General features: G+C 72.1%; 57 protein-coding genes (1 of these 57 cut by a window edge). 30 read left to right on the forward strand and 27 right to left on the reverse strand.

The window, feature by feature from the left end; translation table 11 throughout:
* Positions 1–116 precede the first annotated feature (116 nt).
* The gene (locus tag ACZ6EG_RS26670; protein WP_391971373.1) at positions 117–782 is read right to left on the reverse strand and encodes a response regulator; all 666 of its coding nucleotides are present in this window, start codon (positions 780–782) and stop codon (positions 117–119) included.
* Entirely contained in the window at positions 779–2,038 is a 1,260-nt protein-coding gene (locus tag ACZ6EG_RS26675; RefSeq protein WP_469608204.1) for a sensor histidine kinase, read from the reverse strand. Before ACZ6EG_RS26675 ends, ACZ6EG_RS26670 begins: the two co-directional genes overlap by 4 nt.
* Before the next feature lie 95 nt (positions 2,039–2,133).
* Here ACZ6EG_RS26675 and ACZ6EG_RS26680 point away from each other — a divergent pair, with 95 nt between their 5' ends.
* Positions 2,134–2,697 (forward strand): GNAT family N-acetyltransferase, encoded by a 564-nt coding sequence (locus ACZ6EG_RS26680; protein WP_469608207.1) that lies wholly within the window; start codon positions 2,134–2,136, stop codon positions 2,695–2,697.
* On the opposite strand, the gene ACZ6EG_RS26685 is transcribed toward ACZ6EG_RS26680, so the two are convergent.
* From ACZ6EG_RS26685 to ACZ6EG_RS26710, 6 genes are all read right to left on the reverse strand, one after another.
* Positions 2,694–4,190 (reverse strand): type IV secretory system conjugative DNA transfer family protein, encoded by a 1,497-nt coding sequence (locus tag ACZ6EG_RS26685; protein WP_469608210.1) that lies wholly within the window; start codon positions 4,188–4,190, stop codon positions 2,694–2,696. The genes ACZ6EG_RS26680 and ACZ6EG_RS26685 overlap by 4 nt on opposite strands.
* Before the next feature lie 22 nt (positions 4,191–4,212).
* Positions 4,213–5,625, reverse strand: a complete 1,413-nt coding sequence (locus ACZ6EG_RS26690; protein ID WP_391971369.1) for an ATP-binding protein — start codon at positions 5,623–5,625, stop codon at positions 4,213–4,215.
* 12 nt (positions 5,626–5,637) lie between these two features.
* Positions 5,638–7,179, reverse strand: a complete 1,542-nt coding sequence (locus ACZ6EG_RS26695; RefSeq protein WP_391971384.1) for an SCO6880 family protein — start codon at positions 7,177–7,179, stop codon at positions 5,638–5,640.
* A 14-nt stretch (positions 7,180–7,193) separates the two neighbouring features.
* Positions 7,194–8,534, reverse strand: a complete 1,341-nt coding sequence (locus tag ACZ6EG_RS26700) for a hypothetical protein (protein ID WP_469608214.1) — start codon at positions 8,532–8,534, stop codon at positions 7,194–7,196.
* Positions 8,524–9,333 carry a DUF8175 domain-containg protein gene (locus ACZ6EG_RS26705; protein WP_391971367.1) on the reverse strand — a complete coding sequence of 270 codons (810 nt, stop codon included), beginning with the start codon at positions 9,331–9,333 and terminating at the stop codon, positions 8,524–8,526. Before ACZ6EG_RS26705 ends, ACZ6EG_RS26700 begins: the two co-directional genes overlap by 11 nt.
* A gap of 171 nt (positions 9,334–9,504) precedes the next feature.
* Positions 9,505–9,813 carry a hypothetical protein gene (locus ACZ6EG_RS26710; protein WP_356608680.1) on the reverse strand — a complete coding sequence of 103 codons (309 nt, stop codon included), beginning with the start codon at positions 9,811–9,813 and terminating at the stop codon, positions 9,505–9,507.
* 406 nt (positions 9,814–10,219) lie between these two features.
* Here ACZ6EG_RS26710 and ACZ6EG_RS26715 point away from each other — a divergent pair, with 406 nt between their 5' ends.
* Positions 10,220–11,227, forward strand: coding sequence for a C40 family peptidase (locus tag ACZ6EG_RS26715; RefSeq protein WP_391971366.1), 1,008 nt, complete (start codon positions 10,220–10,222; stop codon positions 11,225–11,227).
* Positions 11,228–11,464: 237 nt separating this feature from the next.
* The gene (locus ACZ6EG_RS26720; RefSeq protein ID WP_391971365.1) at positions 11,465–12,175 is read left to right on the forward strand and encodes a phosphatase PAP2 family protein; all 711 of its coding nucleotides are present in this window, start codon (positions 11,465–11,467) and stop codon (positions 12,173–12,175) included.
* 124 nt (positions 12,176–12,299) lie between these two features.
* Here the strand turns inward: ACZ6EG_RS26720 and ACZ6EG_RS26725 are convergent, their stop codons facing one another.
* On the reverse strand, positions 12,300–12,470 hold the full coding sequence (locus ACZ6EG_RS26725) for a hypothetical protein (RefSeq protein WP_391971364.1): 171 nt from the start codon (positions 12,468–12,470) through the stop codon (positions 12,300–12,302).
* An 85-nt stretch (positions 12,471–12,555) separates the two neighbouring features.
* Between ACZ6EG_RS26725 and ACZ6EG_RS26730 the strand changes: the two genes are divergently transcribed.
* A complete protein-coding gene (locus ACZ6EG_RS26730) occupies positions 12,556–13,464 on the forward strand; it encodes an SCO4651 family lipoprotein (RefSeq protein ID WP_391971363.1) in 909 nt (302 codons plus the stop codon).
* A 76-nt stretch (positions 13,465–13,540) separates the two neighbouring features.
* Positions 13,541–13,705, forward strand: a complete 165-nt coding sequence (locus ACZ6EG_RS26735; protein WP_356608670.1) for a hypothetical protein — start codon at positions 13,541–13,543, stop codon at positions 13,703–13,705.
* Positions 13,706–13,731: 26 nt separating this feature from the next.
* Here the strand turns inward: ACZ6EG_RS26735 and ACZ6EG_RS26740 are convergent, their stop codons facing one another.
* Positions 13,732–14,139 (reverse strand): metal-sensitive transcriptional regulator, encoded by a 408-nt coding sequence (locus ACZ6EG_RS26740; protein WP_469608222.1) that lies wholly within the window; start codon positions 14,137–14,139, stop codon positions 13,732–13,734.
* Between the two features lie 266 nt (positions 14,140–14,405).
* On the opposite strand from ACZ6EG_RS26740, the gene ACZ6EG_RS26745 reads away from it, so the two are divergent.
* Positions 14,406–15,026 carry a DUF47 domain-containing protein gene (locus ACZ6EG_RS26745; protein WP_053133402.1) on the forward strand — a complete coding sequence of 207 codons (621 nt, stop codon included), beginning with the start codon at positions 14,406–14,408 and terminating at the stop codon, positions 15,024–15,026.
* Between the two features lie 7 nt (positions 15,027–15,033).
* On the forward strand, positions 15,034–16,032 hold the full coding sequence (locus ACZ6EG_RS26750; protein ID WP_053133398.1) for an inorganic phosphate transporter: 999 nt from the start codon (positions 15,034–15,036) through the stop codon (positions 16,030–16,032).
* Between the two features lie 127 nt (positions 16,033–16,159).
* Here the strand turns inward: ACZ6EG_RS26750 and pstB are convergent, their stop codons facing one another.
* The 7 genes from pstB to ACZ6EG_RS26785 form a co-directional block, all read right to left on the reverse strand.
* Positions 16,160–16,936 (reverse strand): phosphate ABC transporter ATP-binding protein PstB, encoded by a 777-nt coding sequence (pstB, locus tag ACZ6EG_RS26755; protein ID WP_190166564.1) that lies wholly within the window; start codon positions 16,934–16,936, stop codon positions 16,160–16,162.
* Between the two features lie 49 nt (positions 16,937–16,985).
* Positions 16,986–18,044, reverse strand: coding sequence for a phosphate ABC transporter permease PstA (gene pstA, locus ACZ6EG_RS26760; protein WP_391971361.1), 1,059 nt, complete (start codon positions 18,042–18,044; stop codon positions 16,986–16,988).
* Positions 18,041–19,051, reverse strand: coding sequence for a phosphate ABC transporter permease subunit PstC (pstC, locus tag ACZ6EG_RS26765; RefSeq protein WP_469608227.1), 1,011 nt, complete (start codon positions 19,049–19,051; stop codon positions 18,041–18,043). Before pstC ends, pstA begins: the two co-directional genes overlap by 4 nt.
* 123 nt (positions 19,052–19,174) lie before the next feature.
* The gene (gene pstS / locus ACZ6EG_RS26770; protein ID WP_391971359.1) at positions 19,175–20,302 is read right to left on the reverse strand and encodes a phosphate ABC transporter substrate-binding protein PstS; all 1,128 of its coding nucleotides are present in this window, start codon (positions 20,300–20,302) and stop codon (positions 19,175–19,177) included.
* Between the two features lie 207 nt (positions 20,303–20,509).
* Positions 20,510–20,956, reverse strand: a complete 447-nt coding sequence (locus ACZ6EG_RS26775; RefSeq protein ID WP_391971358.1) for an NUDIX hydrolase — start codon at positions 20,954–20,956, stop codon at positions 20,510–20,512.
* A gap of 31 nt (positions 20,957–20,987) precedes the next feature.
* Entirely contained in the window at positions 20,988–22,175 is a 1,188-nt protein-coding gene (locus ACZ6EG_RS26780; protein ID WP_469608232.1) for a CHAD domain-containing protein, read from the reverse strand.
* Positions 22,156–24,396, reverse strand: a complete 2,241-nt coding sequence (locus ACZ6EG_RS26785) for an RNA degradosome polyphosphate kinase (protein ID WP_391971356.1) — start codon at positions 24,394–24,396, stop codon at positions 22,156–22,158. The genes ACZ6EG_RS26780 and ACZ6EG_RS26785 overlap by 20 nt, the downstream gene beginning before the upstream one ends.
* 552 nt (positions 24,397–24,948) lie before the next feature.
* Between ACZ6EG_RS26785 and ACZ6EG_RS26790 the strand changes: the two genes are divergently transcribed.
* The 5 genes from ACZ6EG_RS26790 to ACZ6EG_RS26810 are packed head-to-tail and all read left to right on the forward strand — an operon-like array spanning position 24,949 to position 29,437.
* Positions 24,949–25,491 (forward strand): RNA polymerase sigma factor, encoded by a 543-nt coding sequence (locus ACZ6EG_RS26790; RefSeq protein ID WP_383650439.1) that lies wholly within the window; start codon positions 24,949–24,951, stop codon positions 25,489–25,491.
* On the forward strand, positions 25,488–26,351 hold the full coding sequence (locus ACZ6EG_RS26795; RefSeq protein WP_361019085.1) for a cupin domain-containing protein: 864 nt from the start codon (positions 25,488–25,490) through the stop codon (positions 26,349–26,351). The genes ACZ6EG_RS26790 and ACZ6EG_RS26795 overlap by 4 nt, the downstream gene beginning before the upstream one ends.
* Positions 26,352–26,400: 49 nt before the next feature.
* Positions 26,401–27,261 carry an ABC transporter ATP-binding protein gene (locus tag ACZ6EG_RS26800; protein WP_391971355.1) on the forward strand — a complete coding sequence of 287 codons (861 nt, stop codon included), beginning with the start codon at positions 26,401–26,403 and terminating at the stop codon, positions 27,259–27,261.
* Positions 27,258–28,775: an ABC transporter permease gene (locus tag ACZ6EG_RS26805; RefSeq protein ID WP_469608238.1), complete on the forward strand. Its 1,518-nt coding sequence runs from the start codon at positions 27,258–27,260 to the stop codon at positions 28,773–28,775. Before ACZ6EG_RS26800 ends, ACZ6EG_RS26805 begins: the two co-directional genes overlap by 4 nt.
* Positions 28,763–29,437 carry an ABC transporter gene (locus ACZ6EG_RS26810; protein WP_469608240.1) on the forward strand — a complete coding sequence of 225 codons (675 nt, stop codon included), beginning with the start codon at positions 28,763–28,765 and terminating at the stop codon, positions 29,435–29,437. Before ACZ6EG_RS26805 ends, ACZ6EG_RS26810 begins: the two co-directional genes overlap by 13 nt.
* A gap of 90 nt (positions 29,438–29,527) precedes the next feature.
* Here ACZ6EG_RS26810 and mshD read toward each other — a convergent pair whose 3' ends face one another.
* Positions 29,528–30,457, reverse strand: a complete 930-nt coding sequence (mshD, locus tag ACZ6EG_RS26815) for a mycothiol synthase (protein WP_469608243.1) — start codon at positions 30,455–30,457, stop codon at positions 29,528–29,530.
* A 172-nt stretch (positions 30,458–30,629) separates the two neighbouring features.
* Between mshD and ACZ6EG_RS26820 the strand changes: the two genes are divergently transcribed.
* Positions 30,630–32,456, forward strand: coding sequence for a bifunctional metallophosphatase/5'-nucleotidase (locus ACZ6EG_RS26820; protein ID WP_469608246.1), 1,827 nt, complete (start codon positions 30,630–30,632; stop codon positions 32,454–32,456).
* Positions 32,457–32,654: 198 nt separating this feature from the next.
* Positions 32,655–32,861, forward strand: coding sequence for a DUF397 domain-containing protein (locus ACZ6EG_RS26825; RefSeq protein WP_469608249.1), 207 nt, complete (start codon positions 32,655–32,657; stop codon positions 32,859–32,861).
* A gap of 10 nt (positions 32,862–32,871) precedes the next feature.
* Here the strand turns inward: ACZ6EG_RS26825 and ACZ6EG_RS26830 are convergent, their stop codons facing one another.
* From ACZ6EG_RS26830 to ACZ6EG_RS26850, 5 genes are all read right to left on the reverse strand, one after another.
* The gene (locus ACZ6EG_RS26830) at positions 32,872–34,302 is read right to left on the reverse strand and encodes a sensor histidine kinase (protein ID WP_469608252.1); all 1,431 of its coding nucleotides are present in this window, start codon (positions 34,300–34,302) and stop codon (positions 32,872–32,874) included.
* The gene (locus ACZ6EG_RS26835) at positions 34,299–35,039 is read right to left on the reverse strand and encodes a response regulator transcription factor (protein WP_356608630.1); all 741 of its coding nucleotides are present in this window, start codon (positions 35,037–35,039) and stop codon (positions 34,299–34,301) included. The genes ACZ6EG_RS26830 and ACZ6EG_RS26835 overlap by 4 nt, the downstream gene beginning before the upstream one ends.
* 71 nt (positions 35,040–35,110) lie before the next feature.
* The gene (locus ACZ6EG_RS26840) at positions 35,111–36,166 is read right to left on the reverse strand and encodes a S1C family serine protease (RefSeq protein WP_469608257.1); all 1,056 of its coding nucleotides are present in this window, start codon (positions 36,164–36,166) and stop codon (positions 35,111–35,113) included.
* 115 nt (positions 36,167–36,281) lie between these two features.
* The gene (locus tag ACZ6EG_RS26845) at positions 36,282–37,304 is read right to left on the reverse strand and encodes a LacI family DNA-binding transcriptional regulator (RefSeq protein ID WP_383650414.1); all 1,023 of its coding nucleotides are present in this window, start codon (positions 37,302–37,304) and stop codon (positions 36,282–36,284) included.
* 54 nt (positions 37,305–37,358) lie between these two features.
* Positions 37,359–38,126: a response regulator transcription factor gene (locus ACZ6EG_RS26850; RefSeq protein ID WP_391971347.1), complete on the reverse strand. Its 768-nt coding sequence runs from the start codon at positions 38,124–38,126 to the stop codon at positions 37,359–37,361.
* A 257-nt stretch (positions 38,127–38,383) separates the two neighbouring features.
* Here ACZ6EG_RS26850 and ACZ6EG_RS26855 point away from each other — a divergent pair, with 257 nt between their 5' ends.
* The 7 genes from ACZ6EG_RS26855 (at position 38,384) to ACZ6EG_RS26885 (ending at position 43,752) form a co-directional block, all read left to right on the forward strand.
* Positions 38,384–39,244 (forward strand): alpha/beta hydrolase, encoded by an 861-nt coding sequence (locus ACZ6EG_RS26855; RefSeq protein ID WP_391971346.1) that lies wholly within the window; start codon positions 38,384–38,386, stop codon positions 39,242–39,244.
* Positions 39,245–39,306: 62 nt separating this feature from the next.
* Positions 39,307–39,561 carry a MoaD/ThiS family protein gene (locus ACZ6EG_RS26860; RefSeq protein WP_391971345.1) on the forward strand — a complete coding sequence of 85 codons (255 nt, stop codon included), beginning with the start codon at positions 39,307–39,309 and terminating at the stop codon, positions 39,559–39,561.
* 2 nt (positions 39,562–39,563) lie between these two features.
* Complete coding sequence (locus ACZ6EG_RS26865) at positions 39,564–40,904, forward strand: hypothetical protein (protein ID WP_469608262.1); 1,341 nt, start codon at positions 39,564–39,566, stop codon at positions 40,902–40,904.
* 162 nt (positions 40,905–41,066) lie between these two features.
* Positions 41,067–41,804, forward strand: coding sequence for an LmeA family phospholipid-binding protein (locus ACZ6EG_RS26870; RefSeq protein WP_391971343.1), 738 nt, complete (start codon positions 41,067–41,069; stop codon positions 41,802–41,804).
* A 413-nt stretch (positions 41,805–42,217) separates the two neighbouring features.
* Positions 42,218–43,063, forward strand: coding sequence for a sulfurtransferase (locus ACZ6EG_RS26875; protein ID WP_384695848.1), 846 nt, complete (start codon positions 42,218–42,220; stop codon positions 43,061–43,063).
* Between the two features lie 40 nt (positions 43,064–43,103).
* Entirely contained in the window at positions 43,104–43,391 is a 288-nt protein-coding gene (locus ACZ6EG_RS26880) for a DUF1416 domain-containing protein (RefSeq protein WP_053133316.1), read from the forward strand.
* 85 nt (positions 43,392–43,476) lie between these two features.
* Entirely contained in the window at positions 43,477–43,752 is a 276-nt protein-coding gene (locus ACZ6EG_RS26885; RefSeq protein ID WP_383650404.1) for a DUF3099 domain-containing protein, read from the forward strand.
* Positions 43,753–43,801: 49 nt separating this feature from the next.
* On the opposite strand, the gene ACZ6EG_RS26890 is transcribed toward ACZ6EG_RS26885, so the two are convergent.
* Positions 43,802–44,164, reverse strand: a complete 363-nt coding sequence (locus tag ACZ6EG_RS26890) for a DsrE family protein (RefSeq protein ID WP_391971342.1) — start codon at positions 44,162–44,164, stop codon at positions 43,802–43,804.
* Between the two features lie 251 nt (positions 44,165–44,415).
* Here ACZ6EG_RS26890 and ACZ6EG_RS26895 point away from each other — a divergent pair, with 251 nt between their 5' ends.
* The 3 genes from ACZ6EG_RS26895 to ygfZ are packed head-to-tail and all read left to right on the forward strand — an operon-like array spanning position 44,416 to position 46,420.
* Positions 44,416–44,991, forward strand: coding sequence for a heme-binding beta-barrel domain-containing protein (locus tag ACZ6EG_RS26895; protein ID WP_391971341.1), 576 nt, complete (start codon positions 44,416–44,418; stop codon positions 44,989–44,991).
* Positions 44,992–45,007: 16 nt separating this feature from the next.
* Positions 45,008–45,445, forward strand: coding sequence for a Fur family transcriptional regulator (locus ACZ6EG_RS26900; protein ID WP_391971340.1), 438 nt, complete (start codon positions 45,008–45,010; stop codon positions 45,443–45,445).
* 9 nt (positions 45,446–45,454) lie between these two features.
* Complete coding sequence (gene ygfZ, locus ACZ6EG_RS26905) at positions 45,455–46,420, forward strand: CAF17-like 4Fe-4S cluster assembly/insertion protein YgfZ (RefSeq protein WP_469608271.1); 966 nt, start codon at positions 45,455–45,457, stop codon at positions 46,418–46,420.
* Between the two features lie 30 nt (positions 46,421–46,450).
* Here the strand turns inward: ygfZ and dtd are convergent, their stop codons facing one another.
* Complete coding sequence (dtd, locus tag ACZ6EG_RS26910) at positions 46,451–46,876, reverse strand: D-aminoacyl-tRNA deacylase (protein WP_391971338.1); 426 nt, start codon at positions 46,874–46,876, stop codon at positions 46,451–46,453.
* 168 nt (positions 46,877–47,044) lie between these two features.
* Between dtd and ACZ6EG_RS26915 the strand changes: the two genes are divergently transcribed.
* From ACZ6EG_RS26915 to ACZ6EG_RS26925, 3 genes are all read left to right on the forward strand, one after another.
* Positions 47,045–47,665, forward strand: coding sequence for an RsiG family protein (locus ACZ6EG_RS26915; protein WP_391971337.1), 621 nt, complete (start codon positions 47,045–47,047; stop codon positions 47,663–47,665).
* Positions 47,666–47,756: 91 nt separating this feature from the next.
* Positions 47,757–48,803, forward strand: a complete 1,047-nt coding sequence (locus ACZ6EG_RS26920; RefSeq protein ID WP_391971336.1) for an asparaginase — start codon at positions 47,757–47,759, stop codon at positions 48,801–48,803.
* Positions 48,804–48,988: 185 nt separating this feature from the next.
* On the forward strand, positions 48,989–50,245 hold the full coding sequence (locus ACZ6EG_RS26925) for a GNAT family N-acetyltransferase (RefSeq protein ID WP_391971335.1): 1,257 nt from the start codon (positions 48,989–48,991) through the stop codon (positions 50,243–50,245).
* A gap of 185 nt (positions 50,246–50,430) precedes the next feature.
* On the opposite strand, the gene ACZ6EG_RS26930 is transcribed toward ACZ6EG_RS26925, so the two are convergent.
* Positions 50,431–50,616, reverse strand: coding sequence for a hypothetical protein (locus ACZ6EG_RS26930; RefSeq protein ID WP_053133286.1), 186 nt, complete (start codon positions 50,614–50,616; stop codon positions 50,431–50,433).
* Positions 50,617–50,830: 214 nt separating this feature from the next.
* Between ACZ6EG_RS26930 and ACZ6EG_RS26935 the strand changes: the two genes are divergently transcribed.
* The gene (locus tag ACZ6EG_RS26935) at positions 50,831–51,682 is read left to right on the forward strand and encodes a winged helix-turn-helix domain-containing protein (RefSeq protein WP_391971334.1); all 852 of its coding nucleotides are present in this window, start codon (positions 50,831–50,833) and stop codon (positions 51,680–51,682) included.
* Between the two features lie 11 nt (positions 51,683–51,693).
* On the opposite strand, the gene ACZ6EG_RS26940 is transcribed toward ACZ6EG_RS26935, so the two are convergent.
* The gene (locus tag ACZ6EG_RS26940) at positions 51,694–51,882 is read right to left on the reverse strand and encodes a hypothetical protein (protein ID WP_391971333.1); all 189 of its coding nucleotides are present in this window, start codon (positions 51,880–51,882) and stop codon (positions 51,694–51,696) included.
* A 149-nt stretch (positions 51,883–52,031) separates the two neighbouring features.
* Here ACZ6EG_RS26940 and ACZ6EG_RS26945 point away from each other — a divergent pair, with 149 nt between their 5' ends.
* Both ACZ6EG_RS26945 and ACZ6EG_RS26950 read left to right on the forward strand, forming a co-directional pair.
* On the forward strand, positions 52,032–52,907 hold the full coding sequence (locus tag ACZ6EG_RS26945) for a winged helix-turn-helix domain-containing protein (protein WP_383650444.1): 876 nt from the start codon (positions 52,032–52,034) through the stop codon (positions 52,905–52,907).
* A protein-coding gene (locus ACZ6EG_RS26950; RefSeq protein WP_469608281.1) for an HAD family hydrolase crosses the window boundary here: on the forward strand, positions 52,856–53,644 show its 5' portion. Its footprint extends 3 nt past the window's final position; the window shows 789 of its 792 coding nt (coding positions 1–789); the start codon lies at positions 52,856–52,858; its stop codon lies off the right edge, out of view. Before ACZ6EG_RS26945 ends, ACZ6EG_RS26950 begins: the two co-directional genes overlap by 52 nt.

Genomic DNA, 53,644 nt, shown 5'->3' on the forward strand with positions numbered 1-53,644 from the left:
CTGCAGGGGGGACCCTGTGGGAGAGTAGGACGCCGCCGAACAATTATTGCGAGGAGACCCCGCACCGGGAACGGTGCGGGGTTTTCTGCGTTTAGTGCTACCTTTTCCGCTCGGGCTCAGGTCGGTGTCACGAGTTTCGTGTCGTAGGCCAGGATCACCGCTTGTACGCGGTCGCGTGAGCCCGTCTTGGCGAGGATACGGCCCACGTGGGTCTTCACCGTCGACTCCGCCAGATGCAGACGTTCCGCTATCTCCGTGTTGGTCCAGCCCTGACCCATGACTCTGAGGATCTCGTTCTCGCGGTCGGTGAGAGTGGCCAGACGCGGGTCGGGGGCGCCGTCCGGGGCCGTGGTCGCCGGCAGGTGGTGGACATAGGCGTCGAGCAGACGGCGCGTCAGGCTCGGAGCCACCACGGCGTCGCCCGTCGCCACCGCTCGGACACCGGAGAGCAACTCCTCCGGCTGGGCGTCCTTGACCAGGAAACCCGAGGCACCCGCGCGCAACCCGGCGTAGGCGTACTCGTCGAGGTCGAAGGTCGTGAGGATGAGGACCCGGGTGCGCCCGCCGGCGGCGATGATGCGGCGGGTCGCCTCGATACCGTCCAGGCCCGGCATGCGGACGTCCATGAGGACGACGTCGGGGTGGAGTTGGGCGGTCATCCGGGTGGCCTCGGCACCGTTCGCGGCTTCCCCCACGACCGTCATGTCGTCCTGACTCTCCAGCAGCATCCGGAAACCGAAACGCTGGAGTGGCTGGTCATCGGCTATGAGGACGGTGGTCACTGGGCGGAATCCTCCGGGAGACGCAGGTGGACGCGCCAGCCCCGCTCGGGGCGTGGCCGTGGGCCGGCCTCCAGTGTGCCGCCGTACAGGGAGGTGCGCTCGCGCATTCCGGGCAGGCCCCGGCCACCCGACGCGACAGGGGACGGGCCGCCGTGTCCGGTGTCCGTGATGGTGAGGGCGACGGCGCCACCGGCCTCGTAGGAGAGGTCGACGTGGGCGGTGGCGTCGGGACCGGCGTGCTTGAGGGTGTTGGTGAGGGCTTCCTGGATGACGCGGTAGACCGTGAGCTGGCGGCCCTCGGGGAGGGTGGCCCGGCCCTGGACGGTCGTACGGACGGGGAGCCCGGCTCCGCGTACGCCGGTGAGGAGTCGGTCGAGGTCGGTGAGGGCGGGCTGGGGGGCCAGCTCCGCCCGGGAACCTGCCCGGTCCTCGTCGCGCAGGACGTCCAGCAGGCGGCGCAGCTCGCCCAGCGCCTGGCGGCTGGTGGTGGCGATGGACTCCAGGGCCCGGGTGGCGCGCTCGGGGGACTTGGCGGCGGCGTAGCGGCCACCGTCCGCGAGGCCGGTGATGACGGAGAGGTTGTGGCCGATGATGTCGTGCATCTCGCGGGCGATGCGGGCGCGTTCGGCCGCGGCGGCGAGCCGGAGCTGCTGGTCGCGCTCGGTTTCCAGGCGGCGGGCGCGGTCCTCCAGCACCTCGGTGTAGTCGCGGCGCGTGCGGACCGTGACCCCGATGAGCACCGCCACGCCGATGGACAGGAGGTGCGAGCCGAGCTGCTGGTTCCAGGAGCCCGCGTCGTCGCCGTAGCGGAGCGCCGTGACGCAGGCCGGAGCCGTCACCAGGACCACGGCCCACCAGAGGGTGCGCAACGGCAGCCGCAGCGCGATGTGGTGGAGGAGGAGCAGCTGGAGCAGGGCCGCCTGCAGGGCGGCGCCGGACCAGCTGCTGAGCAGCGCCGCGGGCATCGTCGCGAGGAGGGCGGCCCGCGGGTGGCCGCGGCGCCAGACGAGGGGGACGGTGAGGGCGAGGCTCAGGGCGAGGACCAGGCCGACGGGCACGTCGGCGTCATGGGCGACGTTCCGCCAGCCGCCGGCGGCGTCGATCAGGGCGGCCACTACCCAGAAGCCGGTGAGGAGGAGGTCCCACACGAGGGGCCGACGCCGGTCGAAGGCGCGTACCCGGCGGGTGACGCGGTGCACGTACTCGGTGAGGGGCTCCGCCGCGCGGCCCTGCGGCGGGGGTTTCACGGGCTCCATCCGACCATGGTCGGGGCTGCGGGGCGGCCGGGCGTCCGTCCCGGGGCCGGTATATCGGGTGAGCGTCGTAGTACCCGGGTATTACGGTGGCCCGCATGAGTGCCTCGGTCCCCGGTGACTACGTGATCCGCTCCATACGCGCCGACGAGTGGCCCGCCGTGAAGGAGCTGCGGCTGCGCGCGCTGCGCGACCCGCTGGCCCAGCTCGCGTACCTGGAGACGTACGACGACGCCGCCGCGCGGCCGGACTCCTACTGGCGGGAGCGGGCGGCCCAGGCGGCCGACGGCGCCGCGGGGGCGCGGCAGTTCGTCGCCGAGGTGCCCGGGGGGATGTGGCTGGGCACGCTGACCGTGCTGGTGGAGGACGCCGGGACGACGGACTGGGCCGGGTTCCCGGTGGAGCGTCGGCAGGGGCATGTGGTGGGGGTGTTCGTGCGCCCCGAGTGGCGGGGGAGCGGGTTGACCAAGGCGCTGTTCGACGCGGGGCTGGAATGGGCGTGGGCGAACGGCCTGGAGCGGATGCGGCTCATCGTGCACCCGGACAACGAGCGCGCCCAGGGCGCCTACCGGAAGGCGGGGTTCGTGCCGAGCGGGCGGACGGTGCCGTTGGTGGGCCCAGGCCCGGGAGAGGTCGAGCTGGAGTTCGTGCTCGAGCGCTAGACGGGCAGTTCGTCGTGCGGCCAGCGGGCGCGGCCCTGTTCGCGGGAGCGGAGCAGGGCCAGGGTCGGCATGCCGCGGTCCGGGCCGGTGGCCAGCAGCTCCGGGAGCTGGGGGAGCGGAGCGACGGCCGCGACGTCGTCCAGGACGAGCGTCAGTGGTGGGTCGAGGCGACCGGAGGATGACCGTTCGGCCATGCGCCGGCCGCGCTCGACCACGCTGGAGACGAGCGCCGTCAGCAGCGGCATCGCGCCCGGGCTCGTACGGGGGTCCTCGATGGATTCACCCACCACGTAAAGCGTTCCCTGTTCGTGGACGAAGGAATCCAGGGCGAGGGCATCAGTTCGGTTCGGGGTGCAGGCCTCACGGATGTTGACCGTCGAGAGGGCGGCCAGGGCCCGGGCGGTCAGCTGCTGGGCCATGTCCCGCCGTTCGGGGTGGGCGGTGAGGGCGCCCTCCAGCTCGCCCGCCGCACCGGCCGCGGCCTTGGGGTTGGTACGGAGGATGCGGACGGCGTCCTGGACCTGGAGGCCCTGGGACCAGCGGTGGACGTGGCGGACGGTGCGGCCGTCCACGGCGGCGGCGTGGAGGTAGCTGCGCAGGAGCAACTCGGCGGTGTCGCCGACCGCCTGGTCGAGCCGGGCGGTGGGGCGGACGGGGGCGAGGAGGGCGGCCGCCCTGGTCGTGGCCGTCGGCCTGTCCTCGCAGCCGGTGGTGGGGGACCAGTGGAGGCGGGCCGGGGTGTCGCAGAGGTGGCTCGGGTCGTAGAGGTGGCAGGGACCGAGCTTCGCGCGGGCGTCCTTGGTCTCCGCCCAGAGGGCCGGACCCGAGGTGATGACGAGGGCGGCGCCTTCCGCTTCGCGCAGGGCGTTCGCGGCGGTCGAGAGACGGGTGTCGGGGGGACCGTAGTGCACCGCGGTCTCGGGACGGTGTGCCTCCCAGCCGCCGATCCGCCCGCCGCCGGCCGGTGCGGGGAGGGGCTCCTCCTCCGGGGGCGCCTCCTGCCGCGGCGCCCTCGGGGTCGGTACCTCGTGCACCGGTACGGGCGCCTGCTGCCGCGTCCGCTCCGGCTCCGGCGCCGCCTCCGGTGCCACCACGGGCGTGCGCTTCTGGAGGGCCGCCGCCCGCGCCTCCGTACGCCGTTGCCGGCGGACCGCACGCCACCGTGCCACCGTGCCCATCACGAACACGGTGAGGACGACCAGCACCATCAGCTGGCCGATGAACAGGCCCCAGAACAGGCCGTACCCGGACAGGGCCGTCTCCGGGGCGTCCGGCCAGGCACCGGCGATGTCGTGGGGCTCGGCGACGAGGTGGCGCATGGCCGACGGGGTGCCGCCGAAGGTGACCCCCGCGGGCCAGGAGCCGTGGGCGAGCAGGGCGGCGAGGCCCGTCGCCGTCCACACCAGCAGCGCCATGCAGAGGATGAAGGCGAGTGTGCCGAGCAGCAGGCCGTCCGGGATGCCGCCGTCCCGCCGTCGGTCGTCCGGTCTCATCCGTTCCGTCCTCCCCCTCCGCCTACGCCACCGTCGATTCGGACGAGTCGCCGATGTGCTGCTCCACGAAGGCCGCCGCCCGTTCCTCGGCCTCCAGTTCGGCGGCGCGCAGGGCGTCGTCGTTGAAGTCGGAGGAGGACTCGGTCATCGCGCGGTCGGTGAAGACCAGGGGGCGTTCGGTCTCGGTGATCAGGTGCTTGACCACCTGCACGTTGCCGTTGACGTCCCACACCGCGATGCCGGGGGTGAGGGTGGGGATGATCTCCACCGCCCAGCGGGGCAGGCCGAGGACGCGTCCGGTGGCGCGTGCCTCGTCGGCCTTCTGGGCGTAGATGGTCCGGGTGGAGGCCATCTTCAGGATCGCCGCGGCCTCTCTCGCCGCGGCCCCGTCGACGACGTCCGACAGGTGGTGGACCACCGCCACGAACGACAGGCCGAGGCGCCGCCCGAACTTGAGCAGCCGCTGGAACAGCTGCGCCACGAACGGGCTGTTGATGATGTGCCAGGCCTCCTCGACCAGGAAGATGCGCTTCTTCCGGTCGGGGCGGATCCAGGTGTGCTCCAGCCACACGCCGACGATGGCCATGAGGATGGGCATGGCGATGGAGTTGCGGTCGATGTGGGACAGGTCGAAGACGATGAGGGGCGCGTCGAGGTCGATGCCGACCGTGGTCGGGCCGTCGAACATGCCGCGCAGGTCACCGTCGACGAGGCGGTCCAGGACCAGCGCCACGTCCAGGCCCCAGGCCCGTACGTCGTCTATGGCGACGTTCATCGCCTCGGCGGACTCCGGCTCGGGGTGGCGGAGCTGCTCGACGATGTCGGTGAGGACCGGCTGGCGCTCGACGATGGTCTCGTTGACGTAGGCGTGCGCGACCTTGAGCGCGAAGCCGGAGCGCTCGTCCAGGCCGTGGCCCATCGCGACCTCGATGATCGTGCGGAGCAGGGCCAGCTGCCCGGTCGTCGTGATCGCCGGGTCGAGGGGGTTGAGCCGGATGCCCTGGTCGAGTGCCGCCATCGGGTCCAGCCGGATCGGAGTTATACCCAGCTGCTGCGCGATGAGGTTCCATTCACCGGCCCCGTCCTCGCCCTGGGCGTCCAGGACGACGACCTGGCGGTCGCGGAAGCGGAGCTGGCGCAGGACGTACGTCTTCTCCAGCGCCGACTTGCCGTTGCCGGACTCGCCGAGGACCAGCCAGTGCGGGGCGGGGAGCTGCTGGCCGTACAGCTGGAAGGGGTCGTAGATGTAGCCCTTGCCTGAGTAGACCTCGCGGCCGATGATCACGCCGGAGTCGCCGAGGCCCGGCGCGGCGGTGGGCAGGTAGACGGCCTGGGCCTGGCCCGTGGAGGTGCGGACCGGGAGGCGGGTCGTCTCCACCTTCCCGAAGAGGAAGGACGTGAAGGCTTCGGTGAGGACGGTCAGCGGGTCCCGCATCAGGCTCAGCCCCTACCTTCGGATGCCGGTGGCGAACGGAAGTGTGTTCACGAAGGCGCGATGGTGCTCACGGTCGCACCACTCCAGTTTCAGGTACGACTTCCCGGCTGAGGCCCTTATCGTCCGCTTGTCGCGGGCGAGTGCCTCGGGGGAGCGGGAGGACACGGTGATGTAGCCGACCAGGTTGACGCCGGCCGCGCCGCTGGCGAGGTCCTCGCCGCGCTGGTCCAGGCGGCCGTGGGCGGCGATGTCGCGGGGGTCGACGGTGCGGTTCATCTTGGCGGCGCGGGAGGCCTCGGCCTCGTCGTTGGTCTTCTCGGTCAGCATGCGCTCGATGGCGACCTCGGTGGGTTCGAGGTCCATCGTGACGGCGACCGTGCGGATGACGTCCGGGGTGTGGACGAGCAGCGGCGCGAGGAAGTTCACGCCGACCGGGGTCATCGGCCACTCCTTGACCCAGGCGGTGGCGTGGCACCAGGGGGCGCGGGTGGAGGACTCGCGGGTCTTGGCCTGGAGGTAGGTGGGCTCCATGGCGTCCAGCTCGGCCGGCCAGGCGTTGCGCTTGGTCATCGCCTGGATGTGGTCGATGGGGTGGTCCGGGTCGTACATGGCGTGGATGAGGGAGGCGAGCCGGCCCTGGCCGAGCGGCTGGCGCACGCGGATGTCCGCCTCCTGGAGGCGGGAGCAGATGTCGGTCAGCTCGCGCGCCATCACGACGGCGAGGCCCGCGTCCCGGTCCAGCTTGCGCCCGTTCTGTGGCCGGGCGGCGCGGGCCATGGCGTTGGCCTCGGCCGCCAGCTCCCGGGTGTAGTGCATGCAGGCGATGAGGTAGGCGCGGTGCTGCTCGCTGCTGGTGGACACCATCGACTGGAGCTGGTCGTACGACTGCTGGAGCCACGGCAGCGCCCTGTCGTCGCCGCGCTGGGCGACGTCCTTGGCGTGCGCGTCGGGGTCGGCCGGGAGGGTGCGGGCGAGCATCTGGATGCGGGTGACGAAACCGTCGCCGTTGGCCACGTGCTTGAGCAGGGTGCCGAAGCGGTCGACGAGGGCTTCCTGGTCCTCGGAGTCGCGCAGGCCGACGCCGGGGCCCTCGATCTCGATGGCGGCGGTCACCGTCTTGCGGTCGGCGTGCAGCAGGACGGCGATCTCGTCGGGGCCGAAGGGCGCGGCCAGCCAGGTGATGCGGCCGATGCCGGGCGGCGGGCCGACCTCGATCTCCCGCCCGTCGAGCCGGGTGCCGGCCTCTACGGCGCCGGAGCGGTAGGTGGTGCCCCTGCGCAGCGTCCGCTTGTAGCTGCGGTTGATCTCGAACCACTTGTAGAACGTGCGGTGCTTGTACGGCACGTAGACGGCCGCCAGCCCGAGCATGGGGAAGCCGACGAGCAGCACGATGCGCAGCGTCAGGACGGGGACGAGGAGCCCGCACATCATGCCGAGGAACGCGCCGACGACGATCAGCGCGATCTCACCGGTCTCGCGGTTGCGGCCGACGATCGCGTTCGGCCGGGCGCGGCCGATCAGATACGTGCGGCGGGGCGTGACCGGATGGGACATGTGGGACTCGGTCGTCAACGCCCGTCACCTCCTGTGCTCTTGGTGCTGCTGTTGCGGGTGTTGCTGGCGTGGGGCGTGTTCACCGGGCTGCCGGAGCGCGGTGCGGGTGCGGCGGAGGGGACACTTCCGCCGCCGCCGTTCGAGGGGCGGGAGCTGTGCGCGGCGACTCCGCCGGAGGCGGGGTTCGAGGGACGGGACGCGGAGGAGGACGCGGACTGGCCGCTTCCGCCGTCGCCGTTGTGGCGGGTGCTGTGGGTCCTGATGCCCTGGGCGACCAGGTTCGCCGGGGAGCTGATCACGGCCGCGGCCTTGCCCTCGGCGCCCTGCATGATGCGGTTGTTGCGGGAGCCGGCGATCTCGTCGCCGAAGCCGGGGACGAAGCGGTAGATCATCGCGGACGCGAAGATGGCGAGCAGGATGATCGCGAGGCCGGAGACGACGGCGGAGAAGGCGTCGGGTCCGTCGTCGGCGGAGAGCGCCCCGGCGAGGCCCAGGACGATGACGATGACGGGCTTCACCAGGATCACGGCGATCATGATGCCCGCCCAGCGGCGGACGTGGCCCCACAGGTTCTTGTCGACCAGGCCGGCGTAGACGACGGTGCCGAGCAGGGCGCCGACGTAGAGCAGGGCGGCGCGGATGACCAGTTCCAGCCAGAGGACGCCGGCGGCGAGGATCGACACCAGGGAGACGACGATCAGCATGATCGGGCCGCCGCCGATGTCCTCGCCCTTCTTCAGGGCGCCGGAGAACGTCCCGAAGAAGGTGTCCGTCTGGTCGCCGGTCGTGTTGGCGAGGACGTCCGTGACGCCGTCGGTCGCGGAGACGACCGTGTAGAGGATCAGCGGCGTGAACGCCGAGGCCAGGACGGTGAGCCAGAGGAACCCGATGGCCTCGGAGAGCGCGGTGGTGAGGGGGACGCCGCGCACGGCACGCTTCGCCACGGCGAGGAGCCACAGGACGAGCGTGAGGATCGTCGACGCCGCGAAGACGACGGCGTACTGCTGGAGGAACTTCGGGTTGGTGAAGTCGACGTCAGCCGTGTCCTGGACGGCGGCGCTGAGCTTGTCGACGGTCCAGGAGGCGGCGTCGGCGCAGCCCTTGGCGAGGGAGGAGAGGGGGTCGAGGGTGCTGGTGACGCTGGGGGCGCCACCGCCACCGCCGGTGGAGCCGCCGTTGGCTGCGCCATCCTCGCAGTAGTCCTTGGCGGGGCCGTGGATCAGATCGCAAGGGTCGTTGCTTGGAGTAGGCGAGGGGGTGGGGGCGGCGAAGGCGCGGGTGGTGTAGAGAATCGCCGTTGCCTGTACCGCCGTGAAGACGCCGGCAAGCTTGAGTACGCGGCCGTTAGCGGGCATACGTGAACCCTCCGTACTCCTGGACGGCCTTCGCCATCTCGTCAGCGCTGGAAGCCCTGTCGTCACCGGGGATCGGTGCCGGGCCGTCCTTCTGAGAGTGCGTCACGATCTTCCAGTCGCCGTCGACCCACTGGAGCTCCATGGTGATGGTGAACCAGCTGCTCGTGACCGGAGAGGTGGAGTTCTGACCCGCGAGTCCGAGCAGACCGCCGCACCACACCTCGACGGTCGTGTTGTCGGGCGTACTTGCGGTGACTTTCGTGCCGATGGGGCTCGTCCGGGACACGAAGGTGTAGCCCTTCGGCGTCGAGCCGTCCTCGTTCAGGCCGACGTTCTTGTTGAATGCCGGACTGTATGCCCTGTCCAGAGTGGCTTCGAAATCCGCTACTCGTGAGGGGACGATGATGGTCCGGAGGATCGGGTCACGTCTGGTCTTGTCGAACATGTCTGCCGACCCCAACGCCACCGCGTAATTCGCCGCCGCGCTCTGCGCCCCCTGCTCGTCGTGGGCGAAGCCCGACTGGACCGGGGTGGTGCCGGTCGGGGCCGTCGCGGAGGTCTTCGGTTTGTCGGCGGCCTCGTCGGAGGCGCCGGAATCACCCCCTCCACGGTTCGCGAAGGCGATCGCGGCGATGAGGAGGACGACGACGCCGACCACCGTGACCAGGCTCCGGGAGGAGGAGCGGCCGCCGCGCCGGGGGGTGCCGTAGCCGTCGGCGTCCCCGTCGGGCAGTCGGGTCCGGGTCTGGCCGGTGCCGCCGTAACCGCCGGAGGACTGGTGATCGTCTCCGAGACTCATGCCGCGTACTCCCCCTCGACGTCGTGCCTGCCGTAGAAGTACGACGGTAGCCGTGCTGGTTCCCGCGCGGGCGCGGTGTGGTGACTCGACATCAGGGAAACGCAACCTCAGCCGGTTGGCACGACGGGCGGGTGGGGTGGAGGGGGAACGGGAGGACGGATGCGCGCCGGGCTACACGGCCATCCCGTACACGATGGTGAAGAGCGTGCCGAGCGAACCGATGATGAAAACGCCCGTCAGCCCCGCCACGATCAGGCCCTTGCCCTGCTCCGCACTGAAGGTGTCCCGCAGCGCGGTGGCACCGATGCGCTGCTTGGCGGCGCCCCAGATGGCGATGCCGAGACAGAGCAGGATGGCGACGGCCATGACGACCTGGACCATCGTCTTCGCCTCGGCCCCCAGCGCACCGAAGGGGCCCCAGTCCGGAGCGATCCCCCCGATGATGGTGTTGATGTCTCCCTCGTCGGCCGCAAAGAGCATGTAAGTCACCGCCCCTGTTGGGTAGTTCCGCACCCTCTGCGGACGTGCAGAGGTCAGGCCTCATTGTCGCCGACAACGGCGCCGGGAGATGTCGACTTGGCGTCATTGATTGGCGGGTTTCGTACGAATAGCTTGCCACCGCCTCACGCCGACTGCTCAGGCGGGCATGGGGCGGTGTACGAAGTGCCGTATCGTCACTCTGTGTATCACAGCAGGTCACGCGGGGCAACGAGGCCTGAGCGAAACCTGTCGGCCGGTCCGGTCGTTAGGCCCTTTCGCGTCTCGGTGGCGGATCCTGACGGGTGGTCGGGTGAACAGGCGCGTTCCTGTTCGCCCGGTGACAACCGCCGCACCGTGCGTCGCCTCTACACTGGCGTCGCCATGAGTCCTGGACGGCGAGGGGCGGTTGACGGTGCGTAAGGCGTGGATCGCGGGGACCGTGGTCGTCGGTTCCGGCCTGTCGTTCGTGATGCTGCTCGTCGTGGGCGTCTACCTCGTCGCCGGAGATCTCGCGGGCGGCGCCGGCGGGGGGACGAAGAGGCTCGCCAAGGGGTCGGTGCCCGCCGCCTACCAGTCGCTCGTGCAGAAGTGGGGCAACCTCTGCCCCGCCATCAACCCGGCGCTGCTCGCCGCCCAGCTCTACCAGGAGAGCGGCTTCAACCCCAGGGCGCAGAGCCACGCGGCGGCGCAGGGCATAGCGCAGTTCATCCCCGGCACGTGGGCCACCCACGGGGTCGACGGGGACGGGGACGGCGACCGGGACGTGTGGGACCCGAACGACGCCATTCCGTCCGCGGCGTCCTACGACTGCTCCCTCGCGTCGTACGTGAAGGACGTGCCCGGAAACCTGACCGAAAACATGCTGGCCTCCTACAACGCGGGGGCCTACGCGGTGATCAAGTACCAGGGTGTCCCGCCGTACAAGGAGACCCAGAACTACGTCAAGGTGATCACGACCCTGGAGAAGAGCTTCGCCGCGCCCGAGACCCGGGTCGATCCGTCCGAGCAGGCAGCCGGGGCCATCGCCTACGCGCAGGAGAAGCTCGGCACGCTCTATCTGTGGGGTGGGAACGGGACGGCCGAGCAGGGTGGGCGGTTCGACTGCTCGGGGCTGACCAAGGCGGCGTACGAGAGTGTGGGGATCAAGCTGCCGCGGGTCGCCAACGACCAGTACAACGCGGGGCCGCATCCGAGTCGGGAGGAGCTGCTCCCCGGGGACCTGGTGTTCTTCTCGGACGATCTCACCAACTCCCGGGCGATCCGGCACGTGGGGATGTACGTCGGCGGCGGGTACATGATCAACGCGCCCCGGCCGGGGGCCGTGATCCGGTTCGACCCGATCGACACTCCGGACTATTTCGGGGCCACTCGCGTGACCGAGGATGGCGCGAAAGCGCTGCCCACGACGGTGTGAATGCCATGGTTTGGACGGAGCGTGAACCCCAGCCCTGAGCTGCGACGACGTGTTTCTCTTCGATAACGTCTGCGTGATCATTCAGTGGAGTGTGGAACGTATCAACGGGGACCGTGCGTTCCTGTTGGCGTGTAGGTGTGCGGCGACGGACGGAGCCGGCGGATCTACGACCACGGGGGTGGCGGAAAGAGGCGTGCGCTCGTGCGCCGGAGGACATGACGAAGGGGCCGCAGCACCATGGCTGGACTCGCCGAATCCGGGTCGAACCCCGACGTCGAGCTGCTCTACGACATCAATGGCCTGGCCAAGGACGCACCGCACTGGTTCGACCGGGTCATGGAGTTCGTGGGTGAGTACGGACTGCTGTTCGCGATCGTGCTGCTGGTGGTGTGGTGCTGGTGGTCCGTGCGGCGGCGGGGTGGCGAGGACGCGGCCTCCAGCGTGGCGGCCCTGGTCTGGGCCCCGCTCGCGGCCGGCGTCGCGGTCCTCGTCAACGTGCCGATACGGGGTTTCGTGGAGCGGCCCCGGCCGTTCAAGACCCATGACGGCCTTGAGGTGCTCATCGAGGGGAAGAACGACTTCTCCTTCGTGAGCGACCACGCGACGCTCGTCATGGCGCTCGCCGTCGCGCTGTTCGTCGCCAACCGGAAGTTCGGGCTCGTGGCGATCGTGCTCGCCGTGTTCGGCGGGTTCGCCCGGGTCTACATGGGCGTGCACTACCCGACGGACGTCGTCGGGGGCTTCGCCCTCGGTACGGCGGTCGCGCTGCTGCTGTCGCCGGTCGCCATGGCGCTGCTGACGCCGCTGACCCGGGCCGTCGAGCGGTCGCCCCGGGTGGGATGGCTGGTCAGCGCGCGGGGGCGAGGCGGTGCCGCCGGGCAGGGCGCCGTGATCCCGGGGGCGCGCAAGGAGGGTGCCGAGGCGGGGGAGCGGGATCTCGCCGCCTAGGGCTCGGTGGGAGTGTGCGGGCGCCCGGTGCGCCTGCGGGTAGGTGAGGACGCGGTCCCGGTCGTACTGGCGCTCGAGTTTCGCCAGGAGCCGGGGCCGCGTCGTTCTGCCCGGCGGGCACGGGTCAGGTCGGGGTGTGGAGTCTGGCGTCCGTGCGGGCCTGGCTTCTCGCCCTGCGGGCCGGGCCCCGCCAGCCGCAGGTGCAGCGGGCCAGGCAGAAGGGGCCCTGTTCGACCGTCGTCGTGAGGTGTTCCGGGACTTCCTGGGGAGCTTCGAGACCGTCCTGCTGCGCCACGCCGACAACGTTACCGGGGTCACCCACCCCTCGTTAACCGGGACGGCAGGGTCCGGAACGGGCGGGACGGCTGGGGCAGGTGGCGATGGTCGGGTGGCGGAGGGCACGGGAGCGGCGGCTGGGACGGGCCGGCGGTCCGCTCGTCCTCGCCGGGGGCCTGGTCTGCGCGTGCCTCGCCGGCAGCGCGTGCTCCGGACAGGGGGCCGCCGCCCCGGGGCCGGGCGCCGGTGATCCGGTCGCCGTGCTGCACGGGACCGCGGACCGCCTGGTGGCCGCCGGGAGCGCCAAGACGCGGACCGCGATGGAGATGGCCAGCGGCGGGACCCGCGTGACCATCCGGGGCGAGGGCGTGTACGACTTCACGCGGCGGCTCGGGCGGCTGAAGGTGCGGCTGCCGCAGGACCCGGCCGGCACGAGCGGGCAACGGCCGATCACCGAACTGCTCGCGCCGGGTGCCCTCTACATGAAGAACCGGGGGGCCGGTGTGCCCGACGACAAGTGGGTGCGGGTGGACACCGCCTCGCTGACCGACGGGAACCTGGTGACCGGCGGCGCGACGGACCCCCTCGCCGCAGCCGAGGTGCTGCGGGGGACGCGGACGGCGACGTTCGTGGGGCGCACGGAGGTCGCGGGGACCGCCGTGCGGCACTACCGGGGCACCGCCGATCTCGCGCGGGCGTCGCAGGACGCGTCGGGAGGCAACCGGAAGGCGCTGGCCGCGGCGGCCGAGGGGTTCGCGACCGCCGAGGTGCCGTTCGACGCGTACCTCGACGACGAGGGCCGGATCCGCAAGCTCCGGCACCGCTTCAGCTTCTCCAACGGGCGCGACGAGGGCGAGGTGGCCGTCGCCTCGACGACGCTGCTCTACGATTTCGGCGCCGCCGTCCGCGTACGGCTGCCCGAGGACCGCGACATCTACGCGGGCCGGATCGGAGCGGAGCCCGGCGGGGTGCCGGGTGGCGGCGCCGGTGAGGGGACGGACGGCAAGAACTAGCCCTTCCGTGCCATGCGCGGTGTGTAGGCCGCTCCCTACTCTAGGAAGCCGGTGACGGCAGAGACGAGGTGACGGCGTGGCTCCGGTCGGCGGTACGGCGGTTCAGGACCACGTGGCCCTCGCCGAGATCGAGCTGTGCGGGGAGCTGATCATCGCGGCGTCGGCCGCCCGGGAGCGGCTCAGCCTGGAGAGCATCGACGAAGTGCTGCGCGTGGCCGAGGAACGGCGCTCCGACCCGTAGGTGCCGGGCCGTCCGGCTCGGGGCGGTCAGGTGCGCAGGAGGCGACCGATCGCCTTCGTCGCCTCTTCCACCTTCGCGTCGATCTCGGCGCCGCCCTTGACGGCCGCGTCGGCGACGCAGTGGCGCAGGTGCTCCTCGAGGAGCTGCAGCGCGAAGGACTGCAGGGCCTTGGTGGAGGCGGAGACCTGGGTGAGTATGTCGATGCAGTAGACGTCCTCGTCGACCATGCGCTGCAGGCCGCGGATCTGGCCCTCGATGCGGCGCAGGCGCTTGAGGTGCTCGTCCTTCTGGTGGTGGTAGCCGTGCACACCGCGGTCGTGGTCGGTCACCGCGTCCGCCCCCGTCCCGTCCGTCCCCGTCCCGTTCGTTCCTTCCGGGACCACCGCGTCCACGGCGGGGGAGGGCGCACCTGCGCCGGCCTCTGTGGTCGTCATCGCGTCCTCCTGTGGGAGATGAGGGGGCAGGGCGGGTGGAGTGCACCGACATCGAGCAGATAGCGGACATATACCCCTGGCGGGTATATGGTAACGAACTTTGCGGGGTAGGGGGCCCTTCGCGGAACCCGGCTGCGGCCCCTGGCGTCGCCCCCCTGCTCATCACTCTGCCTGATGGGCGACACTGGGGGACGGCCCGTTAGCCGTGGCCGGATGATGCGCCTAGCATCAGCCTGACCGAAACCGATGCACCCCGAGGAACCCACGTGCGCTTTCGTCTGACCCCCAGGGAGACGAGCTTCTACGACATGTTCGCCGCCTCCGCGGACAACATCGTCACGGGCTCCAAGCTCCTGATGGAACTGCTCGGGGCGGACGCATCCGCCCGGGCCGAGATCGCAGAGCGTATGCGGGCCGCCGAACACGCGGGTGACGACGCCACGCACGCGATCTTCCACCAGCTGAACTCCTCGTTCATCACGCCCTTCGACCGCGAGGACATCTACAACCTCGCCTCCTCCCTCGACGACATCATGGACTTCATGGAGGAGGCCGTCGACCTGGTCGTCCTCTACAACGTCGAGGAACTGCCCAAGGGCGTCGACCAGCAGATCGAGGTGCTGGCGCGGGCCGCCGAGCTGACCGCCGAGGCCATGCCGAACCTGCGCACCATGGACAACCTCACCGAGTACTGGATCGAGGTCAACCGTCTCGAGAACCAGGCCGACCAGGTCCACCGCAAGCTGCTCGCCCACCTCTTCAACGGCAAGTACGAGGCCATCGAGGTGCTCAAGCTGAAGCAGATCGTGGACGTACTGGAAGAGGCGGCGGACGCCTTCGAGCACGTGGCGAACACGGTGGAGACCATCGCGGTCAAGGAGTCCTGACCTCTCCATGGACACCTTCGCTCTGATCGCGACCATCGGGGTCGCGCTCTTCTTCACGTACACCAACGGCTTCCACGACTCGGCGAACGCGATCGCGACGTCCGTGTCGACGCGTGCGCTCACGCCCCGTGCGGCGCTCGCGATGGCCGCCGTGATGAACCTCGCCGGCGCGTTCCTCGGCTCCGGGATCGCCAAGACCGTCAGTGAGGGGCTGATCGAGACGCCCGAGGGCTCGAAGGGGATGGGCATCCTCTTCGCGGCGCTCGTGGGCGCGATCGTCTGGAACCTGATCACCTGGTACTTCGGCCTGCCCTCGTCGTCCTCGCACGCGCTGTTCGGCGGCCTGGTCGGGGCGGCGCTGGCCGGGGGGACGACCGTGTACTGGCACGGGGTCGTCGACAAGATCGTCATCCCGATGTTCCTGTCGCCGGTGATCGGGCTGGTGGCCGGCTACCTCGTGATGACCGCGATCATGTGGATGTTCCGGCGGGCCAACCCGCACAAGGCGAAGCGCGGCTTCCGTATCGCGCAGACGGTGTCGGCGGCCGGCATGGCACTGGGGCACGGGCTCCAGGACGCGCAGAAGACGATGGGCATCGTGGTGATGGCGCTGGTCATCGCCGACGTCGAGGACTACGGCGACCCGATCCCGGTGTGGGTGAAGATCGCCTGTGCGCTGATGCTCTCCGCGGGAACGTACGCGGGCGGCTGGCGGATCATGCGGACGCTGGGACGCAAGATCATCGAGCTGGACCCGCCGCAGGGCTTCGCCGCCGAGACGACGGGCGCCTCGATCATGTTCGGATCGGCCTTCCTCTTCCACGCGCCGATCTCCACCACGCACGTCATCACCTCCGCGATCATGGGTGTGGGAGCCACGAAGCGGGTGAACGCCGTGCGGTGGGGTGTCGCGAAGAACATCATCCTGGGCTGGTTCATCACGATGCCGGCCGCCGCGCTGGTGGCGGCCTGCTCGTTCTGGCTGGTCCACCTGGCGTTCCTGTAGCCGGGAGCGGCCCCGAGGCGGGGCCGCGCGCAACGGAGAGGGCCCGCCCCCGGAGACCGGGGGCGGGCCCTTTGTGCTCCTCGCGGTGGCACCGCCATGCAGCACCGCGAGGGGTCGGGGTTCAGGCCTAGCCGAAGCGGCCCGAGATGTAGTCCTCCGTGGCCTGGACCGACGGGTTGGAGAAGATGCGCTCCGTGTCGTCGATCTCGATCAGCTTGCCGGGCTGGCCGACGGCCGCCAGGTTGAAGAACGCCGTGCGGTCCGAGACGCGGGCCGCCTGCTGCATGTTGTGCGTCACGATGACGATCGTGAAGCGCTCCTTCAGCTCGCCGATCAGGTCCTCGATGGCGAGGGTGGAGATCGGGTCCAGGGCGGAGCAGGGCTCGTCCATGAGCAGGACGTTCGGCTCGACCGCGATCGCGCGGGCGATGCACAGGCGCTGCTGCTGACCGCCGGAGAGGCCGGAGCCCGGCTTGTTCAGGCGGTCCTTGACCTCGTTCCAGAGGTTGGCGCCCCTGAGGGACTTCTCGACGATGTCGTCCAGCTGGGACTTCTTGTACTTGCCGTTCAGGCGCAGGCCCGCCGCCACGTTGTCGTAGACCGACATCGTCGGGAACGGGTTCGGGCGCTGGAACACCATGCCGACCTCGCGGCGCACGGCGACCGGGTCGATGCCGGCGCCGTAGAGGTTCTCGTCGTCCAGCATGACCTTGCCGTCCACCCGGCCGCCCGGGGTGACCTCGTGCATGCGGTTGAGCGTGCGCAGGAAGGTGGACTTGCCGCAGCCGGAGGGGCCGATGAAGGCCGTCACGGAGCGGGGCTCGACGGTCATCGAGATGTCCTCGATGGCCAGGAAGGAGCCGTAGTAGGCGTTGAGGCCGCTGACATCTATGCGCTTGGCCATGGAGATCACTGCTTCTTTCGGGTCGCTGACTGTTGTCGCCTTGGCCGCGTCAGCGACCGGACTTCGGGGCCTTCCAGCGCGCGATGCCGCGGGCGGCCAGGTTGAGGATCATGATGAACGCGATGAGCGTCAGGGCCGCCGCCCAGGCACGGTCGTAGGCCGGGTCGGAGCCCGCGCTGTACTGGAGGTAGATGTACATCGGCAGCGACTCCTGCGGATCCTGGAACGGGTTCGCGTTGATGAAGTCGGTGCCCCAGACCAGCAGCAGCACGGGGGCCGTCTCGCCGGTGATGCGGGCCACGGCCAGCATGACGCCGGTGACGATGCCGCCCATCGACGTCGGGAGGACCACCTTGAGGATCGTGCGCCACTTGGGCACGCCCAGGGCGAGCGACGCCTCACGCAGCTCGTTCGGGACGAGCTTGAGCATCTCCTCGGTGGAGCGGACGACCACCGGGATCATCAGGATGCACAGGGCGAAGGAACCGGCGATGCCGGACGGGCCCATGTCGAGGATCAGGACCCACAGGCTGAGGACGAACAGACCCGCGACGATCGACGGGATGCCCGTCATGACGTCGACGAAGAAGGTGACGGCCTTGGCGAGCCGGCCGCGGCCGTACTCGACCAGGTAGATCGCGGTGAGCACGCCGATCGGCACGGAGAACAGGGTGGCGAGGCCGACCTGCTCCAGGGTGCCGAGGATGGCGTGGTAGATGCCGCCGCCGGGCTCGCTGTCGGCGACCACGCCCATCGAGTGGCTCAGGAAGTAGCCGTCGAGGACCTTCACGCCCTGCTTCAGGGTCTCCCAGATCAGGGAGAGCAGCGGGATCAGCGCCATCAGGAAGGCGACCCAGACCATGCTGGTCGCCACCCGGTCCTTGGCCTGGCGCACGCCCTCGACACGCGCCGAGACGGCGTACGTGCCGGCGACGAAGAGCACCGCGGCGATCAGGGCCCACTGGATGCTGCTGTTCAGCCCGGCCGCTGCGCTGATGCCGAGGCCGGCGAGGACCGAGCCCCCGGCGACCGCCCAGGGGAACCACTTGGGCAGGGTCGCGCCGCGCAGGGAGCTGCGGCTCTTGGGGGTAAGGGTTGCGTGGCTCATGCGTTGGCCCCCGAGTACTCCTTGCGGCGGGCGATGATCATGCGGGCGGCGCCGTTGACCGCCAGGGTGATCACGAAGAGCACCAGGCCGGAGGCGATCAGCGCGTCCTGGCCCATCACGGTCGCCTCGTTGAACTTGCTGGCGATGTTCTGCGCGAAGGTGCCGCCGCCCGGGTCGAGCAGGCTGGGGCTGATGTCGAAGGTCGGCGAGAGGACCATGGCGACGGCCATCGTCTCGCCGAGGGCGCGTCCGAGGCCGAGCATCGAGGCGGAGATGACGCCGGAGCGGCCGAACGGGATCACCGATATCCGGATGACCTCCCAGCGCGTGGCGCCGAGGGCCAGGGCGGCCTCCTCGTGCATGCGCGGGACCTGCCGGAAGACCTCGCGGCTGACGTTGGTGATGATCGGCAGGATCATGATCGCGAGCAGGATGCCCACGGTGAACAGCGAGCGCGGGGCGCCGCCGTTCCACTCCAGGACCCCGGTCCAGCCGAGGTACTCGTCGAGCCAGCCGTAGAGGCCGTTCAGGTGCGGCACGAGCACGAGCGCGCCCCACAGGCCGTAGACGATCGAGGGCACCGCTGCGAGCAGGTCGATCACGTAGGCGATCGGACCGCCCAGTCTGCGCGGCGCGTAGTGCGTGATGAACAGCGCGATGCCGACCGCGATCGGGACCGCGATGACCATGGCGATGATCGACGACACGATGGTGCCGAAGGCCAGGACCGCGATGCCGAACTCGGCCGGGACACCGCTCGGGTTCCACTCGAAGGTGGTGAAGAAGTTGGCCTCGTCCTTGCTGATCGCGAGGGTGGCGCGGTAGGTGAGGAAGGCCGCGATGGCGGCCATGATGATCAGCACCAGGATGCCGGAACCTCGGGAGAGCCCGAGGAAGATCCGGTCGCCGGGGCGGGTGGCGCCGCGGGCGGCGCGCTGGTCCCCGGGGCTGGTGGTCCGGGGTGCGGGGGAGGGTGTCGGCTTCTGGGTGTCCGTAGTTGTGTCCATCGGGTTCTCCGGTCTGCGGAGCCGTCGTGGGCGGCGGCTCGGGCGGAGCCCGCGGGGGCTCCTGGCGGCGGTGCACCGGACGGTGCGGCCCGGCCCCGGGGTGGGGGCCGGACCGCACTCGGGTCAGCTCAGGCCCGAGATGGTCTCGCGGACCTTGGTGATGATCTCGGTGGGCATCGGGGCGTAGCCGGCGTCAGCCAGCAGGCCCTGGCCGTCCTCCGAGGCGACGTAGTTCAGGAAGGACTTGGTGGCGGGCAGGGTCTCCGCCTTGTTGCCCTTGTCGCAGGCGATCTCGTACGTCACCAGGACGATCGGGTAGGCGCCGGCGGCGTCCGGGGTGTAGTCCAGCTCCAGCGCGAGGTCCTTGCCGGTGCCGACGACCTTGGCCGCGCCGATGGCGGCGGTGGCGTTCTCGACGGTGGCCTTGACCGGCTCGGCGGCCTCGGTCTTGACGTCGACCGTCTTGATGCCGTCCTTGGCGTAGGACAGCTCGAAGTACGAGATGGCGCCGGAGGTCTGCTTCACCTGCGCGGCCAGGCCGGAGGAGCCCTGCGCGGACTGGCCGCCCTTGGCCTCCCAGGACTTGCCGCCCTCGTACTTCCAGTCCTCGGGCGCGGCGGCCTTCAGGTACTTGGTGAAGTTGTCCGTGGTGCCGGACTCGTCCGAGCGGTGGAAGGCCTGGATCTTCAGGTCGGGCAGCTTCGCCTCGGGGTTGAGCTTGGCGATCGCCGCGTCGTTCCAGTTGGTGATCTTGCTGTCGAAGATCTTGGCGAGCGTCACGGCGTCCAGGTTGAGGGTGTCGACGCCCGGGACGTTGAAGCCGACCGCGATCGGGCCGCCGACCATCGGGAGGTTGATGGCCTGGCCGTCCTTGCAGACCTTCTTGGAGGCCTCGACCTCTTCGGGCTTGAGCGCGGAGTCCGAACCGGCGAACGCGGTCTGGCCCTGCGTGAAAGCGGTGATGCCCGCGCCCGAGCCGGTCGGGTTGTAGTTGATCTGCACGCCCTTGCAGGCAGCCACGTACTGCTTGACCCAGGCGTCGATCGCGTTCTTCTGGGCGGAGGAGCCGGAGGCCTGGAGCTGGCCCTTGGCGTCCTCGCACTTGATGTTGCTGTTGGCGGCGGCGCTGGCGTCGCCGCCGCCGCCGTTGCCGCTGGTGTCGTCCGAGCCGCACGCCGTGAGGGCCAGGGCGCCGGAGACGGCGAGAGCACCGAGAGCGAGGGCCCGCCGGTTCATGCGCTGAAGCTTCACTGAGGGAGTTCCTTCCAGGAGCCGCCGTCCTGAATCCGGCGGCGTGCGAGGACTGCGATGAAGACTGGGGGATACGGACGCGTTTTCGGGGTGCGCCCCGTATCGGTAAGGCCGAAATTAGGCAGAACAGGTGAAGCCGCCGATGGCCGTAAATGAACGTGGGGTGAACCCCTGAGGTCGGTGCGGTGAGGTCACGGAACGCTTACGTCAAGGACACGGAGTGGTCCCGGGCGGACCGGACTCCAGGAAGGCGTCGACGAGGGCGCGGTCCCGGGGCCGGGTGAGGCGGGCGCGGGCCGCCGCGGGCGCCAGCCACACGATGCGGTCCACCTCGTCGGAGGGGGTGAAGGCGCCGGTGGTGGCCGCCGCGGCCCAGTAGCGGACCTCCTTGGGGCGGCCGTCCACCAGGTAGCGCACGGTGGGCAGCTCGGCGCCCGGTGCGGCGGCGTACCCGGTCTCCTCGGCGACCTCGCGCAGGGCGCCCGCGAGCGCGTCCTCGCCGGGGTGGAGCTTGCCCTTGGGGTGCGACCAGTCGTCGTACTTCGGCCGGTGGACGAGGCACAGTTCCAGGCCGGGGGCGCGGGGGGCGCGACGCCACAGGACGCAGCCCGCGGCGAGGACGGTGGGGGCGGGGGTGTCCTCGGCCGGATTCACGGTGTACTCGCCCTCCCGTACGGTGGCGGTCCTACGGCAGCCTGATCGGTTCCTTGCGCCAGCTGTGCTGGAACGCGTACCTCGCCGCCTCCACCTCATGCCGCTGGTCGGCGTGGAGCACGCCGAGCGCGTACGCGGTCGCCGGGGCGATGCGCGGGGTACGGGCGGCCTGGGCCGCGGCGGCGGCGGCCTCCGAGGCGTCCCGGTGGCGGTTGAGGGCCTCGCCGGCGGCCAGGAGGCGGATGTCCTGGGAGGGGGCCGGGCCCTCGGCGTCCCCGGCGCTCCCGCCGGACAGCACTTCGAGCGCGTACCGGTGCAGGCGCAGCAGCAGACGGACCTGGTGCCACTGGGCGTCCTGCGGGTGGGGTGCCGGGTCCGGGGAGAGGCCGTGGATCAGGGCCTGGGCGTTGTACGGGTTGCCGGCGGTGACGAGGGGGAGGGCGGCCACGGCGTCCGTCAGGCGGGTCTCCGCGGCGGCGGCCAGCGGGCGGAGGTCGGTGGTGGGTGTGGTGGTCTTCCTCAGCGGGACCTCGCTGGCCAGTAAGGCGACCTTGTCGGCGACCGCGTGGAAGCGGCTGCTGCCCAGCGCCTGGAGGGCGGTGGAGTGGGCGCGGGTGCGGGCCAGGGTCAGCTGGCGGTCGAGCAGCGCACCCGCCTTGGCGGCGCCGACGGTGAGGTTGCCGCGGTCCGGGGGCGACTGGTGCGGGGCGGGCACGGTGACCGCCACGGCCGCTGTCCGGCCCTGCTGCCGTGCCGGGAACGCCGAGGACCCCGACAGCCGGTGCAGGGCCTCGAGCAGGCGCTCCAGACGGGACGCGCAGGCGTGCTCCAGGGCCAGCGTGCCGGACAGCCATGCCAGCTCGGGGCGCATGGCCTCCGCCCAGTCGGCGTCCAGCAGGGGCTGGAAGGTGTGCAGCGTGCCGCTGAGGCGGCGGGCCGCCCGGCGCAGGAGGCGGGACGCGTCCACGGGGCCCGCGGGCGGCCTCTCGGCGCCCTGGGCGCCGGGCGTGCCGTGTCCGCCGTGCGGGCCGGTTCCCGTCTCGCGGTGCAGGCGCAGGGCGCGGAGGAACTCCGTGGCCTGGGCGCGCAGGTAGCCGGTGAGGGCCTCCGCGTCCGCGGATGCGGAACGGCCGGGTGCGGAGCGCCCGGGGGCGGCGGCCGGGGGCGCGGCCGTGGCCGTGGCCGGCGGGTCCGTCGGGTCAAGGTGTCGCTGTGCCACGCCGGCGCCTCCGGGCGTCTATGAGCATCTCCTGGATGTTGCGCAGGGGCTGGCCGTCCGCGTCGGTCGCGTGCCGGGTCCACTCGCCGTCAGGGCCGAGGTGCCAGGAGGCGGTGCCGTCGGACATGCCGGTCTCCAGCAGCCGGTTGAGGGCCGCCCGGTGGGCCGGGTCGGCGACCCGTACCAGGGCCTCTATCCGGCGGTCGAGGTTGCGGTGCATCATGTCGGCGCTGCCGAACCAGACCTCCGGCTCGCCGCCGTTGCCGAAGGCGAAGACGCGGGAGTGCTCCAGGAAGCGGCCGAGGACCGAACGGACCCGGATGTTCTCCGACAGCCCCTCCACGCCCGGGCGCAACGCGCAGATGCCGCGCACCCACACGTCGACGGGGACTCCGGCCTGGGACGCCCGGTAGCAGGCGTCGATCAAGGCCTCGTCGACCATCGAGTTGACCTTGATGCGTATGGAGGCGGGGCGGCCGGCGCGGTGGTGCTGGATCTCCTTGTGGATGCGGGAGACCAGGCCGTCGCGCAAGGACTTGGGCGCGACGAGCAGGCGGCGGTAGGTCTCCCGGCGGGAGTAGCCGGAGAGGCGGTTGAACAGGTCGGAGAGGTCCGCGCCGACCTGCGGGTCCGCGGTGAGCAGTCCCAGGTCCTCGTAGAGGCGGGCCGTCTTCGGGTGGTAGTTGCCGGTGCCGACGTGGCTGTAGCGGCGGAGGGTCTCGCCCTCCTGGCGTACGACCAGGGAGAGCTTGCAGTGGGTCTTCAGGCCCACCAGGCCGTAGACCACGTGGCAGCCGGCCTCCTCCAGCTTGCGCGCCCACTTGATGTTGGCGTGCTCGTCGAAGCGGGCCTTGATCTCGACCAGGACCAGGACCTGCTTGCCGGACTCGGCGGCGTCGATCAGCGCGTCGACTATCGGGGAGTCGCCGGAGGTGCGGTACAGCGTCTGCTTGATCGCGAGGACGTCCGGGTCGGCGGCGGCCTGCTCCAGGAAGGCCTGGACGGACGTCGAGAACGAGTCGTACGGGTGGTGCAGCAGGACGTCCCGGCTGCGGACGGCGGCGAAGACGTCCGGCGCGGAGGCGGACTCCACCTCGGCCAGGTCGCGGTGGGTCCCGGCGACGAACTTCGGGTACTTCAGCTCGGGGCGGTCGAGGCCGTGGATGCGGAAGAGGCCGGTGAGGTCGAGGGGGCCGGGGAGCGGGTAGACCTCCGCCTCGCTGATCTTCAGCTCGCGGACGAGGAGGTCCAGGACCTCGCGGTCGACGCTCTCCTCGACCTCCAGGCGCACGGGCGGGCCGAAGCGGCGCCGCATCAGCTCCTTCTCCAGGGCCTGGAGGAGGTTCTCGGTGTCGTCCTCCTCCACCTCCAGGTCCTCGTTGCGGGTGAGGCGGAAGGCGTGGTGCTCCAGGACCTCCATGCCCGGGAACAGCTCTTCGAGGTGGGCCGCGATCACGTCCTCCAGGGGGACGTAGCGGCCCGGGGAGGCCTCCAGGAAGCGGGAGAGCAGCGGCGGGACCTTGACGCGGGCGAAGTGCCGGTGGCCGGTGACCGGGTTGCGGACGACCACCGCGAGGTTCAGGGAGAGACCCGAGATGTACGGGAAGGGGTGCGCCGGGTCGACCGCGAGCGGGGTGAGGACCGGGAAGATCTGGTGCCGGAAGAGGGTGAAGAGGCGGGCCTGTTCCTTCTCCGCGAGTTCGCTCCAGCGGACCAGGTGGATGCCCTCGTCGGCCAGGGCGGGGAGGACGTCCTCCTGGAAGCAGGCGGCGTGCCGGGCCATGAGCTCGCGGGAGCGGGCCCAGATCATCTCCAGCACCTCGCGGGGCTGGAGGCCGGAGGCGGAGCGGGTGGCGACGCCGGTGGCGATGCGGCGCTTGAGGCCGGCGACGCGGACCATGAAGAACTCGTCCAGGTTGCTGGCGAAGATCGCGAGGAAGTTGGCACGCTCCAGGAGGGGGGTGCTCGGGTCCTCGGCGAGTTCGAGCACGCGTTCGTTGAACGCGAGCCAGCTGCGTTCGCGGTCCAGGAAGCGGCCCTGCGGGAGCTGGGCGCCGCCGGCCTGGGACTCCTCCGACTCCTCGTACGCGTCGAGGTCGGCGTCGATGTCGGGCTCCAGGTCGGAGACCGTGGCGGCCACGGTGTGCGGGCGGTGCGCGGCGATGGAGCCCACGGAGGGCTGCGTGTGCTGGACCTCTGCCTGGCTGTTCGGCTGCCTCATGAACCCATTCTTCCGCGCCACGCGCAGGACAGGCGCGTCGGAGGGCGCGGAATGCTCTGCTCCTGGTTGCTCCGGCACGGTCGGCTTCATTCGGTGAGCGTCGCAAGGCAGTCTGAATCGATGGTTACGGGGACATGACGTGTGGGATAGCGGCGGGCGGCCTCCGGCGGTTGGGCGGGGGTGCCTGCGGCGGCCTGTGGGGGGCGGCGGGGGTGTGCGTTGCGCGGTGCGTGCGGTGGGGGGCCGGGGCCACGCCGGGGGGTGTCCGTCCTCGGAACGGCGCGGAACCGGTCGCTTGGAAGGGTGCGGGGTGTTGACGTGCCAACCGCTGCGGGCGGACACCCCCGGCACGGCCCCTTCTCGCCGTACGCGGGTGCGGGTCCTCGCCCACTCGGCTCGGGTCTTCTCGTCGTGTGCGGGTGGGGGTTGTCGCCTTCTCCGGCTCGGGTCTTCTCGTCGTGTGCGGGTGCGGGGTCTCGCCCCCTCGGCGACGGGGTGGAGATTGTCGTTGAGATCGTGAACCGGTCAGGTGGGGTCGTCCGATGAGGTGGTGTGAGCGAGACGAGGAGCGACGGGGAGTTGCTGCGGGCCGTCGCGGACGACGGGGACCGGGGGGCCTTCGAGGAGTTGTACCGCCGGTACGCGCCCTGGCTGACCGCCCGTATGCGCGGCCGGTGTGCCGACGGCGGTGTCGTCGACGACGTCGTGCAGGAGACGTTCCTCGCGGTGTGGCGCGGGAGCGCGCGGTACCGGGAGGACGGTGACGTGGCGGGGTGGCTGTGGCGGATCGGGTCGCGGCGGCTGGTCGACGCGGCGCGCGGTGACGGGGCGCGGGGCCGGTTGCGGCAGGCGCTCGGGCGGCTGCGGCACCGGGAGGAGGCCTCGGCGGAGGAGCGTGTGCTCGCCGGGGTCGAGCACGGGGACCTCGCCGGTGCCCTCGTCCGGCTCTCGCCGGAGCTGCGCGCGGTGCTCCAGGCCACGGTCGTCGACGGGTTGACCACCCGCGAGGCGGCCGTCCTGCTCGGCATCCCGCCGGGCACGGTCAAGACGCGGGCGATGCGCGCCCGCCGGCAGCTGCGGGAGGCGTTGGCATGAGGGACGAGGACAGCCGCCGCCGGGCGGCCTGGCACGTCGACGAGGACGACCTGCGGGCCTATGCCCGGGGGGAGCTGGCGGCGCCCCTGCTGTGGTCCGCCGACACCCACCTGACCGCCTGCGCGCACTGCCGGGCCGTGCTCGCCGGAGTCAGTGACGCGGCCGCCCTGGACGCCGGGTGGGAGCGGCTCGACGCGGAGCTGGACGCGCCCCGGCCGGGGTGGTTCGAGGGACTGCTGGTGCGGTGCGGGGTCGATGACGGCACCGCGCGGCTGCTCGCGGCGACCCCCGTGCTGCGCCGGTCCTGGCTCGGCGCGGTCGTCACCGTACTGCTGACGACCTTCGTCGTGGCCTTCTCGGCGGGCGCGGCCGGTCGGCCCACCCTCTTCCTCGCGCTCGCTCCGCTGCTGCCGCTGGCCGGGGTGGCGCTCGCCTACGGGCCGGCGTTGGACCCGACGTACGAGATGGCGGTCGTCGCGCCCCTGCACGGCTTCCGGCTGCTGATGATCCGCACGGTCGCCGTGCTCGTCGTGGCCCTGGGCACGGGGGCCCTGGCGAGCCTCGCCCTGCCGGGGTTCGAGCTGAGCGCCCTCGCCTGGCTGCTGCCGGGGCTCGCCCTCACCGCGTCCGGGCTCGCGCTGACGCCCCGGCTGGGACCGGTGGGCGCGCCCTCCGCGGTCGCGGGGGCCTGGGTGGCCGTGCTGTCGGTGGCGGGCGCGGCGCGGGCGGCCGACGACGTTCCGCTCGCGCCGTTCACCGCTGCCGGGCAGGGCGTCTGCGGTGCCGTGGCGGTGGCGGGCGTCGGGCTGCTGCTGCTGGTGCGCGACCGGTTCGACACCGCCGTGCGCGGTGCCGCGTGAGGTCCCCCTTCTTCTCCTTCCTCGTTTCCTTCGTGTACGGGAGCACCGTATGAACCCCACCGTCTCCGCCTCCGGGCTCAGCCTCCATTACGGCCGTACCCGCGCCCTCGACGACGTGTCGCTGCGGCTGACGCCGGGCGTCACCGGGCTGCTCGGTCCCAACGGGGCCGGCAAGACCACGCTGCTGCGCGTGCTCGCCACCGCCGTGCCGCCCGAGCGGGGGGCGTTCACCGTGCTCGGGCACGATCCCGGCACCTCGCGCGGGCGGCAGGAGGTGCGGCGGCGGCTCGGGTACCTGCCGCAGACGCCCGGTTTCCACCCGGACTTCACCGCCTTCGAGTTCGTCGACTACGTGGCGATCCTGAAGGAGCTGGCGGACCGTTCCACCCGGCACCGCGAGGTGCGGCGGGTGCTGGAGGAGGTCGACCTGGGGGACGTCCGCGGTCGCCGGATCAAGAAGCTGTCCGGGGGGATGCGGCAGCGGGTCGCGCTCGCGGCCGCGCTGGTGGGCGACCCCGCGTTCCTCGTGCTCGACGAGCCGACCGTCGGGCTGGACCCGGAGCAGCGGATGCGCTTCCGGGAGCTGATCGCCGGGGCGGGGGAAGGCCGGACCGTGCTGCTGTCCACCCACCAGACCGAGGACGTCGCGATGCTCTGCCACCGGGTGGTCGTCATGGCCGCCGGGGCGGTGCGGTTCGACGGCACGCCCGCCGAACTGACCGCACGGGCCGCCGGGCGCGTGTGGAGCAGCGGGGAGCGGGACGCGGGCGCGAAGGCCGGCTGGCGCACGGGCGCGGGGACCTTCCGCAACGTGGGCGATCCGCCTCCGGGAGCGGAGTTGGTCGAACCCGCGCTGGAGGACGGCTACCTGCTCGTCCTCGACGGCGCCGACGCGGAGGTGGCCGCGTGAGCGCCCTGCTGACGGCCGCGGCGCCCGCCGTGGAGGCCGAGCGGCTCGGTGGGGTACGGTCCGTGCTCGCCCTCGCCCGCTTCGAGACGCGCCGGACGCTGACGAGCGTGCCCGTCGTCCTCGCCTTCGTCGCGTACCTCGCCTGGATCGTGTGGCGCGGCCGCAGCTCCTGGGACGGGTACCCGGCCCTCCAGGACGCCGACCGGGCCACCCAGGGCATGCCGATGCTCGTCGGACTGGCGGTCCTGGTGAGCACCAACCTCGGGGTGCTGCGGTCCCTGCGGCACGGCACCGAGGACCACTTCGGGATCCTGGTCGTCCAGCCCTGGCGCCGCACGGCGGCCCACGCGCTGTCCGTCGTGCCGGTCGCCCTGCTGACCGCGGTGTGCGTGGCCGGGCAGTTCGCCTGGGAGGCGCTCAAGCCGGGCGCGGTCGGGCACGGGTCGCCGGCCGAACTGGCCGTCGGACCGCTGACGGTGCTGCTGTTCGGAGCGCTCGGGGTGCTGGCGGCCCGCCTGCTGCCCTCGCCCCTCGCCGCGCCCCTGCTGGTGGTGGTGCTGCTGTTCGCCTTCATGCTCGGTACGGGTCCCAGCGGCGAGGGCGGCATGTCGTGGCTGGCCCCGGCCGTCACCGCGATCAGCTCGGACACCCTGCCCTCCGACCTGCTGGGCCGGCCCGCCGCCTGGCACGCCCTCTACCTGGCGGGCGCCGGCCTGAGCGCCGCCTTCCTCGCCGTGCTCCTCGCCGGCGGGCGCGACCTCGTCGTCCGGGCGGGCACCACCCTGGCCCTCGCGCTGGCGGTCACGGGCGGCGTCCTCCAGGCGGGCGGCGTGTCGCCGTCCCCGGAGCTGACCGCGGCCCGCGAGCGCGCCTCGGTACGGCCGGAGCACACCTGCGTCGAGCACGGCCGCACGACGTACTGCGCGTTCCCGGAATGGGTGCCCCGGACGGAGACCTGGGCCGGTGTCGTGGACCGGGTCAGGTCCCTGGCGGGCGGCTCCGCGCACGACCGGCCGCTCGTCGTACGGCAGCGCATCGAGGCCCGGTACGGCCTGGACAGCGACGCCGCGATCCCCGCGCTGGCCGAACCGGACCAGGTGTCCGTCGGCACCGCCTGGGGCGGCAACCGGGTCCCGGAGTTCTCCAGCGCGGTCGCCGCGGTGCTCGTCGCGGGCACCGAGCAGGCGGCGGGCGAGGTCTGCGACGGGCGGATGGTCACCGTCATGTGGCTCTCCCTCAGCTGGATGGACGACCCGATGGACGCCCTGCGCCGGGTCCGCCTCGACGACAGCGTGCGGGGCTCCGCGATCGTCCTGGCGCCCACCGACCCGCTGAGCATGACGGAGGGCCAGACGGACGTCGTACGGCGCCTGCTGGAGAAGCCGCCCACCGGGGTCGGGGAGCGGGTGAGGACGCACTGGGCCGAGCTGACCTCGCCGGGCGTCACGACGGCCCGGGTCGCCGAACTGCTGGGCGTGGCCGGGCCCGAGAAGGCCGACTCGTGCGAGGAGTGACGCCGGCCCTGGTCGTCCCGGTGGGGCGTACGCTGCCGTGGCGGGCCCTGGCCGCGGCCGGTGCGCTCGGCCTGCTGGTCGCCGCGGTACCGGGCCTGACGGGTGCGGAGCCGACCCCCTGGCAGACGCTCACCCTGCTGCGCGGCACCGCCCTGATCGGCGCGCTCGGTCTGGCCTTCCTGCTCGACGACCCCGCGCGGCACCTCACCGCTCCCGTGCCGACCCGGCGCCCGCTGCGGCAGGCGCTGCGGGTGGCCCTGGTCGCACCGGGCGCGGTGCTGTGGTGGACCGCCGTCCTGCTGCTCGTCCCCTCCGCGTCCCGGCCCCCGGCCGGCGACATCACCCTGGAGGCGGGGACGACGGGCGCCCTGGCGCTCGCCGGTGCCGCGGCGGCCGTACGGCTGTCCGGCGAGGCGCGTCCGGGGCGGGCCGTCGCGGTGGCCCTGCTGCTCGCGGCCGTCCTCACGCCGCTGCTGACGCCGGAGACCTGGGGGTTGTTCGTGGCGCCCGACGATCCGGGGTGGGTGCGGGGGCACGACCGGTGGGCGGTGCTGTGCGCCGCGGCGGTGACGGTGTGGGCGGCCTGCGGGCCGGAGCCGCTGGGGCGGCTGGGGCGGCTGGGGCGGCGGCGCCGGCCGCGCGGCGCGGGCGGACCGGCCTAGCGCGCTCCGCCGGTGGACCGGCCGGGCGCGTGTGGCGTCGGCGGACGGGCCTGGCGCGCTCCGCCGGTGAACCGGCCCGGCGCGCGTCGCTCAGGTCTCCGTGCGGTACATCAGGTCCGTCTCGTGGGTGGTGAAGCCCAGGCGCTCGTAGACGGACACCGCCGCCTTGTTGTCGGCGTCGACGTACAGCATCGCCGTGGGCAGTCCCGCCTCCGCCAGGTGCCTGAGGCCGATGGTCGTCAGGGCCTTGCCCAGGCCGCCGCCCTGCGTGTCGGGGCTGATGCCGAGGACGTACACCTCGCCGAGCCGCTCCTCGGGGTGCACCTTGGTCCAGTGGAAGCCGATCAGCCTGCCGTCCCGCTCGGCCAGGAAGAACCCCGCCGGGTCGAACCACGCCTCGGCCTTGCGGTCGTCGAGGTCCCGCTGGGTGAGGGAGCCCTGCTCGGGGTGGTGGGCGAAGGCGGCGGCGTTCACCGCGAGCCAGGCCGCGTCGTCCCGGCCGGGCACGAAGGTGCGGACGGTCACGCCCTCGGGCAGCTTCGGGTCCGGCAGGTCCAGACCGGCCAACGGGCGCCGCATCTGGCGCAGTTCGCGGAAGAGGGTCAGTCCGAGCACCTGCGCGAGGTGCCGGGCGGCGGAGTGGCCGCCGTGCGCCCAGACCCGCAGCCGCTTGCCGGAGGCGGCGAGCAGCGCGGCGCCCAGCGCCCGGCCGTGGCCCTGGCCCCGGTGCGAGGGGTGGACGACCAGCTCCGCGGCCGGGGGCTCGATCGGGTCGGTGCCCTCCAGCTGGGCGTAGCCCACGAGGTCGCCGCCGTTCACGGAGAGCAGCAGGTGCGAGACGCCCTCCCGCGCGGGTCCGCGCAGTTGCAGCCGGCCCTGCTCGGACACGGCCTGCTGCCCGTCCCTGCGGGCGGCCTCGGCGAGCAGGGCGAGGACGGCGTCGGTCTGCTCCGGGGTGAGTTCGGCGAGGGTCTCGATCGAGCGGGGGCGGCCGGGCCGCACGGAGTCGTCGCTGGTCATGCGTACGAGGGTAAGGGGCGGCCGCGGCAAAGCGGTGGCAGCCGGGGACGAGCAAGGTAAACCAGGATGTAACCCGGAAACCCCTGTCGCGCTACGCGCGTTGACTCTAGGCTGCTGCGCCGGCGAGCCGTCTCCTCAGCGGCTCGCGTCACGCACACCCACAGGGGGGCGCATGCCAGCCACAGCACAGTCGCACCAACCGCGCCGCGGACGCCGTACGAGCCGTCTCCTCGCCGTCGCCGCCACCGTCGTCACCGCCGGCGCGCTCGCCGCCGCGGCTCTGCCCGCCTCGGCGAACGCGGGCGACGGCGAGCGGGGACACGGCGGCCACGGGCACGGGACCGGCCGCTACCAGGACGTCCAGCTCCTCTCCTTCAACGACCTGCACGGCAACCTGGAACCGCCGGCCGGCTCCTCCGGCCGGGTCACCGAGGTGCAGCCCGACGGCACGACGAAGACGATCGACGCGGGTGGCGTCGAGTACCTGGCCACGCACCTGCGCGAGGCGCGCAAGGGCAACCGCTACTCCGTCACCGCGGCCGGCGGCGACATGGTCGGCGCGTCCCCGCTGCTCTCCGGCCTGTTCCACGACGAGCCGACCATCGAGGCGCTGAACGCCCTCGACCTGGACGTGACGAGCGTCGGCAACCACGAGTTCGACGAGGGCGCCAAGGAGCTGGCCCGCCTCCAGAACGGCGGCTGCCACCCCACCGAGGGCTGCTACACGGACAAGCGCTTCAAGGGCGCCGACTTCCCGTACCTGGCGGCGAACGTCCTGGACGAGAAGACCGGGAAGCCCCTCCTCAAGCCCTACTGGGTGTGGAAGGAGAAGGGCGTCAAGGTCGGCTTCATCGGCGTGACCCTGGAGGGCACCCCGGACGTCGTCTCGGCGGAGGGCGTCAAGGGCCTGTCCTTCAAGGACGAGGTCGAGACGATCAACAAGTACGCCGAGGTGCTCCGGCGCCAGGGCGTGAAGTCGATCGTCGCCCTGGTCCACGAGGGCGGCTTCCCGGCGTCGACGTCCTACAACTACGACTGCGACTCCCCGGGCGCCGGCGACGGCGTCTCCGGTCCGATCGTCGACATCGCGAAGAACGTCACGCCCCAGGTCGACGCGCTGGTCACCGGCCACACCCACAACGCGTACGTCTGCACGATCCCCGACCCGGCGGGCCGGCCCCGCATGGTCACGTCGGCCTCGTCCTTCGGCCGCCTCTACACGGACACGACGCTGACGTACGACCGCCGCACCGGTGACATCGCCCGTACGTCGGTGAAGTCGGCCAACCACGTGGTGACGCGGGACGTCCCGAAGGCACCGGACATGACCCGCCTGATCGGCCGGTGGAACACCCTCGCCGCCCCGATCGGCAACCGCCCCATCGGCTACATCGCCGGCGACATCTCCCGTGACGGCACCGAGTCCCCGCTCGGCGACCTGATAGCGGACGCGCAACTCGCGTACGGCAGGTCCCAGGACCCGGAGACCGACCTGGCCCTGATGAACCCGGGCGGCATCCGCGCACCCCTGACCCACGCGTCCACGGGCAGCGAGGGCGACGGCGTCGTCACCTACGCCGAGGCCTTCGCCGTCCAGCCCTTCGCCAACACCGTGAACCTCCAGGACTACACGGGCGCCCAGCTCGTCCAGGTCCTCAAGGAGCAGGTGAGCGGCCCGAACGAGGCGGCCCCCAAGATCCTCCAGGTCTCGTCCGGTCTGACCTACACCCTGGACCTGACGAAGACGGGCGCGGACCGCGTCGTGGCGGACTCCATCCGCCTGAACGGCTCCCCGATCGACCCGGCGGCCACCTACCGCGTCGCGTCGAACAGCTTCCTCGCGGGCGGCGGCGACGGCTTCCCGACCCTCGGCGAGGGCGCGAACGAACTCGTCGGCGCGGACGACCTGACGGCGCTGGAGCAGTACCTGACGGCCAACTCCTCGGCAGCCGACCCGATCACGGTGCCGACGGCGGACCGGATCACGGTCGTGCGGTAGGCCCCGCACGGCTCAGCGCATTGAAGGGGCCCGGTATCCCGCAGCACCGTGCGGGGTCGCCGGGCCCCTTCGGAACCTCGGCGTCCGTCCCGTACGGGACTCGCACGACTCCCAGCCAGTCGCCCGGCTACCGGACCTGGCGCTGTCGCCGTCGGAATCGCTGACGTTCCTCAGGGACGTACCGGAGGAGCACCGATCATGAAGCACACCCCGGACCTCGGCGACGTCACCTGGCGCAAGTCCTCCTACAGCGACGGGGGCGGGACGAACTACGTCGAGGTCGCCGACGGCTGCCCCGGCCTCGTCCCCGTGCGCGACAGCAAGGTGCCGGAGGGGCGGGCGCCGGTCTTCGGGGCCGGGTCGTGGGGGGCGTTCCTGGCGGGCATGCCGGGGCGGCCCTCGTAGGCGGCGCCCCTCACGGCACCTCCGGCGGCGGCACCGGCGCCCCCGGCAGCCGTACCGTCGCGGTCGTGCCGCCCCCCTCCGCCGGGGTCAGGCGCACCTCGCCGCCCGCCTGCTGCACCGTGCGGGCCACGATGGACAGGCCCAGGCCCGAGCCGGGCAGCGCGCGGGCCGACGGGGAGCGCCAGAAGCGGTCGAAGACGTGGGGGAGTTCGTCGGCGGGGATGCCGGGGCCGTGGTCGCGGACGGTAAGGACGCCGTCGGCGAGACGTACGTCGACGGTGCCGGACTCGGGGCTGAACTTCACCGCGTTGTCGAGGATGTTGACGACCGCGCGTTCCAGCGCGGCCGGTTCCGCCCGTACGTACCAGGGGTGGACGTCCGCCGTGAGGGTCAGCTCCGGACCGCGCAGGCGGGCGCGACGCAGGGCCGACTCGACGACGTCGTGCCAGGCGAGGATGCGGGCGCGGCCCGCGTGCTGGTCGGTGTCGGGGCGGGAGAGTTCCTGGAGGTCGCCGATCAGCGCCGCCAGTTCCGTCATCTGGGCCTTCACCGAGGCGAGCAGCGCCTTGCGGTCGGCTTCGGGGATCGGGCGGCCGGTCTCCTCGCTGCGGGTGAGGAGTTCGATGTTGGTGCGCAGGGAGGTGAGGGGGGTGCGCAGCTCGTGGCCCGCGTCGGCGATGAGCTGCTGTTGCAGGTCGCGGGAGCTGGCCAGGGAGGAGGTCATGCTGTTGAAGGAACGGGAGAGGCGGGCGATCTCGTCCTCGCCGCCGTCCTCGACGGGGATGCGGATGGTGAGGTCCTCGGTGCGGGCGACGTGTTCGACGGCCTCGGTGAGTTCGTCGACGGGGCGCAGACCGGCCCGGGCCACGGTGAGGCCGGCGGCTCCGGAGCCGATGACTCCGACACCGGAGACGATGAGGAGGACCCAGACCAGGGAGGAGAGGGGCTTGGTCACGTCCGCGACCGGCTTGGCGATGGAGACGGCGATGCCCGGCTGCACCTGGCCGGTGGTCGCGTCCAGGACCCGCTGGGTGAAGACGCGCATGGTGGTGCCGTCGGTGGTCCGCGCGGTGTGCAGCGCGTCCTTCGTCCGGCCGTCGGCGACGCCCAGGTCCGCGTCCTGGACGCGCAGCTCCTCGTCGCCGGGATTGACGCAGGTCGAGCCGTCCGAGTAGAGGATGGTGACGACGGGGGCGTTCGGCACCTGGGGAAGTTCCTGCGGCGTTCCGGACTGGCAGTTGCGCAGCATGCTGTTCAGCAGCCCCCGGGACACCTGCTCGCTGCGCAGTTGGTCGTCCAGCTGCTGGTACAGCTGGTCGCGGACCAGGAACCAGCACGTCACCGAGACCGCGGCGACCGCGAACGCCACCGCCGCCGCCACCAGCAGCGCCAGGCGCGAGCGCAGCGGCAGGGTGCGGAGGCGCCGGACCAGTCTCCTCACTCCGCGCCGCCCTGCCGCAGGACGTACCCGACGCCGCGCACGGTGTGCACCAGGCGCGGTTCGCCCGCCGCCTCGGTCTTGCGGCGCAGGTACATGACGTACACGTCGAGGGAGTTGGAGGACGGCTCGAAGTCGAAGCCCCAGACCGCCTTCAGGATCTGCTCCCGGGTGAGCACCTGGCGCGGGTGCGCCATGAACATCTCCAGCAGGGTGAACTCGGTGCGGGTCAGCTCGACCGGCCGCCCGCCCCGCACGACCTCCCGCGTCGCCAGGTCCATGGTCAGGTCGGCGAAGGTCAGGGTGTCGTCGTTGCCGTGGGCGGCGTCGACGGCGGCCGCGTAGGAGCTGCGCCGCAGCAGCGCGCGGATGCGGGCGAACAGCTCGTCCAGCTCGAAGGGCTTGACCAGGTAGTCGTCGGCGCCGGCGTCGAGGCCGGTCACCCGGTCGCCGACGGTGTCACGGGCCGTGAGCATCAGGATCGGGGTGAGGTCGCCCGCGCCACGGATCCGGCGGGCGGCGGTCAGGCCGTCCATGCGGGGCATCTGGATGTCGAGGACGACCAGGTCGGGCCGGTACGCCGCCGCCTTCTGGAGGGCGTCGGCGCCGTCGACGGCGACCTCGGTGTCGTATCCCTCGAAGGCGAGGCTGCGCTGGAGGGCCTCGCGGACCGCCGGCTCGTCGTCGACGATCAGGATGCGCCGGGTCTCACGGTCGCGGTCGCCTTCTGCGGGGCTCATGGGCTCGGGTCCTCGGATGCGATGGGGTACGGGCTGCCGACGCCTTCAGCGTCGCACGTTCGCGGGCCCGCTCAGCCGTCGGCACCGGCTCGCAGCGCGGACAGGTCGGCCTTGACGGTGTTGATCGGGATGGCGAAGCCGAGACCGACGCTGCCCGCACTGGCGGAGGACTCGGTCGCCGAGTACATCGCGGAGTTGATGCCGATGACGTTGCCGTTCATGTCGATCAGGGCGCCACCGGAGTTGCCCGGGTTGAGCGAGGCGTCCGTCTGGATCGCCTTGTACGTCGTGGTGGACGAGCCGGTGTCGCCGTTGAACTCCTGACCGCCGAACTCGAACGGCCAGCCACCGCCCTGCCCCTGTCCTTGCCCCTGCTGTTGCTGCTGTTGCCCCTCGTCCGTCGAGACGGTCACGTCGCGGTCCAGGGCCGAGACGATGCCGCTGGTCACGGTGCCGGTCAGGCCCTCCGGGGAGCCGATCGCGACGACCTGGTCACCGACCCCGACCCCGTCGGAGTCGCCGAGGGTCGCGGCCTTCAGGCCGGAGGCGTCCTCCAGCTTGATCAGCGCGAGGTCCTTGCTGCTGTCGGTGCCGACCACCCGGGCGGTGTACTGCTTGCCGTCGCTGGTCGTGACCTTGACGGAGTCGGCGCCGGCGACGACGTGGTTGTTGGTGATGAGCTCGCCGTCACCCGTGATGATCACGCCGGAGCCGGTGGAGGAGCCGGCGTTCGAGGTGGCGCTGATCTCGACGATGCTCGGGCTGACCGCCTCGGCGACCCCGGAGACCGTGCCCTTCTGGCTGGACGGCACCACGTTGGTGCTGGTGGAGCTGGAGGCGACGGTGTCGGCGCCGGTCAGCTCCTGGATGCCGTACGCGGTGCCGCCGCCGACGGCCGCCGCGACGATCGCCACGGCCGCGAGGAGGGCGGCGGGACCGCGACGGACCGTGCGCCTGCGGCGGGGCTGCTCGGGCTGCACGGGACCGTCGGTGAAGGCGGCGGGCGGCTGGGCCGGCGGGGGCGGCCACTCGGGGCTGACGGGAGAGGAGGCGTGCTGCTGGGTTCCCTGGTACGGGTGCGCGTGCTCGTACTCGCCGTTCCGGCGGAGGCTCTCGGTCATGTTCATGAGCTTCCCGCCCCCGGATGAGAACGGCCTGAGTGCTGTCTGAGAAGCCCGGCAGAACCTCGTATGCCCGATGTAAAGACAGGCGGAGGGCCTGCCGGACGGCGCCGGGCGGGTCCTACGCGCAGCCGCAGGACTGCCGTACGACCAGCTGCGACGGGAACACCTTCAGCCGCTCCCGCCGGGAGCCCGCCACCCGCAGGCCGTCGTCCAGGACCAGGTCCACGGCCTCCCGCGCCATCGCCGACCGGTCCGAGGCGACCGTCGTCAGCGGCGGGTCCGCCAGGGCCGCCTCCTTGATGTCGTCGAACCCGGCCACCGCCAGCTCGCCGGGCACGTCGATGCGCAGCTCGCGCGCCGCGCGCAGCAGGCCGATCGCCTGGTCGTCGGTGGAGCAGAAGATCGCGGGCGGCCGCTGCGGGCCGGCGAGCAGCTCCAGCGCCACGCGGTACGCGTCGTAGCGGTTGTACGGCGCCTCGAAGAGCCGGCCCTCGGTGGAGAGCCCGGCCTCCTTCATCGCCCGCTTCCAGCCCTCGACGTGGTCGGAGACCGGGTCGCCGACGGACGGCGTCTCGGCGGTGCCGCCCATGCAGGCGACGTACTCGTACCCGTGCTCCAGCAGGTGGCGCACGGCGAGCTGCGCGCCGCCGAGGTCGTCGGTGACGACGGCGACGTCGTCGATGGCCTCGGGCCGCTCGTGCAGCAGGACCACCCGGGCGTCCCAGGCGTCGATCTCGGCCGCGGCCAGGTCGTTCAGGGCGTGGCTGACCAGGATCAGGCCGGACACCCGCATGCCGAGGAAGGCACGCAGGTAGTGGACCTCGCGTTCGCCGACGTAGTCGGAGTTGCCGACGAGGACCATCTTCCCGCGCTCGGAGGCGGCCCACTCGACCGCGTGCGCCATCTCCGCGAAGAAGGGCTGGCGGGCGTCCGGCACGATCAGGCCTATGAGGTCCGTGCGCCGCGACGCCATGGCCTGGGCGACCCGGTCCGGCCGGTACCCCAGTTCCTTGATCGCGGCGAGGACACGCTCGCGCGTGGCCGGGGCGACCGGCCGGGGTCCGTTGTTGATGACATAGCTGACGACGGCGGTGGAAGTCCCCGCCAGCCGCGCCACGTCATCCCGAGTCACCTTGGCCACGCGCGGAGTCTACGCGGATGGATGCGCCCCGGGCAGGGCGTACCACCCCTTGGTTCATACCTTGGTGGAAGCCCTCGCCTCGGCCCCCTCGGCCGCGCGCTCCGCCTTCTCCGCCTTGTCGGTCTTGTCTGCCTTCTCGGGCTTCTCGGGCTTCTCCGGCGTGACGAAGCGGTAGCCGACGTTGCGGACGGTACCGATCAGCGACTCGTGCTCGGGGCCGAGCTTGGCGCGCAGCCGCCGGACGTGCACGTCGACCGTGCGGGTGCCGCCGAAGTAGTCGTACCCCCACACCTCCTGGAGGAGCTGGGCGCGGGTGAAGACCCGGCCCGGGTGCTGGGCGAGGTACTTCAGCAGCTCGAACTCCTTGAAGGTCAGGTCCAGGACCCGGCCCTTGAGCTTGGCGGAGTACGTGGCCTCGTCGACCGACAGGTCGCCGTTGCGGATCTCCATGGGGGAGTCGTCGGCGACGATCTGCTGGCGGCCCATGGCGAGGCGCAGCCGGGCCTCGACCTCGGCCGGGCCGGCGGTGTCCAGCAGCACGTCGTCGATGCCCCAGTCGGCGGTGACGGCGGCGAGGCCGCCCTCGGTGACGACGAGGACCAGCGGACAGCTGAGCCCCGTGGAGCGCAGCAGCTGGCACAGGCTGCGCACCTGGGGAAGGTCACGGCGCCCGTCGACGAGGATGACGTCGGCGCCGGGGGTGTCGACGAGGGCGGGGCCCTCCGCGGGCGCCACCCGGACGTTGTGCAGCAGCAGGCCGAGGGCGGGAAGCACCTCCGTCGACGGCTGGAGCGCGTTGGTCAGGAGCAGCAGAGAACTCATCGCGCCCCACCTGCCTGGGTCGTCTCACGGTCGTGCACGGTTCGCTCGCCCATAACGTCTGGTTCCTCCTCGGTCCCTGCGAGGACGTTTACGGCACTGCTTCGTACGGGTGCGGATCCCGTGCCCGTGGGGCCCGCTGCGCGGCCGGGAGGTGAACGCTCGGCGATCGCTCGGCGACCGCCGCGCAACGCTCCCGGAAGCACAAAAGGACCCGGGGGCTACGTTGCCCGAGTCCTCTGCCCAGCAGAATAGCCGACATGAGCAACCGCCGGGCGGGACATGTGGCGCGTCCCACCATTCGTCCACATCCCGAGACGCCTTCCGAGACGTCCTCCGGGACGCCGCGCCGCACGTCCGCACGCACCTTCCTCCGCGCCTCGGACGGGGTGCCGATCGACGCCGTGTACGCGCCGGGCGCGGCCGGTCGCGACACCCCCGACCTGGTCTTCGTCGTCGCGCACGGGTTCACGGGGGACGCGGACCGCCCGCATGTACGGCGGATCGCCAAGGCCCTCGCGCACCACGGCGCGGTGGTCACGTTCTCCTTCCGCGGGCACGGCGCCTCCGGCGGACGGTCGACCGTCGGCGACCGCGAGGTGCTGGACCTGGCGGCGGCGGTCGCCTGGGCCCGCGGCTTCGGGCACGCGCGCGTGGTGACCGTCGGCTTCTCCATGGGCGGCTCGGTGGTGCTGCGCCACGCCGCGCTGTCCGGCGACGACGTCGGGCCGGGTCCGGACGCCGTCGTGTCGGTGAGCGCCCCCGCCCGCTGGTACTACCGGGGGACGGCACCGATGCGCCGGCTGCACTGGCTGGTCATGCGGCCCACGGGGCGCCTGGTGGGCCGCTACGGCCTGCGCACCCGCATCCACCACCGGGACTGGGACCCGGTGCCGCTGTCGCCGGTGGAGGCCGCGGGGCGGATCGCGCCGACGCCGCTGCTGGTCGTGCACGGGGACCGGGACGGCTACTTCCCCCTCGATCACCCCCGGATGCTGGCCGAGGCGGCCGGTGACCACGGGGAACTCTGGGTGGAGCCGGGGATGGGCCACGCCGAGCACGCGTCCGGCGAGGAGCTGCTGCACAGGATCGGCGCCTGGGCCGTGGCCCGGGCGGGCTAGCCTGGCGGTGTTCACCGCCGATCGGCACGGACGCCGATCGGCACCGGCGACGAAGGATCCAGATGGCAAAGGTCACGGTGCGCTACTGGGCCGCCGCGAAGGCCGCGGCGGGGGTGGCCGAGGAGCCGTTCGAGGCGGCGACGCTCGCCGACGCGCTCGGCGCGGTGCGCGAACGGCACCCCGGCGAACTCACACGCGTCCTGCTGCGCTGCTCGTTCCTCGTCGACGGCGACCCCGTGGGCACCCGCGGGCATGAGACGGTACGGCTGGCCGACGGCGGCACGGTCGAGGTGCTCCCGCCGTTCGCAGGAGGGTGAGCATGACCGACCAGCCGCAGCAGCCGTACGACCAGCCGTACGACCCCTCGTACGGGCAGAATCAGCCGTACGGGGGACACGAGGGGTACGAGGGACAGGCGGGGTACGCCGCCCAGGCGTGGCCCGCACACCAGCAGGCCCAGGGGCAGCAGGGGTACCAGGGCCGGCCGGCGTACGAGGACCCGGACGCCGCCCAGTACACCCAGCAGTGGCAGGGGCAGACCTGGGAGACCCAGGTGCAGCCGCCGGTCTCCGCGGAGGAGACGGCATACCTGCCGCCGCAGGGCTACCAGGAGCCGACGGGCGCGTCGTACGGGACGGCCGGTGGCCACGCGCCCGGGCCGCAGCAGTACGCGCCGCAGCCGCCGTACTCGCACGGGGCTCAGCCGCAGCCGTATCCGTCGCAGCCGTATCCGTCGCAGCCGTATCCGTCACAGCCGCAGCCGCAGCCGCACGCCTACGCCCCTCAGCCCCAGCAGCAGCCCCGACCCCAGCCCCCGGCCCGGCACGAGCCCGGCGCCCAGGCGCACGAGCCCGTCGCGCAGGCCCCCGCCGCCGGTTACGGCCCCGCGACCCTCGCCGGGAACACGCGGGTCACCGACGCTCAGCGCGCCCGTGCCGAGGGGCGCTCTCCCATCATCGACCCGGGGATGCAGCCGGCCGGGCTCACCGCGCTGCTCGGGCTGCTGCTGGCCGGCGCCGCGGCGCTCGGCACGTACGCCCTGCTCGTCCCGCTCGTCGCCCTGCAGGCCGTCACCGCGGCGGGCTGGTTCCGGCTGAACGGCATGTGGCCGGCCCGGCAGGGCATCGCGCTGGGCTTCGCGGGCGCCCTCGCCGCCGACGCGGCGCTGCTGGTGTCGGACCGCTCCCCGGCGGCGATCCTCGGCACGCTCGGCGTGTGGGTGCTGCTCTCCCTCGTCCTCCAACTGCGCTCGCACGCCGACCCCGACGAGCGGATGTACGGCCTGATGGCGACCGTCGCCGCGGCGGCCCTGGCCGTCCTCGCGGGCGGTTACCTCGCCGCCGACGCGGACGCGGTGACCGTCGGCGCGGTCGCGGTGGCGGTCGCCGTCGTGGCCCGCGCCCTTCCGCTGCCGACGCCCGCCTCCCTGGTCGTCGCGCTGCTCGCGGCGGCCGGGGCGGGCATCGCGGTCGGTTCGATGACGGACTTCGGGACGTCGGGGGCGCTGCTCGGCGCGGGCGCGGCGGTGTGCGCGCTGATCGGGCACCGGGCGGCGGCCTACGACTACCCGTCCCGGTTCGTGCACTTCACGGCGGGCGTGGCGCTGCCCCTCGCGGCCGCGGCACCGGCCGTGTACGTACTCGGCAGGGCGCTCGGCTGAGCCGTCCCGAGGTCTCCGGTTCCCCCGCCACAGCGCCGGTGACCTCTCCTGTCACAGCTGGTCGACAAAAACCCGGCGGTCCGTTCCGGTCGCGTTACCCTCGCGCTGGACGGCCGCCGGCCGTCGGGGACCGTCGTCGACCGCCCAGGTGGGGAACACCGCATGCGTGCACTGCGAATACTGTTGATCGTCGTCGTGATCCTCGGCGGGCTCTTCGTGATCGCGGACCGCGTGGCGGTCAACTTCGCCGAGGGCGAGGCGGCGGACAAGATACGGTCCGCCGAGAACCTGGCCTCGACGCCGGACGTCTCGATCAACGGCTTCCCCTTCCTCACCCAGGCCGCGGCCGGTGAACTCGACGAGGTCGAGATCGGCATCGGCGACTACGAGGCGTCCACCGGCGACGGCGCCGACAAGATCCGCATCGACGAGCTGCACGCGACCATGCGGGGCGTCGAGTTCTCCAGCGACTTCGGCTCCGCCACGGCGGCCACCGCCACCGGCACCGCGACCGTCGGCTACGACGAGCTGATGAAGGCCACCAAGTCCGAGCCCACGGACATCGGCCCCGGCATCACCGCCAAGGTGGTGGGCCTCTCCGACGGCGGCGACGGCAAGATCAAGGTGTCGCTCCGGGCCACGGTGCTGGGCGTGGAACTGCCCGAGCCGGTCGACGTGCTCAGCTCGGTCACGGTCAAGGACAACAACGTCGAGGTCGTCGCCGACGGGCTGCCGACGGTCGGCGGCAGGCAGCTCGCCGAGTCCCGGATCCGGGCCATCACCGACTTCCAGCAGGGCATCGACGAGCTGCCCGGCGGCATCGAGCTGGACAAGGTCGAGGCGGCGCGGGACGGCGTCGAGATCACGGTGCGGGGTTCGAACATCGAGCTGGCCGGGTAGGACGTCGAGCGGCCGCCGTTGCGGCGCCCCGCGTCCGAAAGGCGAGACGGAGCTGTCCGTACCGCAGATGCCACCCCGGAAGTCCCGCCCGGACGCCGCACGGCGGCACTCCGCGGCCCGCTCGTGTCCCACCTTGCGGACGATCCCGTCTCATATGACGACACACCGGTGACATCGCCCGCCGACCCTCCCTACGATCGGGACCTATGGAGCGACAGGCGGATCTCACGAAGTGGCGGGCAGTGGACCTGTGCCGCGTTGCCGCCATGCTCTGTCGCACCTTCTGAGCGGACGGCGACGCCGCCGTCCGTGTCCCCCTCACCCGCCCTGCCGTCGAGGGCCCCGCGCCGCCCCGGCATGAGCGCGCACCCTCTCGCCGCACGCCCCGCCGCACCTGCCCCGGAGGAGAAAACATGAGCCGCAGCGACGTCCTGGTCGACGCCGACTGGCTGCAGGACCACCTGGACGACCCGAGCATCGCGATCGTCGAGGTGGACGAGGACACGTCCGCGTACGACAAGAACCACATCAAGAACGCGATCCGGATCGACTGGACCCAGGACCTCCAGGACCCGGTCCGCCGCGACTTCGTCGACCAGGAGGGCTTCGAGAAGCTCCTGTCGAAGAAGGGCATCTCCAACGACCACACCGTGGTCCTCTACGGCGGCAACAACAACTGGTTCGCGTCCTACGCGTACTGGTACTTCAAGCTGTACGGCCACGACAACGTCAAGCTCCTCGACGGCGGCCGCAAGAAGTGGGAGCTGGACGCCCGCGAGCTGGTCGACGGCACCGAGGTCCCCGAGCGCCCGGCCACCGACTACAAGGCCAAGCCGCAGGACACCTCCATCCGCGCCTTCCGCGACGACGTCGTCCAGGCGATCGGCGCGCAGAACCTGGTCGACGTCCGCTCGCCCGACGAGTTCTCCGGCAAGCTCCTCGCCCCGGCCCACCTCCCCCAGGAGCAGTCGCAGCGCCCGGGCCACGTGCCCAGCGCCCGCAACATCCCGTGGTCGAAGAACGCCAACGACGACGGCACCTTCAAGTCGGACGACGAACTGAAGCAGCTCTACACCGACGAGCAGGTCGACCTGGCGAAGGACACCATCGCCTACTGCCGCATCGGTGAGCGCTCGGCCCTGACCTGGTTCGTCCTGCACGAGCTGCTGGGCGTGGAGAACGTCAAGAACTACGACGGCTCCTGGACCGAGTACGGCTCCCTCGTCGGCGTGCCGATCGAGCTCGGCGCCGCGAAGTAAGCACCCCGCCCGACCTTTCCCAACCCCTCAGGAGTACGACATGTGCGGAGCGAAGGCCGGCGGCCCCGACGCCTCGACGATCAAGCCCGGTGAGACCACGATCCAGGGCCAGGTGACCCGCGACGGCGAGCCGGTGACGGGCTACGTCCGGCTGCTGGACTCCACCGGCGAGTTCACGGCGGAGGTCCCCACCTCCGCGACGGGCCAGTTCCGGTTCTACGCGGCCGAGGGCACCTGGACCCTGCGGGCGCTCGTCCCGGGCGCCAGCGCCGACCGCACGGTCGTCGCCCAGCAGGGCGGACTGGCGGAGGTCGCCATCGCCGTCTGACGGCCGTGGCTTCGAGGGGCCGTACCCCACGGGTTGGACGCCCGGGGTGCGGCCCTTTCGTCGTGCCCGGACCTACGCTGGAGGTATGTACGCGCGGCGGCGGCACCGTTACTTCGTGATGATGGGGATCTGCATCGCGCTGTTCGTCCTGGCCTGGGGCGTCGTCCGCCTCTGGTCGGTCCCCGCGGCCGTCGGCATGTGCCTGGTCGCCATGGTCATCCCCCCGCTCGCCGCGATCGTCGCCAACCGCCGGGGCCCCGACGACCGCTGGTGGGACGACCCCTCCGGCGACCCCCGGTCCGACGAGTGGTGGGACGAGCTGGACGGCAGGAAGGGACCGCGGCACCGGGACCGGCCCTGAACCCCGCCCTGCCCGGCCGGCGCCGGGCAAGGGCTCCCGGGCCCGCCGGTCAGTACACCAGCGCCTGCGTCTCGTCCCCCAGCGCCTCCTGCACGAAGACCTGCGCGCCCGCGATCCGCACCCCCTCGATCACGTCCTGCTCGGTGAGGTCCCGCCGCGCCGCGCACTGGGTGCACAGCGTCACCCGGCCGCCGGCCAGGATCGAGTCCAGCAGGTCGGGCAGCGGCGCCGCGTGCGGCAGCTCGAACTCGGCCGCCCGGCCCGGCACCGCGAACCACGCGGACTCGCCGGTCAGCCACACGGAGACGTCGACGCCACTGGCCACGGCCACCGCCGCCACCGTGAACGCCTGCGAGCACCGCTCGGGGGCATCGGCCCCCGCCGTCACCTTGATCACGAGCTTCTTCGCCATGGCCGCATGGTACGGCCGCACCGCGGGCCCACCTCGCCCGGTGGGCCCGGGCCCGGCCGCGTAAGCTGGGTGCCGGCCCTGTGCGTGCAGCGCACGCACCGCACTCCGCATCACCGAGGAGCACCCCGTGGAGATCTTCTTCGAAGCCCTGCTGGTTCTGGTCTGCGTCGGCGTCCTCGCCTTCGCGGGGCTGACCGTGAAGAAGCTGTACCAGGGCCAGCGCTGATCCCCCACGCCAGGAAGTTCTGCTCATGATCGAGATCCCGTCCGACCTCCACAAGGACCTCGTCCCGCTCGTCTTCCTGCTCGGTGACTGGGCGGGCGCGGGCGTGCACGACTTCCCCGGTGCCGAGAAGTGCAACTTCGGGCAGGAGGTCTCCTTCACCCACGACGGCCGGGACTTCCTGGAGTACCGGTCCCACACCTGGGTCCTGGACCAGGACGGCAACAAGGTCCGCCCCCTGGAGTCCGAGTACGGCTTCTGGCGCGTCGACGCGAACCGCAAGGTCGAGGTCACGATGACCCGCGACGACGGTGTCATCGAGATCTGGTACGGCGAGCTGGCCGACCAGAAGCCGCAGATCGACCTGGTCACGGACGCGGTGGCCCGCACGGCCGCCTCCCGGCCCTACACCGGCGGCAAGCGCCTGTACGGGTACGTCAAGAGCGACCTGATGTGGGTCGGCGAGAAGCAGACCCCCGAGGTCGAGCTGCGCCCCTACATGTCGGCGCACCTGAAGAAGGTCGTCACCCCGGAGGACGTCGAGCGCTGGGCCAAGGCGCTGCCCGACGACATGCCGGACGACGGGATCGCTTTCTTCAAGTAGTCCTAGACTCTTGGGTGTGGTGAGCACCGACTGGAAGAGCGACCTCAGGCAGCGCGGCTACCGGCTGACCCCGCAGCGGCAGCTGGTGCTCGAAGCCGTCGACCATCTGGAACACGCGACCCCCGACGACATCCTCGGCGAAGTGAGGAAGACGGCGTCGGGGGTCAACATCTCCACCGTCTACCGCACGCTGGAGCTCCTGGAGGAGCTCGGGCTGGTGAGCCACGCCCATCTCGGGCACGGCGCGCCCACCTACCACCTGGCCGACCGGCACCACCACATCCACCTGGTCTGCCGGGACTGCACCCACGTGATCGAGGCCGACCTGTCGGTGGCCGCCGAGTTCACCGCCAAGCTGCGCGAGCAGTTCGGCTTCGACACCGACATGAAGCACTTCGCGATCTTCGGCCGGTGCCAGGACTGTTCCCATAAGGGTTCAACTACCGAGTCGTAGGCTAGGCGTATGAAGAGTCCCCTGCTGTCCCTGCCCGGCGCCGTCCCCGCCGAGGGCGTGGACGAAGGCGTCGCCGCCCACTACGGCGACCTGTTCCGCGAGCAGCGTGCCCTCGCCGACGGCACCGGATTCGTCGACCTCTCGCACCGCGGTGTGGTCGCCGTCACCGGCGACGACCGGCTGAGCTGGCTGCACCTGCTGCTCACCCAGCACGTCAGCGACCTGCCGGCCCACCAGGCCGCCGAGGCGCTGATCCTCTCCGCCAACGGCCACATCGAGCACGCCCTGTACCTCGTCGACGACGGCACGACCGTCTGGGCCCACGTGGAGCCCGGCAGCCAGGAGGCGCTGATCGCCTACCTGGAGTCGATGAAGTTCTTCTACCGGGTAGAGGTCGCCGACCGCACCGCCGACACCGCGGTCGTCCACCTGCCGGCCGGCTCCATCGCGGCGCCCCCAGCGAGCGCCGTCGTCCGCGAGACGCCGTACGGCCGGGACCTCTTCCTGCCGCGCGCCGAGTTGGGGGCGTTCGCCGCCGAGGCCGGACCGCCGGCCGGGATCCTCGCCCACGAGGCGCTCCGCGTCGAGCAGCACCGCCCCCGGGTCGGTTTCGAGACCGACCACCGCACCATCCCGCACGAGCTGGGCTGGATCGGCAGCGCCGTCCACCTGCAGAAGGGCTGCTACCGGGGCCAGGAGACCGTCGCCCGGGTGCAGAACCTCGGCAAGCCGCCGCGCCGCCTGGTCTTCCTCCACCTGGACGGCAGCGAGGTCCACCTGCCGCCCGCCGGGGCCGAGGTGCGCCTCGCGCAGGACGGGCCGGACGGCCGCAAGATCGGCTTCGTCACCACGTCCGTACGCCACCACGAGCTGGGCCCGGTCGCCCTCGCCCTGGTGAAGCGGAACGTGCCGGTGGACGCCCGGCTGATGGCGGAGGACACGGCCGCCGCCCAGGAGACGGTCGTCCAACCGTAGGACGGAGTGCCCGGACGGCCCGGCGCGGCGCTAGACCTCCAGCAGCACCGTGAACGGGCCGTCGTTCGTCAGCGACACCCGCATGTGCGCGCCGAAGCGCCCGGTCGCCACGGTGGCGCCCAGCGCGCGCAGCCGCGCCACGACCTCGTCGACGAGCGGCTCGGCCACGTCACCGGGCGCGGCGGCGTTCCAGGTGGGGCGGCGGCCCTTGCGGGCGTCGCCGTAAAGGGTGAACTGGCTGATCACCAGCAGCGGGGCGTCCACGTCGCTGCACGACTTCTCGTCGTGCAGCACCCGCACCGACCACAGCTTGCGGGCCAGCCGCTCCGCCTCCTCCACGGTGTCCTCGTGCGTGACGCCGACCAGGACGCACAGGCCCTCGCCCTCGATCGCCCCCACCGTCTCGCCGTCCACGACGACGCTCGCGCCGTCCACCCTCTGTACCACTGCACGCATCCCGTCATGATGCCGTGCGCCCCCAGGGTGTGGGCACGCGGGCCCGTACGGGGTTTTTTTCGCTCCCTAACCCCCCATCTGGGGCCGATCGTGGGCACTCGGTCACATAGCGGCCACTTGGGGTGGCACGATGCTCCCAGACGCCGGTCGAGGGGACGGTTGAGGCGAATGAGCACACCGAGTACGGGGCAGCCGCTTGGGACTGTCGCGTTGACATATCCGGGGGGCCTGGAGGCACCCCGGCCACCCGTGCAGCGCACGGACAGCCCGGAGCTGCCCGCGGCTCCTGCCGGGCACGACCTGACCGCGCTGAGCCTGCCCGAACTGCGCACCCTGCGCCGGGACGCCCAGCGCGAGGAGGCCGATCTCAGCTATGTGCGCCGGCTGCTGCAGGGGCGGATCGACATCCTGCGTGCCGAGCTGGCCCGGCGCGGTTCCACGTCCGTGGTGACCACGGCGGCGACGGGACCCGTCGTCGAGCGGCTGTCGGAGATCCTGGCCGACGCCCCGGCCCGGCAACGGTCCTCCGCGCGCCACGTGACGCTGGGCACGCCACGCAGCGAGGAGTGCCGGCGGCTGGCCGCGGAGATGCTCGGCGAGGTGGAGCTGTCCGACCTGACGGCCCGCACCGACGTCGAGCTGACCACCGGGGCGGGCCGGCTCGTGCGCTACGAGCAGCAGGTGTCCCGGCGGCGGCAGCGGCTCCAGCGCACCGCGGACGACTGCAGCGCGGAGATCGCACGCCGGTACCGTGAGGGGGAAGCACAAGTCGACGACCTGCTGGTGTGAGACGAGGGGCGGCGTTCCGGCCGCCCCTCCCCCGGCCCGGTGACCCCGGGCCGTCGCCGCGGCGGGTCACCCGTCCGGAAGGCCACCGCCGATGCCCGCCCCCCACACGCCCCAGCCGACCGACCCGTCCCCGCTCCCGGTTCCGCCCGAGCGGGGGGACGTCCGTCGGCCCGGGCCCCCGTCCGCCCTCCCGCCCGTCGTACCGCCCGTCCTCGCCGAGGTGGTCCGGTCCGGCTTCGTCGAGGGGCGGCACCGGGGCGCGCTGGCCGTGCTGGGCGCCGACGGGGCGGTGGAGCTGGCGCTGGGGGACGTGACGGCGCCGGTCTTCCCGCGCTCCGCCAACAAGCCGATGCAGGCGGCCGGGGTGCTGCGGGCCGGGCTCGACCTCTCGGGGGAGCGGCTGGCGCTGGCTGCCGCGAGCCACTCCGGAGAATCGTTTCACCGGGATCTGGTCCGCAAGATGCTGGACGAGTACGGCCTGGACCCGGCCCTGCTCCAGTGCCCGGCCGACCTCCCCCTGGACCCCGAGGAGCGGGACACCTACCTGGCGTCGGGCGCGTCGCCCGACCGGATCACCATGAACTGTTCCGGCAAGCACACCGCGATGCTGGCGGTCTGCGTCCAGCGGGGCTGGCCGGTGGAGTCGTACCTCGACCCGGAGCACCCGTTGCAGCGGATCATCCACGGCGTCGTGGAGGACGCGGCGGGCGAGCCGGTCGCCGCCGTCGGCACGGACGGGTGCGGCGCGCCGCTGATGGCGATCGGCCTGGTCGGGCTGGCCCGCGCCTTCCGCTCCTTCGTCGGCGCCGAGCCCGGCACGGCGGAGCGCCGGGTCGCCGACGCGATGCGCGCCCACCCCGAGTACGTGGCCGGCACCCGGCGCCCCGACACCTGGCTGATGCGCGAGGTGCCCGGCGCCCTGTCCAAGATGGGCGCGGAGGCCGTCCAGGCGGTGGCCCTGCCGGACGGCCGCGCGCTCGCCTTCAAGGTGGAGGACGGCGCGACCCGGGCCCTGGGGCCGGTCCTGGGCCGCGCGCTGACGCTGATGGGCGTGGAGGGCCCCGTGGTCGACCGCATCGGCCGTGCGCCCCTGCTCGGCGGCGGGCGCGAGGTGGGGGAGATCCGGGCGGCGTTCTGAGGGCCGGGAGGGGCCGGTGCCGTGGCCAGGCAGAGGGCTGAGGCTGGGCGGAGGGCCGATGCGGCCCGGCTCGCGGGGGCGGGTGGAGGGCCCGTGCTTCGGGGCGGGTGGAGGGCCCGTGCCCCGGGTCGGGTGGGGCGTAAATGCCCGCGACGCGGGTGGGGTGGCCGCCCTACCGTGAGGGCATGACCAGCCGCACCGACATCGACGTACGCCCCATCACCGAGGCCGAGTTCCCCGACTGGCAGCGGGCCCTGAACACCGGGTTCCTGATGCCGCCCGCCGTGGCGCCGGAGCAGTTGGAGGCCCGCCGCCACCTGTTCGTGCCCGGCCGTTCGCTCGGCGCCTTCGACGGGGAGCGCTGTGTGGCGACCTTCCGGTCCTTCGACCAGGAGGTCACCGCCGTCGGAGGCGCCCTCGTCCCCGCCGACGCGATCTCCAACGTCACCGTCTCCCCGACCCACCGTCGCCGTGGTCTGCTCACCCGCATGATGGCCCAGGACCTGGCGGCGGCGAAGGAGCGCGGGGACGTCCTCGCGACCCTGATCGCGGCCGAGTACCCGATCTACGGCCGGTACGGCTTCGGCCCCGCCACCACCATGACGGAGTGGACGGTCGACGTGCCCCGCGCCGGACTCGACGCCCGCTGGGCGGCCCCCGAGGACGGCGGCCGGATCGACCTCGTCGACGGCCAGGACGTCCGCAAGCTCGGCCCCGAGCTGCACGAGCGGCTGCGCCGGGCCCAGCCGGGCGCGGTCAGCCGGGCGGAACTGTGGTGGCAGATCCGGACCGGCGTGCTGAGCACCGACGGCTCCCCGTGGACCGAGCCCTTCTTCGCCGTGTACCGCTCGGCGGACGGCGAGGTCGAGGGCATGGTCGCCTACAAGGCCGACGACCACTGGGGCGACGCCAAGCAGCCGTTGAACACGGCGACGGTGCAGTGGCTGCTGGCCGTGACACCGGCCGCCGAGCGCGCCCTGTGGAGCTACCTGTGCTCGATCGACTGGGTCACCACGGTGAAGAGCGGCTGGCGGTCCCCCGACGACCTGCTCCCGCACCTCCTGCCCGACCCGCGCGCGGCCAGGATCACCACGCAGGCCGACTGGCTCTGGGTGCGGATCCTGGACGTCGTACGGGCGCTGGAGGCGCGCACGTACGAGGGGTCGGGCTCACTGGTGCTGGAGGTCGCGGACCGGGCGGGGCTGACCGGCGGGCGGTGGCGGCTGGAGGCGGGAGCGGACGGGGCGTCCTGCACGCCGACCACCGAGAGCGCCCACCTCGGGCTCGACGTGGCCGAGCTGGCGGCGCTGTGGCTGGGCGACGAGTCGGCCGTGCGGCTGGCCGCGCTGGGCCGGGTCCGGGAGATACGAGCGGGCGCCGCCCGTGTGGCCGACGCCCTGCTGCGTACGTCCAGGCGGCCTTGGTGCCCGGACATGTTCTGAGCTGCTCCCTTCTGCGGGTGACGGGTGGGTGCGCGCATCCGTAGCGCGTGCTCTTCAGTTGTGGTTGTTGTGCGGTGGTGCTGGTCGTGCGGTGGTGCTGGTCGTGCGGTGGTGCGGTGGTGCCGACTGACTGTCCGGGCTCCCGGCTCCCCTCCGGAAGGGGGCCCGGACAGCAGTACGCCGGTTCAGCCGGACTGTGCGAGCAGCATCACGAGGATCACCGCGCCCACACCGCCGATCATGGTGTTCTTCGCCTTGATGCCGATGGACAGCGCGACGAACGCGATGATGCCCATCGGCCCGTACTTCCACTGCACGAGCTGCTCGAACCCGATGGCCAGAGCGGCGACGACGAGGGCGATGAGCGGCATGGTGGACCCCCTGTTCACCGTGGTGGCCAACCCTTGGGAGGTTCGACCACGTTGCTCAAGTTGGCTGCCAACTTCACTGTACTTATCTCCGCTTGGAAGCGACTCATAACCACCTTCGCTTGAACTGCCCAAAGATGGCGGGAAGTTGTAGTGTTTGGTCGTGGAGCCGGAACATGCCCCCGTCAACGGACGGAAGAGACCGCAGCGGCCACAGATGACGCCTCGCGAGGTGGCCGACGAGCTGCGCGCCCGGATCAGGTCCGGGGAGCTGCGGCCGGGTCGGCGCATGCCCACCCAGGCCCAGCTGGCCGACGAGTTCGGCGTGGAGCGCGGCACCGTCCGCCAGGCCCTGCGCGTCCTGCAGTCGGAACGTCTGCTCACCAATGTGTCCAAGGGGAGCCCCGCGACCGTCGCGCCCGATCCGCGCGGCGCCCTGACCGGGTCCGAGGCGCCGCCGATGCCCACCACGGCCGCCCTCGCGCCCCGGATCGCCGAGGCCTTCGCCGCCTCCCACGTCGAGATCGACGCCCTGTGCCTGACCTCGGCCTCCCTCACCCTGGCCCTCGGCGAGGCCCTGCGCGAGGTCCACGCGGGGCGACGCGAACCGGCCAAGATCGACGTGCGCGTGCTGCTGCCGGGCCGGGACATCGAGCTGGCGTTCCCGGTGGCGGTGAGCGGCCGCGGGGACGGGGACCCGGTGCACGAGCGGTGGCTGGCGATGCGCAACGCCCAGGGCCAGGTGCTCCAGCACAACCTGCTGAGCCTGCGGGCCACGCACGGCATCGACGTGCGCGTCACCTTCCGGGCGCTCCCCTTCACGCCGCCCGTGAAGCTGTACGTGCTCAACCGGACGGAAGCCCTCCTCGCGTACTACACCGTCGGCCGGCGCGAGCAGGAGATCGATCACGAGCCGATGGAGACGTACGACGCGGAGGGCATCCGTTCGACGCTCTTCACCTTCGAGCGGACCGGTGGTCTGCGCGACGGGGCGTTCGTGCGGCAGTCGCGGAAGTGGTTCGACGCGCTGTGGGAGACGATCAGTTCGGAGCTGCTGCTCACGGCGTGATCACCTCCCGGTCACAGCGCGGGGCCCGCGACCAGGAGGGCCAGCACCACCGCTCCGGCGGAGCTGACGGAGGGGCTCTTCGCCTTGATGCCCACGGTGAGCAGGAGCAGGCCGACGAGGCCGGTGGCGCCGTACTTCCACTGGACGATCTGCTCGAAGGTGACGACGAGGAGCGTGGAGAGAAGAGCGAGGACGGGCATGGTCTTTCCCCCTTCGGAAGTTCGGGACGGGAAAACTTCCGCCAACTAGACCGAGTTGGCAACCAACTTTGACTATGTTGTCCCCACTTGGCTGCTAGTTATAAACAAGTTTCAAACAACTCCCTCTAGGTAGGTCGGAGTTGTAGCGTTTGGTCGTGACTCAGGAGAACGTCTCGGTGAACGGCAGCAGAAGGCTCTCGTCCCAGGAGATCGCCGATGTCCTGCGGGAACGGATCCGCGGGGGAGATCTCAAGGCGGGCGACCGCCTGCCCACCCAGGCCGAGCTGGCCGACGAGTTCGGCGTGGAGCGCGGCACCGTCCGCCAGGCCCTGCGGGCGCTCCAGGAGGACGGCCTGCTCACCAACGTGAGCAAGGGCAGCCCGCCCCGCATCGCCGAGCCCGCCACACCCCGGGGCGAACCGCAGCCGACCATGGTGTCCCTCGGACCCCGGCTGTCGGAGGCGTTCTCCGTACCGCGCGTGCGCGTCGACGTCGTGTGCCACACCTCGGAGACCCTGATGCTGGCCCTGAGCGAGCCGCTCCGCCTGATCCACGAGGGCCGCATCCGTCCGGAGGCCATCGACTTCCGCGTCCTGATGCCGTCGCGGGACATCGCGCTGGCCTTCCCCGTCCTGGTCGAGGACGAGCCGGACGACCCGGTCCACCAGCGCTGGCTCCAGATGCGCAACGCCCAGGCCCGGGTGCTCCAGCACAACCTGCACGCCGTACGGTCCACCCACCGCGTCGACGTGCACATCGCCTTCCGCGCCCTGCCGTTCACCCCGCCGATGAAGCTCTACCTGCTCAACGGCGAGGAGGCGCTGTTCGGCTACTACATGCTCACCCGGCGCGAGGAGGAGTACGAGAGCCGGACGCTGGAGATGTACGACGCCCTGGGCTCCCAGTCGCTGCTGTTCTCCTTCCTGAAGCGGGCGGGGCACCGGGACGCGGTGTTCGTGGAGGAATCGCAGAAGTGGTTCGACGCCCTCTGGGAAACCATCACCTCGGACATGACACTCTCCTAGTGACTTCTGATGCGACGCGGACCGGGCCGGCGGCGGACACGGGGAATCTCGAGCGACTGGTGAGCGGTGCCCGCTTCGTGCTCTGGGACTTCGACGGGCCGATCTGCCGCCTGTTCGCCGGGCACCGGGCGGATCTGGTGGCGGGTGACCTCGTCGACTGGCTCGAACGGCGGGGCCTGCGCGGGCTGCTGACCGAGGACGAACGGGAGTCCCCCGATCCCCACGCGGTGCTGCGCGCGGTCGACCGCCGGCACCCGCGCAGCGACCTGGTCGAGGAGCTGGAGGAACGCCTCACCCACGAGGAGCTGCGGGCCACCGCCTCCGCGATGCCGACCGCGTACGCCGATCCGCTGATCCGGACCTGGACGGCGGTGGGCGTGCGGCTGGCCGTCGCCACCAACAACTCCCCGCGGGTCGTGCGCACCTACCTCACCGGCCGCGGCCTGCTGCCGTGCTTCACCCCGCACATCTACGGGCGCCCGCGGGAACTCGGCCTGCTCAAGCCCGACCCGCACACAGTCGTCCGCGCCCTCAGCGCGCTGGGCGCCGCCCCGTCCGGCTCGCTGTTCATCGGCGACACCCCCTCCGACTGCGAGGCCGCGCGGCGGGCGGGCGTCCCCTTCCTCGGCTACGCCCGCGACGAACGCAAGGCGAAGCTCCTCAGGGACGCCGGCGCCGAGACACTCGTCGACTCCTTCGAACCGCTGCTGCGCCTGCTGCGGAGGCCCAGGAGGCCC

The organism is Streptomyces sp. NPDC041968, assembly GCF_055589025.1.

What these genes read in the sequence shown, in the direction of transcription:
- ACZ6EG_RS26675 (WP_469608204.1), bottom strand. Translation starts at nt 2,038, where the DNA reads ATGGAGCCCGTGAAACCCCCGCCGCAGGGCCGCGCGGCGGAGCCCCTC.
- ACZ6EG_RS26680 (WP_469608207.1), top strand. Translation starts at nt 2,134, where the DNA reads ATGAGTGCCTCGGTCCCCGGTGACTACGTGATCCGCTCCATACGCGCC.
- ACZ6EG_RS26685 (WP_469608210.1), bottom strand. Translation starts at nt 4,190, where the DNA reads ATGAGACCGGACGACCGACGGCGGGACGGCGGCATCCCGGACGGCCTG.
- ACZ6EG_RS26690 (WP_391971369.1), bottom strand. Translation starts at nt 5,625, where the DNA reads ATGCGGGACCCGCTGACCGTCCTCACCGAAGCCTTCACGTCCTTCCTC.
- ACZ6EG_RS26695 (WP_391971384.1), bottom strand. Translation starts at nt 7,179, where the DNA reads ATGTCCCATCCGGTCACGCCCCGCCGCACGTATCTGATCGGCCGCGCC.
- ACZ6EG_RS26700 (WP_469608214.1), bottom strand. Translation starts at nt 8,534, where the DNA reads ATGCCCGCTAACGGCCGCGTACTCAAGCTTGCCGGCGTCTTCACGGCG.
- ACZ6EG_RS26705 (WP_391971367.1), bottom strand. Translation starts at nt 9,333, where the DNA reads ATGAGTCTCGGAGACGATCACCAGTCCTCCGGCGGTTACGGCGGCACC.
- ACZ6EG_RS26710 (WP_356608680.1), bottom strand. Translation starts at nt 9,813, where the DNA reads ATGCTCTTTGCGGCCGACGAGGGAGACATCAACACCATCATCGGGGGG.
- ACZ6EG_RS26720 (WP_391971365.1), top strand. Translation starts at nt 11,465, where the DNA reads ATGGCTGGACTCGCCGAATCCGGGTCGAACCCCGACGTCGAGCTGCTC.
- ACZ6EG_RS26730 (WP_391971363.1), top strand. Translation starts at nt 12,556, where the DNA reads ATGGTCGGGTGGCGGAGGGCACGGGAGCGGCGGCTGGGACGGGCCGGC.
- ACZ6EG_RS26740 (WP_469608222.1), bottom strand. Translation starts at nt 14,139, where the DNA reads ATGACGACCACAGAGGCCGGCGCAGGTGCGCCCTCCCCCGCCGTGGAC.
- ACZ6EG_RS26750 (WP_053133398.1), top strand. Translation starts at nt 15,034, where the DNA reads ATGGACACCTTCGCTCTGATCGCGACCATCGGGGTCGCGCTCTTCTTC.
- pstB (WP_190166564.1), bottom strand. Translation starts at nt 16,936, where the DNA reads ATGGCCAAGCGCATAGATGTCAGCGGCCTCAACGCCTACTACGGCTCC.
- pstA (WP_391971361.1), bottom strand. Translation starts at nt 18,044, where the DNA reads ATGAGCCACGCAACCCTTACCCCCAAGAGCCGCAGCTCCCTGCGCGGC.
- pstC (WP_469608227.1), bottom strand. Translation starts at nt 19,051, where the DNA reads ATGGACACAACTACGGACACCCAGAAGCCGACACCCTCCCCCGCACCC.
- ACZ6EG_RS26785 (WP_391971356.1), bottom strand. Translation starts at nt 24,396, where the DNA reads ATGAGGCAGCCGAACAGCCAGGCAGAGGTCCAGCACACGCAGCCCTCC.
- ACZ6EG_RS26795 (WP_361019085.1), top strand. Translation starts at nt 25,488, where the DNA reads ATGAGGGACGAGGACAGCCGCCGCCGGGCGGCCTGGCACGTCGACGAG.
- ACZ6EG_RS26800 (WP_391971355.1), top strand. Translation starts at nt 26,401, where the DNA reads ATGAACCCCACCGTCTCCGCCTCCGGGCTCAGCCTCCATTACGGCCGT.
- mshD (WP_469608243.1), bottom strand. Translation starts at nt 30,457, where the DNA reads ATGACCAGCGACGACTCCGTGCGGCCCGGCCGCCCCCGCTCGATCGAG.
- ACZ6EG_RS26820 (WP_469608246.1), top strand. Translation starts at nt 30,630, where the DNA reads ATGCCAGCCACAGCACAGTCGCACCAACCGCGCCGCGGACGCCGTACG.
- ACZ6EG_RS26825 (WP_469608249.1), top strand. Translation starts at nt 32,655, where the DNA reads ATGAAGCACACCCCGGACCTCGGCGACGTCACCTGGCGCAAGTCCTCC.
- ACZ6EG_RS26835 (WP_356608630.1), bottom strand. Translation starts at nt 35,039, where the DNA reads ATGAGCCCCGCAGAAGGCGACCGCGACCGTGAGACCCGGCGCATCCTG.
- ACZ6EG_RS26840 (WP_469608257.1), bottom strand. Translation starts at nt 36,166, where the DNA reads ATGAACATGACCGAGAGCCTCCGCCGGAACGGCGAGTACGAGCACGCG.
- ACZ6EG_RS26850 (WP_391971347.1), bottom strand. Translation starts at nt 38,126, where the DNA reads ATGAGTTCTCTGCTGCTCCTGACCAACGCGCTCCAGCCGTCGACGGAG.
- ACZ6EG_RS26855 (WP_391971346.1), top strand. Translation starts at nt 38,384, where the DNA reads ATGAGCAACCGCCGGGCGGGACATGTGGCGCGTCCCACCATTCGTCCA.
- ACZ6EG_RS26860 (WP_391971345.1), top strand. Translation starts at nt 39,307, where the DNA reads ATGGCAAAGGTCACGGTGCGCTACTGGGCCGCCGCGAAGGCCGCGGCG.
- ACZ6EG_RS26865 (WP_469608262.1), top strand. Translation starts at nt 39,564, where the DNA reads ATGACCGACCAGCCGCAGCAGCCGTACGACCAGCCGTACGACCCCTCG.
- ACZ6EG_RS26870 (WP_391971343.1), top strand. Translation starts at nt 41,067, where the DNA reads ATGCGTGCACTGCGAATACTGTTGATCGTCGTCGTGATCCTCGGCGGG.
- ACZ6EG_RS26875 (WP_384695848.1), top strand. Translation starts at nt 42,218, where the DNA reads ATGAGCCGCAGCGACGTCCTGGTCGACGCCGACTGGCTGCAGGACCAC.
- ACZ6EG_RS26880 (WP_053133316.1), top strand. Translation starts at nt 43,104, where the DNA reads ATGTGCGGAGCGAAGGCCGGCGGCCCCGACGCCTCGACGATCAAGCCC.
- ACZ6EG_RS26885 (WP_383650404.1), top strand. Translation starts at nt 43,477, where the DNA reads ATGTACGCGCGGCGGCGGCACCGTTACTTCGTGATGATGGGGATCTGC.
- ACZ6EG_RS26890 (WP_391971342.1), bottom strand. Translation starts at nt 44,164, where the DNA reads ATGGCGAAGAAGCTCGTGATCAAGGTGACGGCGGGGGCCGATGCCCCC.
- ACZ6EG_RS26895 (WP_391971341.1), top strand. Translation starts at nt 44,416, where the DNA reads ATGATCGAGATCCCGTCCGACCTCCACAAGGACCTCGTCCCGCTCGTC.
- ygfZ (WP_469608271.1), top strand. Translation starts at nt 45,455, where the DNA reads ATGAAGAGTCCCCTGCTGTCCCTGCCCGGCGCCGTCCCCGCCGAGGGC.
- dtd (WP_391971338.1), bottom strand. Translation starts at nt 46,876, where the DNA reads ATGCGTGCAGTGGTACAGAGGGTGGACGGCGCGAGCGTCGTCGTGGAC.
- ACZ6EG_RS26915 (WP_391971337.1), top strand. Translation starts at nt 47,045, where the DNA reads ATGAGCACACCGAGTACGGGGCAGCCGCTTGGGACTGTCGCGTTGACA.
- ACZ6EG_RS26920 (WP_391971336.1), top strand. Translation starts at nt 47,757, where the DNA reads ATGCCCGCCCCCCACACGCCCCAGCCGACCGACCCGTCCCCGCTCCCG.
- ACZ6EG_RS26925 (WP_391971335.1), top strand. Translation starts at nt 48,989, where the DNA reads ATGACCAGCCGCACCGACATCGACGTACGCCCCATCACCGAGGCCGAG.
- ACZ6EG_RS26930 (WP_053133286.1), bottom strand. Translation starts at nt 50,616, where the DNA reads ATGCCGCTCATCGCCCTCGTCGTCGCCGCTCTGGCCATCGGGTTCGAG.
- ACZ6EG_RS26935 (WP_391971334.1), top strand. Translation starts at nt 50,831, where the DNA reads ATGACGCCTCGCGAGGTGGCCGACGAGCTGCGCGCCCGGATCAGGTCC.
- ACZ6EG_RS26940 (WP_391971333.1), bottom strand. Translation starts at nt 51,882, where the DNA reads ATGCCCGTCCTCGCTCTTCTCTCCACGCTCCTCGTCGTCACCTTCGAG.